The sequence below is a fragment of the Burkholderia sp. 4M9327F10 genome (assembly GCF_005503145.1).
Classification (GTDB): domain Bacteria; phylum Pseudomonadota; class Gammaproteobacteria; order Burkholderiales; family Burkholderiaceae; genus Paraburkholderia.
Window position 1 is genome coordinate 1 of sequence record NZ_SCNV01000001.1, and the last position, 56,721, is coordinate 56,721.

A 56,721-nucleotide genomic window follows, 5' to 3' on the forward strand; every position below is an offset into this window, starting at 1 on the left:
ACCCCACCCGGCCCATCGCCCAACGCGACCTCAGCCAGATGCGCGCGGGCGATTTCCCGCACGATAGATAACCCCAGCCCGCTACCCTGTTCGCCGGAGACCCGGAAGAAAGGCTCGAACACACGATCGCGTAACTCAGGCGCAATACCCGGCCCCTCGTCGTTAATGGTGAGCACCACGCGTCCATCCGTTGTGTGGACCTCGAGCGCCACGTGCCCGCCCGCAGGCGTATAGCGAATCGCGTTATCGAGCAGATTGAACAGCAGCACGGACAGCAGCGGTTCATTGCCCATGACCTGCGCAGGCTCATCGAGCCGTGCCGACAGTTCGACCTGGCGGCGCTGCGCAAGCAACGCAAGCTGTTCGATCGTTGCGGTCGCAACCTCCCGCAAATCGACGGGCGCACCTTCAAACTCGGCGTAGTCCGCCGCTTCCGCCTGAGCGAGCAGCAACAACTGGTTCGTCAGCGCCACCAGCGAAAGGTTGCTGCGGTGCATGGCCAGCAGTGTCTCTTTGAGCTGAACGAGATCGTCCTGGCGTCGTGCGTATTGCAGTTGCGTGCCGAGCAAGGTGAGTGGCGTGCGCAGTTGATGGGCCGCATCCGCAATGAAGCGCCGCTGCATGGCGGTCTTGCGCTCGATGATATCGAGGCACTGGTTGAACGCACTGACAATCGGCCGCAGTTCATTGCGCAGCGGATCGGCCTGCACCCGCAGCGAGGCATTCGGCGCGCGCACCAGCATCTCCTTCGCAAGCCGCATCAACGGACGCAGTTCGAACGTCAGTCCGACGCACACCAGCACCACTGCAATCGCCACGATGCCGGCGAAATGCAGCATCTGCGGTCGCCATAGCGCGGTGGCTGTCGCATCGCGCTGCATCAGCGTACGTCCCACCGATACCACGATCCGCCTCGTCGCACCCGAGTCGTACATGGGCCGGATCAGCGACACCGCGCGAATCGGGTGTCCGCTCACGGTCGCGTCATACCAGAGCGGTGCGTCGCCCGGCACACGCAGCGGGAAATCCGAGGTGCCCGCAATCGTCGCGCCGGCCACTTCGCGAATGCTGAAAAAAACCTCGTCACCGGCTGGCGTGCTCAGAATTTCGATTGCGCTGGGCGAGATCTCCGCGTGCAGATAGCCGCTCTCCCACTGGATATCACCCGCCATCACGCGCGCCGACGACAGCAAGGCTTCATCCTGCAACAGGCTCGCCGTGCGCTGCGCGTTATCGCGTGCGATCAGTCCCGCTGCGATGACGTACACCGTCATCGGCAGCAGCATCCACAGCAGCAGCCTGAGCCGCAGGCTATTCGTCATCGGCGCCGTCTTCCAGCAGATAGCCGAGGCCGCGTAGCGTGATGATGGTCGCGGTGCTCTTTTCCAGCTTCTTGCGCAGCCGTGACACGTAGATCTCGATAGCGTCTTCGCTGGTGAACGTGTCCGCGTTGCTGAGCGAGTCCGCCAGCATGGTCTTCGCCACGGTCTTCTTGGCGCGCAGGATCAGCGCCTCGAGCACCGCGTGCTCGCGCGGCGTCAAGGCCAGCGGCTCACCTTCGACGGCAAACTGGCAGCGGTCCATGTCGTAGGTGAGATTGCCGCATTTGAGCCGGTTCGAGCGCGACGACGATTGCCGCCGCGCGAGCACCTTCACACGCGCAACCAGCTCACGCGCGTCGAAGGGCTTCACAATGTAGTCGTCGGCGCCGGCGCCGAGACACACCACCTTCTCGTCGACCGCGCCGGTTGCCGTCAGGATCAGCACCGGGGTCGCGTCGCCGCGCTCGCGCATGCGGCGCAACACGCTCTTGCCGGACAGATGAGGCAGATTCAGATCGAGCAGCACGACGTCGTAGGGCACCGCGCGTAGCGACACCTCAGCGGCTTCGCCGTCGCTCACGCGGTCCAGCATGAAGCCGTCATCCTGCAGAATTCGCGCAAGCCAGTGCGCCAGCTGATCGTTATCTTCGACGAGCAGTAACCTCATCGCATCTATCCCCAAAGCGTTCATGCCGTTCTGTACTTCTCCCGCGCACTGGCCGAACGGTACAGAACCAGGGTCGCGGTGACCCCGCACAGCGCGGCAAATGACATCCAGCCTCCCGGCGAAGCCTTGTCACCGGTAGTATGAATCAGCCAGGTCGAGATGGCCGGCGTAAATCCGCCAATCACCGTGGCGAGACTGTACGCCATCGAGAACCCGGTGGTCCGCACATTCACCGGCATCAACTCGGTCAGCGCGACGACCATGGCGCCGTTGTACCACGCGTACAGCAGCGACAGCCACAGCTCAACCATCAGAAGACGCTCGAACGACGGTTGCGCCACCATCCAGCGCATGACCGGATACGCGGTGAGAATCGCGAGTGCGGTGCAAGCCAGCAGCACCGGGCGGCGGCCGACGCGGTCGGAGACGGCGCCGGCAATCGGCAACCAGATAAAGTTCGATACGCCGACGCACACCGTGACCAGCAGCGCATCCATCGACGTCAGCTTCAGCACGACCTTACCGAAGGTCGGCGTGTAGGCGGTGATCAGATAGAACGAAGCCGTCGTCATGATGACGAGCCCCATGCCGGCGAGGATAAGCCCCGAGTGCTGCAGCATCGAGCGGGCGATCTCGCCGATGCTCGGATGATGGCGGCGCGCCGCGAACTCTTCAGTCTCCTGCAGCGAGCGGCGCACGTAAAACAGGAACGGCACGATCAGGCAGCCGACCACAAACGGAATACGCCAGCCCCATGCGTTCATCTCGGACGCGGGAATCAGGCGGTTCAGCAGCACGCCGAGCGAGGCCGCAAACACCACGGCCACCTGCTGGCTCGCCGACTGCCACGAGCAATAGAAGCCCTTGTTGCCCTTGGACGCGATCTCCGAAAGATAGACCGACACGCCACCCAGCTCGACCCCGGCGGAAAAGCCTTGCAACAGGCGGCCAAACAGAACGACGGCGGGGGCAATGAGACCGACCTGCGCATAGCTCGGCACAAACGCGACGCACGCGGTGCCCACCGCCATCAGCATCAGCGAAAGGATCAAGCCCTTGCGGCGGCCGTGACGGTCGATGTAGGCGCCCAGCACGAGTGCCCCAATAGGACGCATCAGGAAGCCGGCGCCGAATACGGACAGCGCCAGCATCAGCGAGGCGAATTCGTTGCCGGTCGGAAAGAACGTGGCTGCGATCGCGGCCGCGTAATAGCCGTACACGGTGAAGTCGTACATCTCGAGAAAATTGCCGCTCGTCACGCGCAGCACCGAGCGCACGCGCGATTCTCTTGAGGCGGCCGGTGCGGCTACAGCCGCCGTTTCGCTCGATGAAGATAAGGATGTCATGATGTGATGGCCTCAGTGGTGAGGGACGAGCCCGTCCTCGGTGGATCTCAAGGCCACCGAATGAGGCTCCGTTACAGGTGGAAACGTGACGGATCAGCCGATCGTCATCACGGACTTGCCCAGTTGACGACGCGACTCCAGCGCTTCATGCGCGGCTTCAACGTTGTCGAGCGTATAGCGGCCGCTGATTTCGATCTGCAGCGTACCGTCCAGCAAGGCCGCGAAAATTTCGTCGGCGCGGCGCTGCACCGTGCCGGCATCCGCAAGATGATCCGCAAGACGTGGACGCGTGAGGAACAGCGAGCCGGCCTCACCCAGTTCGATCGGATCGAGATCGTTCAGGGAGCCCGAGACCGAGCCGTAGTTCACCACGAGGCCGCGGGTCCGGGTGGCCCTGAAACTGTCTCGCAGGGTCGCACGGCCCACCGCGTCGAACACGACATCGACGCCACGTCCGCCGGTCGCCTCGCGCACGCGCTCGGCAAAGCGGCCCTCGTCGTAGAGCATCACGTGATCGGCGCCATGCTGGCGCGCAACCTCAGCCTTCGCTTCGCTGCTGGTGGTGGCATAGACCGTCACGCCGCGCCGCTTGGCAAGCTGCACCAGCAACTGCCCAATGCCGCCCGAAGCGGCGTGCACGAGGCAGGTGCTGCCCGCGCTCAGCTGCGCGACATCCTCCAGCAGATAGTGCGCGGTCGATCCCTGGAAAATCGCCGCTGCCGCGAGATCCAGCGGAACGGCTGCCGGGATGTGCGCGGCGCGCGCCGCCGGTACCACCGCATATTCCGCATAGGCGCCCCAGGAGATGCACCACGCGACCCGGTCGCCGCGCTTGAACGAGGTCACATTCGCTCCCGTTGCAACCACCTCGCCGGCTCCCTCCATCCCCAGCGTGCAAGGCAACCTGACCGGATAGGTGCGGGAGGTCTTGTACTTGCCCTGCCGCGTATGAACATCCATGAAGTTGATGCCCGCGCACCCTACCCGGACCAGAACGTCATCGGGACCGGGTGCCGGGATATCCAGGTCGACTCGCTGCAGTACTTCCGGCCCTCCGTACTCTTCGATGCGTATGGCTTTCATAGGTGCTGTCCTCTTGCTTGATGCGTATCTGTGCCTGCCCGTGCGTGACTCAATGCGTGTCGCGCCCGTCAGCGAGCCGGCATGGCGCTGGCCTCATCGGCAAAGCGGTTGGTGTAGGTCCGCGCGAGATCGACGTGCCGCGGCAGGATCGCCGAGTCCACTGCGGCAAGCACGCTCAGCACCGTTTGCGGCGCGCCGTCGGGCATCCTGCCGTCGCGAGAAAACGAGGGGATCGATCCAGCCAGCGCCTGGCGGTACAACGGTTCGTTCGGCCCGACAAAGTTCTTCGGCAAAGCGGCCATGATCTCGTCGGCGCTGTGCGAAGCGATGAAGGCGAGCGAGCGGGTCAGCGCGCGCACGAGATGCCGGGTCTCATCCGGATGACTCGCCACCCACTTGCGCTGCGCATACAGACAGGCTCCGGCATACGGACCGCCAAGCGCCGCACGGGTGCCCTCGACCGTGCGCATATCCACCAGCACCTGGGCGGCGCCGGCGTCGAGCAGCCTCGATGCGGTCGGCTCTTCGACCATGCCGGCGTCGATCGAGCCTTTCATCATGGCGTCGATAAAGCCGCTATCCGGACCGATAGGCGCCACCGTATAAGCGCTCGCGGCAATGCCCGCCTGCTGCGCGAGATAGCGGCTCAGAAAATAGGTGGAGGCGCCGAACCCCGTCACGCCGAGTGTTCTACCGCGGGCGTCGGCCATGCTCTGCATCGGCTGCGCGACTTTGGTCGACGCGAGTTCCGCGAGCCCCGCCGACTGCGCGAAGACGACAACCGCCTCGACTTCCAGACCGCGGCTTTGCAGATCGATCGTATGGTCGTAGAAGCCCACCGCGCCTTGAATGGCGCCGGCGATCAGCTCGGTTGCGGTATCGACGCCCGCGGGTTCGGACAGGATCTGCACGTCCAGCCCTTCGTCGCGAAAGTATCCGAGGCGCGCGGCCAGCGTAACCGGCAGATAGACGATCTTCGATGCGCCGCCCGTCATCAGCGTCAGCGTCGCGGCATCCGCATGCGGCGTTCCGAGCAGGAACGCACACGCGGTCGAGGCGAGCGCCATGATGCGGGCGAACGGTGGCATAGGGGGGTGTCTCCTTTTGAGCACCCGTCCGCTAGATACGGATCGCCTGGTGCTGTGCTTGCGTGGAGTATAAAAAACCGACGCCTTCTGCCTGCTTTCCGTCGCAACGAAATGTTGTGAGTGTTTACCCTCGCCACACTGCTACGGCATCTACACAGACTCTCATTTATATCCGGGTGTTATTGACTTTATTTTTACCCGGATATAAATTGCAGCCCATCTGAACTCAGGGACAACAACCGTGGCTGCGTTAAACCTGAATACCGGCGCCACAGCGCCGGTCGTGGATGAAGTCGAGCTTGCGGATCTTCCCGTCACTGGGACGATTCCGCACGAGCTGGATGGCGTGCTGGTCCGCAACGGCCCCAACCCGCTGCGCGGGCAGTTTGCCGGCAACGACGTGCTGGACTGGTGGCCGGAAGACGCGATGTTGCACGGCATCGCGTTCAAGGGCGGTCGCGTCATGCGCTATTGCAACCGCTGGGCGCGTACCCGACGGTGGGCGCGCGTGCATCACCCTGAGCTTGAGCCGTCGCTGCTCGACTCCAACCCGAACGTCAACGTGCTCCAGCATGCGGGCGAAATCCTCGCGCTCGCTGAAGGCGGCGCCCCGCTCGCGATCACCGCTGAACTCGAAACGCTAGGCGCCTCGCGTCGTCACCTGGAACTCGTGGATGGCATGACCGCCCATCCCAAAGTCGATCCACAGACAGGCGAACTCATGACCTTTCGAGCCGATTGGAAAAAGCCGTGGCTACGCTATGGGGTAACGGACGCGACAGGCAGGCAGAGCGTCGACATCGAGATCGAGCTGGCGTCCCCGTCGATGATGCACGACATGGCGATCACCGCGAGCCGCAGTATTCTGCTCGACCTCAACGTTGCGTACGATTTCTCGATGCTGTCGCGCGGCTTTCGCATGCCATTGCGCTGGCACGATGAGCGCACGGCGCGCATTGGCGTCATTGACCGTCATGGTGGCGGACTGCGCTGGTTCGAGATCGCACCATGCTTTATCCAGCACGTGGTGAATGCCTACGATGCGGACGACTCGACCGTCGTGCTCGACGTGGTTCGATATTCCCACTTCTTCCGGCTCGCAAAGCACGCAACGGGTTTCGAGGACAACCCGCTCGGCGTGCTGTGGCGTTACGTGATTCACCTTGATAGAGGGACCGTGACCGGGCAGCAGATAGACGACGCCGGCATCGAACTCCCGCGCATCAACGAAAACCGCATGGGCCGTCCCTACCGGTTTCTGTACGCTGCCGGGCAGCCGACCAACACCGAGATTCGAGGCGTGATTCGCTACGATCTCGAACGCGGTTCGATGCAGCGATACGGGGTGCCCGAAGGCGACCAGAACAGCGAACCGGTATTCGTGGCCCGCCCAGGCGCTTCAGCTGAAGACGATGGCTGGCTGCTGGTTTGCGTCTACCGGCACGCCACGCAGACGAGCGATGTGGTCATCCTCGATGCACGCGACATCGAAAGCGGCCCGCTCGCGACGGTTCATCTGCCCAGACGGATTCCCGCAGGCTTTCACGGCGCATGGGTGTCACAGGATGGTTAAAGTGCCGGCCAAAACGAAACGAGCGTGCAACAGCTGGGGTCAGAAGTCACTTAGGTAAGCAAACCACCTGTCCCTTTCCAGACATTACAAATAGAAAATTGCGGCCCGCAAGCTAGCTGATCCATATGGCAATCTGGTGACTATTTTTTACCGCGCTTCGTTGCCACACGGAGGTGTCGAAAGATTTATCGATCCGCTAAAGTATCGGCTCAACAGGCCGTTTACCGTTTACGTAGGTGGGCCACGCCCTGTTGGCAACTTCTTCGATTTCGCTCGACATGTGCACGATACCGGCGGCGCGGCGCTCGTAGACCACGCTCAACAAGTGACCGGCCGTATCGGTGTCCTATCAAAGGGTATTTATGAAAAGGGATGACGTCCTTGAGATCGCCAACCGCCTGAAGAACGAAGGGCGCGCAATCTCTCCTGTCACCGTTTGTCTGGAAGCATATGGCCAGTCATTGCCGGAAATCGCGGAAACGCTCCAGCAATGGCGCGACGAAAGACTGACACCCGTCGATGCGGGACTCGCCACCCTGCCGACGCCTGACGACTTCGGCGATGTGATGCGCGACGCCATCGAGCGTTGCTGGGCCGTGGCTCAAAAAGGGGTGCGCGGACAGGTCGACGCGGAAATGCGCGCGCTGCGCGAGCGCACCGAACAGGCCGAGCGCGAAACCGGCATGCTGTACATCGATTTGACGCGCACGCTGCACGAACTGGAAGCCTATAAGCGCAAACTGGCCGAGTTCCAGCATGCCCCGGCCGGCGCAACGCGCCTGATCTCCCCGGTCGAAGAAAGCCCCGTTCCTGCGCTTGCCGCGCATTCGGCACCGGCCGCGAGCGAAGCGGCAGCGGAAACGGAAACGGAAAGCCATTTGTCAGCATTTGACGAACCGGCGCCGCACGTCGAAGAACACACGCACGAGGCATTGCTCGACAGCGAAGCCGTGCACGAGCATGCGGTGGAAGAGCATGCGGTGGAAGAGCATGCCACGCTGGAGCACGCCGTGCCTGAGCAAGCAGCGTCAGAGCATGCCGAATTAGAGGACGCGGCGCCTGGGTTCGCTTTGCCCGAACATTCAGCGCCGGAACACGCTGCCCCGGAGCACGCAGCACTTGAGCATGCAGTGCAGGAATTTGCCGCTGACTCCCTGGCGTTCGACGAAACCGAAGCTGTGCATGCACAAACGGCGTTTGACGAACCTGCACAAGCGCCTGCATTCGGGCCGCATAACCCCGTCGAGCCGACCGAAGACTTTGCTGGCATCGACCTGCAAGACCCGCTCGCCGCTGAGCCGGAGCATGCCAACGCCCTTAGCGAGCAGTTGGCTTCTGCAGAAGCACGCGCTTCAGCCGCTGAGGCCCGCGTACAGGAACTCGAAGCGGAGCTGGCCGCCGCCGCTCAAGCAGCCGAAGCGGCCCAGGCCACTCAGGCCGCCCAAGCGGCTCAAGCCGTCCACGTGCCGGCAGCAGACGCCACCGCCGTACACGCAGCCCAGGAAGAAGCCGCGCAGCGTATCGCCGAGGTGGAGCAGGCATTCGCCCAGGAGCGTCAGACGCTGCAAACGAAGCTCGACGAAGCAATCCTGCATTGCGCACAATGGAAGCAGCGCGCCGAGCAACTGCGCGCCGACTTCACGCCGCTCAAGGAACATGCCGCCTGGGTAAACGCGCAGTCGGTCGGCCGCAGCACGCTGTGCAGCAGACTGATTGTGGAACTGGCTCGGGTGAGTCCGGGTAACCCGCTGCTGCGCAAGGAAGTCCAGCAGCAGATCGTCGATCAGGCCGCCCAAACCCACGCAGGGTAAGTTCGGCCGTCGGCAGCGCTGAGCAACACAACAAAGGGGCGCCCAAACGGGCGCCCCTTTTTCGTTTAACGCTCATTCACTGCCCTGCGCGCCCCTCGCGCTCAGCTATCGAGGCGCAATGTCATGTGTTGCTCGTCATAGAACCGGTCCGCGACGCGCACCGCACGCCGCTCCACACCGTACGCCTCGAATCCAAGCGATTGATACAGACGCTGTGCACGTGGATTTTCGGTGTGCACGGCCAGATTGATCTGCAGCACGTCGGTATCGCGAGCGTGGGCAATAGCCCGCTCAAGCAGCATGCGCGCCACACCACTTCCGCGCCACTGCGGATCGACAAGGACTCCCCACAAAACGGCCTTGTGAGCAACCTGCACGAGTGGCTGGCGCCGCAAACCCACGATGCCGATCAGGCGTGAACCGTCAAACGCACCAAATACAATCTGCGTGTCGGATTGCCGGATCCGCTCGCCAATCGCTTCGGGTGTGGTCCGGGCCTCTTCTTCGTAGGTCGGCCAGATGGCAGCCGGGGAATCTGAAATTGCGTTCAGGCGAAGCGCCTTGAATGCTTGCGCGTCTTGAGCCGTCAAGGGCTTGACGATGATCTGGTCTCTGTTCAATTGTTATGCCTGACGTTGAACCACACGGCCATCGGCGAGATCGATCTGCTCGCCGATCCTGAGCGCCTGGATCTGCTGGACCTGCTGCGCCGAGAAACGGTGCTCGGGATCGAGAAACACGTACATCGGATAGACGAAGGTACCCTGCTTCCAATAGCGACGGTCGAAGGTCACGGCGAACTTTTTCTCCGCATGTTTGACCCGCTCGAACGAAGCCAGCTTCGCGCGAAATTTGACGACGTCGCCACGGACCAGATCGCGTTGTGACGTCACAAGCTCCGCTATGTCGCTTGCCGCACCGTTCCCGGCCGTGAACCTTTCCGCGTTCGCGACCGCAGCCTCGCCGGCCTCGACCAGTTCCTTCATCCACCGCTTCGCGTCGGATAGCGCGCTGTATACCGTCGTATTTCCCATTTCCACCACCTGATCAAGTTGCCGCCAGTCATGCCGCTGATCGTCGATGTCAGAGTTTAACCCAAGCAAAACGGCGCGCCGCAAGGAAGCGTGCGTCAAAGCGCGTTCCTTCACACCAGGTCGACGCGGTCCTGCGCAGCATTACGGCCGGTCGTGGGCTTCAGTTGCTCGCCGAACTGCAACGCAGCAAGCTGGGCGTAGAGCGGCGAGCTTTGCAGCAACTCGGCGTGACGTCCCTGTGCGACGATGCGCCCCTGTTCCAGCACGACAATCCGGTCGGCCCGCTGGACAGTTGCAAGGCGGTGCGCAATGACCAGCGTGGTGCGGTTCTGCGCGGCATTGTCGAGCGCCGTTTGCACCAGCCGTTCGCTGGCGGCATCGAGCGCGCTGGTGGCCTCGTCGAGCAGCAGGATAGGCGGGTTCTTCAGGATCGCGCGGGCAATGGCAATGCGCTGACGTTGTCCGCCGGACAAGCGCACGCCCCGCTCGCCCAGGAACGTGTCGTAGCCTTGCGGCAGTTCTTCGATAAAGCCTGCCGCAGCGGCCATTTCAGCGGCTTGCCTGACCTGCGCGAGCGTCGCATCCGGCGCGCCGTAGCGGATGTTGTCGAGCACGCTGCCCGAGAAAATCACCGATTCCTGCAACACTACGCCGATTTCGCGGCGCAAATCGGCAAACGCCACCTGCCGTGCCGGCACGCCGTTGATCAGAATGGTGCCCGCCTGCGGGTCGTAAAAACGCAGCAGCAGTTGAAACAAGGTGGTTTTGCCGGCGCCGGAAGGTCCGACCAACGCGACATGCTCGCCCGCACGCACATGCAGCGACAGCCCCGAAAGCGCCGCGATGCCCGGGCGGGACGGATACGAGAAGCTCACGTCGTCGAAGCGAATGCCCTCCCCGTGCGCCGGCAACGCAACCGTGGGCTCGGCCTCCACCACCGGCGAGTGCGCCGCCAGCAGTTGCAGCAAACGCTCGGTCGCGCCCGCGGCCCGCTGCAATTCGCCCCACACCTCCGCGAGTGCGCCCACCGCACCGGCGGTGAACACGGCGTAGAGAATGAACTGAGACAGTTGACCCGCCGTCATGCGCCCGTCCATGACCTGCTGCGCGCCGAGCCATAAAACGAACACAATCGCGGCGAACACCAGCACGATCACCACGGCGGTCAGCCAGGCGCGCGCACGGATCCGCGTAAGCGCCGTGTTGAAGGCGACCTCCACGGCGCCGGCGAAGCGCCGCGCCTCGTACGGCTCCTGGGTGAACGACTGCACCGTGGGCATCGCGTTGAGCACCTCGCCGGCCAGCGCGCTCGCGTTCGCCACCTTGTCCTGGCTGGCGCGCGAAAGCCGCCGCACACGGCGTCCGAAGATGACGATAGGCGCCACCACCACGATCAGCGTGGCGATGATGTAGCCCGACAGTACCGGGCTCGTCACCGCAAGCATCGCCACCCCGCCCGTCAGCAGAAAGAAATTGCGCAGGCCCATCGACAGGCTGGTTCCTACCACGGCCTGGATCAAGGTGGTGTCGGCCGTTAGCCGCGACAGCACCTCGCCGCTCTGGGTGGTCTCGAAGAACTGCGGACTCATGCCCAGCACGTGAGTGTAGACGGCGCGCCGCAAGTCGGCCGTGACGCGCTCGCCAAGCCACGACACCAGGTAGAAACGCATCGCGGTGGCGCCCGCCAGCAGCAACGACACGACGAATAGCGCGAGGAAATAGCGGTCGATGTGGGCGCGGTCGCCACTGGCAAAGCCGCGGTCGATCAGGTATTTGAACGTGACCGGCAACGCCAGCGTCGCCCCCGCCGAACTCACCAGCGCGAAGAACGCGAGCGCCCAGCGTCCCGCATAGGGACGAAGGAACGGAAACAGGGCAAACAGGGGACCGATGCGCGATGAACGCGGGACGGCATCTGACATGGAGATTTCCCGGCGGCTAAAAGACCACCCAGATTGTGCCAGTCCCGCGGGTTTTACGGAGGCTGAGAGCGCGCCGCTCAGATATTCTCGATCGCCACCGGCTCAATCTTGTCGGCGGGTTCGAAGCCGAATACCTTTCCGTAAAAATACAGCTCGGATTCGAGCGAATGCGTGATGTTCTCCGCGCGCTTGAAGCCATGCCCCTCGCCCTCGTAAAGCACGTGAGCAACCGGCAAACCCTTTGCACGCACCACCTGATAAATCGATTCGGCCTGGTTCGGCGGCACGACCTTGTCCTCCGAGCCCTGGAACAGGATCATTGCGCTCGACATCTGCTCGACGAAATGAATCGGCGAGCGGGCCCGGTAGAGAGCCTGCTGTTCCGGGTATTGGCCGACCAGTCCCAGCAGGTAGCGCGATTCGAATTTGTGCGTGTCCTTCATCAACGCTTCGAGGTCGCCCACTCCGAAGTAGCTGGCGCCCGCCTTGAAGAAATCGTGGAAGGCCAGGGCGCACAGCACCAGGTAGCCGCCCGCGCTACCGCCGCGAACCGCCAGTGCGTCCGCGTTCACGCGCCCCTGCCCGATCAGGTAACGGGCGGCATTGATTGCGTCGTTGACGTCGGTGACGCCCCATTGCCCGTTGAGCCGTTGCCGATACGCCCGGCCGTAACCCGTGCTGCCGCCATAGTCCACGTCGACAACGGCAAAGCCGCGACTGGTCCAGTACTGGATCGGCCACTTGAAGCCGGAATGGGTCGACGAGGTCGGACCGCCGTGGGCGATCACGATAAGCGGCGGCAAGGTACCCGCCGGTCCTTCGAAATCGGGGTTCGCCGGCGCATAGAAATAGGCATGCGCGTACAGACCGCCCTCGGTCGGAAACCGGATCGGCTCGGCGACCGAGACATAGCGGGCATCCACCTCGCTACTTTGCGAGCTGCGCAGGACGCGACAGGTGCGGGTAGGTAAATCGAGCGCGATGACTGCTTCGCCGGCGGTCGGCGAACTGCCGATGAACACGGCTTGCTGGCCACCGACCCGCAGGTCACGCATCGTGCTGTAGGGCGTCCGGATCTCGTCGAACGCACCGCTTGAAGGATCGCACACCGCCAGATGTGTCGCGCCATCCTGCTCGTAGAGACAGACGATGCGGCCGTCCGCCGTGAAGCCATAGGTGGTCATCCCGAAGACCCACTGCGGCTTGCCGAATTCGGCCTCCATCGGGTGAACCGCTTCGAGCGCGTCGTCGATGTTTGCTGTGGCGGATGAGTCTGCGCGCAACCGGTACAGATTCCACCATCCGCTGCGGTCCGATACCACATACAGATCGCCGGCCGGCGACCAGGCCGGCTGGAACAGCGACTCGGCCGGACCGCCCGCGACCCGGCGCGGCGCGCCGAGCGCGCCGTCGGCCGCAATTTGCGCAACCCACAGCTCCGTGCCATCCCAAGGCATGTTGGGATGGTCCCAGGTTAGCCAGGCGAGTTGCGTGCCGTCAGGGCTGAGGCACGGCGACGAAAAGAAATCGTGGCCAGCGGCGATCACCTCGGCTGCGCCCGTTGCCAGATCGATGCTGACAAGCGTATTGACCGGTTCATGGCCGCCTTCGCGATGGTCTTCGCAAACAGCTATCAGACGCCCGCGAGCCGGATCGGCGATCAGGTCCGCGTAACGCAGGCCGTCGGTGTGCGTCAGCGCCTTCGGCTCGCCCGAGGCGTCGAGCGTGTAGACGTGCTGGTCCTTGAAATTGCTGAAGAAGACACCAACCGTTGTCACCGCCAGAGCGCCACCGCCGTACTCATGCGCGCGTGTTGCCGCGTCGAACGGCGCGGCTGTGAGTTCGTCCACTTCACCGTTGGCGCGAAGCCGGATGATTGCGTTTCTGCCCTTCTCCTGCGGCCTGCCCTCGGTCCAGTAAATCCCCTCGGCGCCAATACGGATCTGTCCCAGCCGGATTGTTGCGCCCACAACCACCTCGGCCGTGACCGGTGATTTCCAGCTGCCAAAAGCCGCGGGGCTGGGCGATCCTGCTTTCGGGGATGAGGCTGAAGAAGTGGAATTCATGGGTGTGCGGAAGGCTGAAGAAAGGGAGTGAAGGGCTGCCCAATACATCTACAACCGGGTACGGCAGATAGCCGCACCCGGCCATGCGCTCAGGCTGCTGCGACGACGCGGATGCTCAACGCCTCGCCGCCGGCTGCAACCTCAAGCAGGCGGTCGACATTCGGATGCGCCCCCGGGCGATTGCGCGCATCTGCCGTGTGCTCGGCGAACACGGCGAGCCCATGCTCAGCCGCCTTCTCGTCCAGCGCGCCGAAAACCTGCTGCAAGTAGTGGTACACCGCCAGCGAGCCCTGCTTTCCGGGCTTATTCTCGATGCTTGCAACAACGGCGCCCTTGCCGTCGACCAGATCGATACGCTCGATGCCGTCAATGGCGGGCAACTGGGCGAGGTTGTCCTTGAATACGTTGGTCGGTTGAATCACTAAAAATACTCCTTCTGTTCCGAAATTTCGTGGTGGGACGTATCTTATCCGAATGTGGTTAAGAGCCTAGGGGATAGCGGCCCAATCTCAAGCCGGCACAATAGGATCGATTTCCCTCTCCGTCAGCCCGAATCGCAACATGCGACGCCGATGATCGGCTGAACCAAGGTAGAGCCGCGACTGTCTGTTGAACGCGTCGAGCAGTTCATGATTCCCCTGCCTGAACGAGAACGCGCCTTTGGGCAGTGAATTGGCGTCTTTGTTCACAAGCGGATGAGGCACCGCATCGAGAAGTTCGTAGCCAATCCGGTCCGCAAGTATACGGTTGCCAAGCGCCGTACTCGCGTATGCGTCGATCCTGCCGGTCAGCAGCGCATCGATTGCCTCAGCCTGCTGATCGAACAGCACAATTTGAGCGTCGCGCACGCCTGCGGCAAGCGCGGCCTCGTGCTGCACCTGGCCAACGATAATGCCGAGGCGCGCATCGCCGCATTCCGCAACCCGGCGGTAGCTGTCCAGCGCCAGCGGATTTCCTGCCCAAACGAGAAAACCGTCGCCGATCGCCCAAACGGGCAAGCTGAAATCCACCTTCGCCATGCGCCGCGGCGTGATGAAAAGCGGGACGTTCATGTCCCAGCGCCCGCTTGCAACGCCAGGCAGCAGTTCTGCGAAGCTGGTCAACTCGTATTCGATGTGCGTAACGCCGATTGCCCGAAGAACCGTCTCGGCCAGTTCGATGTCCGCGCCCGTCGCCCGGCCGCCCGCCTCAGTCCAACCGAACGGTGGTTCTTCGATGTATGCGATTTTCAGTTTCATCTGGAGCGCTTCAACGAGGTATCCAAAAAATTTTTACCTCTACTCACTACACTCGAACACCACCCTCCGGTCCGAAGAAAATCACCCAGGTCCGAAAGTCGGCACTAAAGCTCTCAAAGCGGTGCTCGACGTGTGCCGGAACAAACAGCAGATCGCCCGCAGTGAACGGACAAACCTGATCCGCGCGGCGGAACGTTCCGGATCCCGAGGAGACAATGTACAGCTCGTCACGCGTATGCGGCGTCTGCGTATCGGCGCCCCGTGGTGCAAAGAGTTCAACCGATACATCGCCACGCGCGAACAATTCGGCAAACGGTAACGGGAGTTCGCTCAACAGGCGCGACGCTTCCGTTTCGGAAATGTGCAGTACATCGTTTGGAATAGCCGTCATACCAGGTTCTCCGCTTTGAGCAATCCGTCCGCTTCCAGCACCTGCTGAACCGCCGGCCGGCTCCGCACACGCTCGTACCAGGCCTGCAAGTGCCGGTTCGCACCGAGATCAATATCCGCGTTGTACACGGAACGCATCCAGCTTGCCTTACCCCACCCCGTTAACGCAAACAGATAAGCATCGGCAACGGTAAAGCGGTCGCCCATCAGAAACGGTTTGTCAGCTAGCTGCCGATCGATCCACTGATACCGGCTCTCGAGCTTGGGCCTCGCCATATCGACATACTTGCCCGCCGCGACCGCATAGAGCAGCGGAATAAACCCTTTATGAATCTCCGAAGTCAGGAAGTTGAGCCATTCGAGAAGCCGGTAGCGATCCATGGTTCCATGCGCCGGCGTCAATTCCGTTTCAGGACGCCGGTCGGCAAGGTACTGTGCAATGACCGGCCCTTCACGTAAAAACGTCCCGTCGTCGAGTTGCAAAAGCGGCACGTAGCCCAAAGGCGCGACATCCAGATAACTCGTTCCGTCTTCGATCCGGTGCTTTCGCGCATCCACCCTTATCGTCTGCGCATGCAATCCGGTTTCGTGCAGCACAATGCAAACCGCTTGAGAGCAACTGCCGGGTGCGTGATAGAGCTTCATCCCTTCTCCTGTGTCAGATAACCAGCCGGCGCCATACGTTTGCATGGCAAGGCAGCTAATATCACGCAGTTGCGATCAAAATAGAAGAAGGCAGATTTTTGTGGTGAAGTTAAAAAAAGTATACCTGGCAGGGACCGAACGATGAAGAAAAGCGCGACAGGATGCTCCGTTGAGGAAGCCATGCGCCTGCTGGGTGGTCGCTGGCGATTGTTGCTGGTCTCGTACCTGCTCGACGGCCCAAAGCGTTTCAACGATCTGCGCCGGGACGTGCCGGGTATCTCGCAGCGCATGCTGACGCTCGATCTTCGCGCGCTCGAAGAGGCCGGCCTGATAGATCGCACGATTTTTCCGGAGGTGCCGGTCAAGGTCGAGTATCGGCTGACTGAGGACGGTCAACGTTTGCGGCCGGTTGTGGAAGTCATGCGGGACTTCGGTCTATGGCTCAAGGGCCGTGGTGATATGGCCGATTAGCGCGCCTTTGCGCGCGCCCCCTTCTTTGCGCTCCCCGGGCGAGGCGCTTCTTTGCCCACCGGCAGGTCGCCGCTACTCATCTGCTCCATCCACGACAGGGCATCGACGTAAGAGAGGAACTGCTGCAGATACCCCGGCGACAATTCGCGCATCAATGAGAGCGAGCGGTGGACGAGGCTGCTCGAATTGAGCGGACCGGCATTTCCCGGCACCTGTTCGAGCGACTGCTGCAACTGCCGGCCCGTGCGGAACCTGGACCAGATTTCCCGGAAGTACTCGAGCATGTCGAGTTCCGGATAGGAAGCGGGTCCGGGCAAAGCATCGTGGTGGCCTGCAATATATTCGTTCAGCGCAGCAAGCGCGTCACGCGTGGACCGGTCCTGTCGCGCATCGGCATTGCCAGACTCGCCAATCCCCGGCACCGGACGCTCCAGATCGGCGGCATACGCCGCGAGCAGTCTGGATAACCGCTCGTCGAGAACACGTCGCGCCTCGCCGCTGTGCCCAGCCGCGCGCCGATCCAGCGCCTCGATAAAACGAAAGCGCACCGGATCGAGGCGATCGGCGCCGCGCTCGCGCCATGCGTCGAGTTGCGCCCGCGCTTCGTTCGCCATGTCGCCGCCGCTACTCACGGGGCTTCGCCGTCGCGTTAGACGGCCTCGGCACAGGCGCGATTTCCACACGCCGGTTCCGTGCGCGTCCGGCGTCGTCAGCATTCGAACTCACGGGTTGCTGCGAACCGAACGCCGCCGCAAATACTGAGGAGGACGGAACACCTTCATCGATCAACGCGCGCGTCACCGTCAGCGCTCGCTGGGCCGACAGTTCCCAATTGTCGGCAAAGCGGCGGTTGGCTTCCCGCACCTGCCGGTCATCGGTAAAGCCGCTCACCATCAGGATCTGGTCACTGGCGCGAAGGTAAGCGGAAAGCGGCCCAGCCAGGCTCTTCAATACATCGCGGCCCTCCGGCTGCAACTGAGCGGAGTTCAGCGCGAACAGCACGCTGCCGTTGATGCCGATGCGCCCGTTGACCAGCGTGACCCGCCCCGCCGCCAGCGGCCCTGCCAGCGCCTCTTCGAGAGTCTTGCGGCGCTGCGTTTCCATCTGCCGCTGCTTGACCTCCTGCGCGAGCCTCGTCGAAAGTTCGAGTTGCAGGCCGATCACGCAGACCAGGATCAACACGAAGGCGCCCAGCAACGCCGACATCAGATCGGCGAAGGCCGGCCATATCGGAGCCGACGCTTGCGCGCCGCCGTCGATTTCCTCGCTCATGCTGCTTCAACTCCGGGGGACGCCCGTTCACCGGCAAGCTGCTGAAGCTCTTCGACAATCTGCTTCTGCGACATCATGCTCAGATCGATCACTTCCCGCGCCTGCGCCACATAGTAGGCAAGCTGCTCGTCGCTGCGCGCCGCGGATCTGTCGAGCGCGGCTTCGATACGCTGCAGGTGCGCCACCAGTTTCTCGTTCGACTCGCCGAACGCCTGCACGGACACGCCAAAGGCATCCCCCAGGCTCGCCACTTCCACGGCGCTGCCGGTCACCTGTGCGGCAACGGCGCCGAGCTTGCCGGTTTCCTGCTCGACCTTGTCGGCGAACTGCGTGCCGACGCGCTCCAACAGGTTGGCCGAGGTGGCGACCAGCGCATCGACCGCCGAGCGCTGCTCGGTGGAGGCGTGGTTGACGGCATCGAGGAGGGTTTCGAGCGTAGCCAGCAGGCGGCTGCGCTCTTCGAGCATCGCGGTATCGCGGACCATGCTGTCGGAGAGCTTCTGCCGCAGTTCGGCGACAACCTCGGCCGCCGCCTTAGGCGCTTCCGAAGCGGCTTGCACGAGCCGCGAGATCTCGGCGATGGTGTCGCTGGCGTGCGCCTGCGTCTGGGCAGAGATATCGCGGGCGGTCTGCGCCAGCGTGTCGCAGATCTCCTGATGGCGGCTCGCGGTGCGCGTGCCGGCCTGCTCCCACTCCTCGCTCAAGGTAGCGGCAATCGAACCGAGTGCCTCGGTCCATGCCGCCAGCCGCTGCTCGTCACGCGAAATCCATTCCGTTTGCAGACTCACCTGCGACTCGCCTACCGTGCGCAGCAGCTTGGCCGAATGCTGCTCGAAGGTCTCAGCGGCCGCAGCCAGTGCCTGTTCGTTATGAGCCGCCAGCTTCTCGCCGACGCTTTCCTGCCGTGCGAGCGCTTCCGTCCACGCCTGCGAGACGCTGCCCGCAGTGGCGTCCAGCCGCGCGGACACGCCGTCCAGCAAGCCGGCCGAGCGTTGCTCGAAAGTCTCGGTGAAGCGGTCCAGCGAAGTGCGCAAATTCCCGGCAAGCGCCTCACTGGAACGCTGGTGGTCCGCCAGCGCTTTGTTCCAGATATCGGCCACGCTCGTGGTGGAGGCCGCGAAGCCGGCCGACAAGCCGTCCAGTTGCCGTTGCACGGCCTCTGAGACCGTGCCCTGCAACGCGGCCGATTCCTGCGCGAGCCCTGCCAGCGTGGCCTCCATGACCGGCTGCAACGCTGCGCCGGCGGTGCGGGCGCTTTCCGCGACGCTCTCCTTCAGCGACCGCTCCACCGAGGCTGCGAGGCGCATATAGGCCGCCTCGGTTTTGCCGTGGAACGCGTCCTGGCTGGCGGCTTGCCGCTCGCTCAAAGCCTGGCTCTGCCGCTCGATGGTCGTCATCATCGTCTGCAGGCGCTCGACCAGCGTGGGCATCATCTCGGCCTGGCGCTGCAGGAGCCTGAAGGTTTCCTCACGCTGATGAGCCTGCGAGTAGATCCGCAAGGTGGTGGCGAGCTTGACGTCGAGCAGTTGCGCGGCGTGGATCCGCTCGCGGCGGCACAACGCGGAGAGCAGCCCCAGCATGGCGGAAGTCGCCACACCCACGATCGAGGTGCCGAACGCGAATCCCAGTCCCTTGACCGGCGCCGCCAGCGATGCGCGGATAGCATCCAGGTCCGTGGCGCTCTCCAGCGCGAGACCCGTGCCCCTCAAGGTCGCCACCATGCCGAGCAGCGTGCCCAGCATGCCCAGCAGCACGAGCAAACCGACCAGGTACGGCGTCAGCGCCGGTCCCGGCAACGCCACACGCTCACCCTCGACACGCAGACGCACCGGATTGCGCAGAGTGGGATGCAGCGCGTCGAGCCACGCCGCGAGGCTGGGCGGCGGCCCGGACAAGCCGGCGACGGCGCGCTCCAGCGTGGCCGTGGCCTCACTGTAGCGCCGCAACTCGAACGCGCCCGCCACGTAGCAGGCGCCAATCAGCAGGGTAACGGCCAGCGCCAGCGGATTCGAGCCGAGGTAGCCCACCCCGATCCAGCACACGGCGGCGAGACCCGCCAGGAAAACCACAAAATTGATCAGATACTTGGACATAGCGTCCCGGTTAGCGGGTACGAAGGGCGGCGAGCAACCCTTCGACCGGTTGAAAACGAACATCCAGCTCGGCCAGCAACACGCTCTGCATGTCCCTGCTGAACGCATCCAGCCAGGCGCCGGGCGTGACGGCTGCGGCCGTTCCCGTCGACCCGGCATCGGCGAGCGCCGCCTGCTCAGCCAGGCGCAAACGCTCGAAATGCCCTGCGAGCATCCCCGGCACCGAGGCCAGCAAGCTCCGCTCACGCGGGCTCAGGGCCCGCTCCATTACGGCATCCACGACCGCGAGCCGCGCCATGCTGGGCGTTCTGGCAGCCAGCATGGCGCGCAGGTGGCCACGCAGGTTGCCGATGCGGGTCTCCATGGCCTGCTGCAGGGAGAGGTAGCGCTGACGAAACACCGCGTAGTCGACCTCGACCTGCACGGGCACTGCCGCAGGCCCGCGCCGGTTGGTCCGGCCCGACGCACTGTCGCCGGCGATGCTGGTCACCAGCGCGGCGCGCACACGGGCGCACTCGTCCTCTTCGGCGCTGCCGAAGCCGCGGGCGCCCGCCGCGACGACCGGCGGACTGCCGTTGAGCGCCGTGGACAGTCCGATCGCGTCAGTCCAGCCGAGCCATTGGCTCAGCCGGTCCGAGAGCGATTGGCTGGATTCGGCAACGTCGAGATCCGTCAAGCGCGCAAGTAAGCGAATAAGCGCCGGGCCGCTGAGGGCTGTGCGCTGCGGGACTTGCACCATACCGCCAGAGTCAAAAAAGGCAGCAGTTTACACGTAGATGAGATGGAGGCTGGCAGTTATGGGTCCGAGGGGTGGGCTCACGGGGGATTTTCCCCGGCCGGAAAGCCGCTCGCACGCCAACAGGCAAGCGTTTTCCCCATCCGTTCTTATCCGACTAGGAGCGGTCCTTGCTCGCCGTTAGCATGGGGAAGCAGTTCGCAAAACGGCAAGCCCGATCGCAAGGACAGGTCATGGCGCGAAGGTGCCTCACCCGGCATTGCAGTGGAGGCCGACATGTCGATCCAATCGCTTCCCGTCACCCTCCGCGCCCCAGAATCGCTGCAGTTTCGCCATGAAACCAGAGGATTCGCGGATCTCGACTCGTTCAGGACGCTCCGCCAGGAATGGGAGAGCCTCGCAGCCGCAGCGCAGAGCTATTCATTCTGTCTGACGTATGCCTACTGCGAACTGGCCGCCGAAGTTGCGCTCGCAAGAGGGGCAGCCGTTGCCGTGGCCATGGTGTACGACCGTCGTGAGTTGTGTGCGCTTTGGCCGCTGGTGATTTACCGCCATGGTCTGCTGCGGGTGGCCCGGTCGTTGGGTTGCGGCAGCGACGAAGAATATGGCGCCCCGCTCGTGCATGCCCGAGCCGGCGGCGCGGTGATTGCCGAAGTGCTTCGCGCTGCGCTGGACGTTTGCGCCGACACGCTCGAAATCCGTTTCGTGAGAAGCGATAGCGCGTTGCAAGAAGCGATCGGGCCGCTCAGCCAGTCGTGGCTGCTGCCCTTCATTCCGAAGCGATTGCACAGGCTTCCGGGTTACTCGATCAGCCTGCGAGAGTTCGAGCGATGGGACGATTTTTCGGCCACGCTGTCGAAGTCGCTGCGCGCGGACTTGCGGCACCATCTGCGCAGGTTGAGTGCGAAGGGGCAGCCGGAACTCGGATGGTGCAAGACCCCTGACGATGCCGAAGCGGTTCTGACGTGGCTATTCGCGACGAAGCGGCGCTGGGCGATATCTCGCGGCTTTCATACCCAGTACCTGATGAATGAACAGGTGCGCGATTTTTTCGTCGCGCTGGCGCAGCGCACGGATCTCTCGACGACGCCGCTCGTCACGTTCCTGAAGCTCGACGGCAGACCGGTTGCAGCGTCGGTGAATCTTGTCGGTCCGCACTCCTTCGAAGGCTTCGTCATGACTTACGACGAGTCGCTCAGCGCCTGCTCGCCCGGCAATCTTCTGCAGGAATTCTGCGTCAAGTGGGCGCACGCGAACGGGCGCGATTTCGATTTTCGTCCGCTTTATGCCGCCTACAAAACGCGTTGGGCAAATCGCCAGACGATGCACGATACGCATGTGCTTTTTCTGAGCACACGCGCAAGGCTGGCGGAATTTGTGTTGCTATGGGGTTACCTGATCCGCGTGCTGCACGCAACCAGAACGGCCGCTGCCAGAGGAGTCAGTTCGGCAACGGCGTTCGTCAGCCGCTCACGGCACCGCTCGGCAACGCGGGGCACACGCAGCTTTCGCTGAATGATTTCGCCAAGGCGAATGGTCCCACTTCAGCCGTGCTCCTGCTCCCTGATCCGCTTGCGGTGCGCCGCAACCTTGGCGCGGTTGCCGCAGATTGCCATGCTGCACCACCGGCGCGCGTGGCCCCGCGTGTGATCGGCAAACATCAAGGTGCAGCGCGGACCCTCGCACGCCTTCACATAGGTAAAGTCCTCCTCGCAGACGAATCTCGCCAGCGCCTCGACAATCGGCATCAGCAACGATTCCGCTGATTGCCAGCGCCGGTTCGCACGCAGTTCGAAGCCTGTGCCGCCGTCCGCCGCGTTCGCGACAATCTGCCCGTATTGCGCGTCCTGTTCCAGCAGTTGATTCAAAGGCTCCAGCTCGCGCAGGTCTTTGGCGGTCAACGGCCGCCCTTTGCGCTTGCGCACGAAACCCCTGAACCACTCGCGCAGCTCGCGCGCCCGCGCCGCAACGTCGTCCAGTTCGGCGGGCGTGCAGCCACCCCGTAGTGCCTCAAGCGCGCCGGAAGGAACGAATCCCGCCTGGTCCAGCCAGCCGAGCAAGCCCGCGCCGTCGCTGATCCAGTCGATTTCCTCATCCACGGGTGTCGCCACCGAGTTCAGAAAATCCAGCCCAGGCGCGTCGGCGACAAATATCGCGGGGATCTGACGGTAGTCCATCTCTTATGACGAATCTAAAGTGACGATATCCACATCGTAACCACTAAAAACGCACTTGACAAGTTACATCGAACGTTTGTAACCTTTAAAAACACGTTAAGACGGTTACTAAAACAAACGATGCGTAAGCGTACAAATCGGTACCCACTTCCTTCAAAGGAGCAAGAGATGGCAACTGACACGGTGAGCGCGGTGCTTGTGCACGGCGCATGGGCAGACGGCTCGAGCTGGAGCAAGGTCATAGAGCGTCTGGAGGTTCATGGCATAAGGGCGATTGCGGCGCCGTTGCCGCTTACCTCGTTGCGTGAAGACACGGCCGCACTGGATCGCGTGCTCGAGCGAGTCGGCACGCCGGTCGTGCTCGCCGGACACGCCTATGCCGGCGCGGTGATCGGCTCGACGCGCGCCGAAAACGTCAAGGCACTGGTTTATGTGGCCGCGCTTGCGCCCGACGAAGGCGAGACTGTCGCCGACGTGTTCTACCGTGGTGAAACGCATCCCCTCGCGCCGAAACTCGCACCCGATCAACATGGCCTGATCTGGCTGCCTGATGACGCTTTCGCAGCAGCCTTCGCACAGCACGCGACACATGAGGAGTTGACGGTACTGGGCGCGGTTCAGCGGCCCATTTCGGCTGCCTGCATCGGCGAGGCGCTCGGGCGTCCGCTTTGGAAGGACCGTCCGAGCTGGTTCCTGATCGCCGAGCAGGACCGGATGATCAGCCACGACACCCAGCATTTCATGGCAAAGCGAATGAACGCCCATGTGCATTCGCACCCCGCCGATCACACGCCCATGGTGACGGCCCCCGATGCGGTAAGCGACGTGATTGTCGAGGCGGCACGCGCCGTTTCGAGTCACTAACACGCCTGACAGCCTGTCACCTGGACAGGCGCCCCCTGCCATATCCGGCAGACCACTTGATACTTTGGAGAAAGCTCATGTCCTCAATTGCCTATCGTTACGCTGACGTAGACGGCCTCAAGGTGTTCTATCGCGAAGCCGGAAAGTCAGGCGCCCCGAAACTGCTGCTCCTGCACGGCTTTCCTTCGTCGAGCCATATGTTTCGCGACCTGATCCCCAGGCTGGCAGAACGTTTTCATATCATCGCGCCTGATCTGCCCGGCTTCGGCAAATCGGATATGCCGAGCCGCGAGGTGTTTACCTACACTTTCGACAACATCGCCAAAGTCATTGGTCGCTTCACTGAACTTGTCGGTTTCGACCGCTTTGCAGTGTATGTCTTCGACTACGGCGCGCCCACGGGCTTTCGGCTTGCGCTTGCGCATCCCGAACGGATCGCCGCGATCATTTCGCAGAACGGCAACGCCTACGAAGAAGGGCTCAGCGACGGCTGGAATCCGATCCGCGCCTACTGGCACGACCCGTCGAGCGCGAACCGCGAGGCGCTTCGTGCGCTGCTGACGCACGAGACGACCGTATGGCAATACACGCACGGCGTGCCTGACACCACACGCATCTCGCCCGACGGCTATTCGCTCGACGAGTTCTACCTGAGCCGCCCCGGCGCCGATGAAGTGCAACTCGATCTGTTCCGCGACTATCGAAGCAACGTGGCGCTCTATCCGGCGTTTCAGGAGTACTTCCGCACGCATCGACCGCCGCTTCTTGCGGTGTGGGGAAAGAACGATCCGTTCTTTCTGCCCGCTGGTGCCGAAGCATTTCGCCGCGACGTGCCGGCCGCCGTGGTGCGATTCTTCGACACCGGGCACTTCGCACTGGAAACCCACGCCACGGAAATCGCCGCGGCGATTGGCGAATTCCTGAATCGCTGACGCGGCCGCCAATCGCTGAAAGTGCATTGGAACCGCTCGCTCATTGTTCACTTACCGTTCAAGGAGAAAGGAAATGTCCAGTAAAGTCGCTATCGTCACCGGCGCGAGTCAGGGGATCGGCCGTTCAACCGCCATCCGGCTTGCGCGCGATTTCGGCTCGATCGTGCTGGTTGCGCGCAACCGCGAGAACCTCGAGCAGACCGCCGCCGATGTAAAAAAGGCTGGCGCCGAAGCTCTCGCAATCGATCTCGACCTGTCCGAACCGCAGGCCGCGCAGCAGATCGTCGATCAGACGCTCTCGGCCTTCGGCCAGATCGACGCGTTGCTCAATATCGCGGGCGCCGTGCCGCAAATCGACGTCTTCGAAATGACCGATGAGCAATGGGACCGCGGCCTCGCGCTGAAGCTGCATGGAGCGCGGCGCCTGACGGTGGCGGCGTGGCCGTCGCTGAAGAAAACCTCAGGGTCCGTGGTGTTGATGTCGGGCAATTCGGCACTGTTTCCAAAGGCGCCGTACGCCGCGGTCGGCACGATCAACGCGGCAATCGTGGCGCTGGCAAAAGCGTTCTCGGACAGGGGCATCGCAGACGGCGTGCAGGTCAACAGTGTGCTGCCTGGCCCGGTGATGACCGGTCGGCGGCAGTCCTACCTGGAACACTGGGCGCCGCTGCACAACATGACGGTGGAAGAGGCAACGGCCAAGTTTCCTCTTGAAGCGGGCATTGCGAGGTACGGCACGCCCGAGGAAATCGCCGAGCTCATGGCGTTCCTCGTGTCGCCTGCGGCGCATTGGATGACGGGCTCGACGCTGCGGATGGACGGCGGCGAGGTCAAGTCGATCTGAACCTCGTTACCGGCGCCGGTCACTGCGCCCCTGCCGTCAACTGCCGTAGCTGCTCAAGCAGCTTCACGGCAGGGCTCGGCAGAATGCCGTCACGGCGCCGGAATGCGGTGAGCGTGCGCCGGCCCACCACGCCAGGCAGGTCGAGCGTATCGAAGACCCCCGCCTTGCTCTCCGTCCCGTACATCGTCGAGGCCATCCAGCTCAGGAACCCCGAGCGCGCAACGAGACTCTTCAGCACGGTGATCGAGCGCGTCTCGACCACCACATTCGGCAGACCCAGCCCATGCTCGGCGAACACCTGCTGCAGGTGTTCGAACGGGGCCGTGCCGCGCGGCGGAATCGCCCATTGCTCGTCGAGCGTGTCCGCAAGGGTCAGCCCAGGCTTGCGCCGCAACGGATGATCGAGCGCCGCCACCACATAGCTGGCGTCTTCCCAGCGGCAGTCGGCGATCGCCGTGATCTCTTCCGTGTCGGGCACGGCCATGCTCAGCGCCAGATCGATTTCACGCCGCACGAGCGCATCGGCCAGACGGTCCCACACGCCCTCGATGATTTCAACCCGCAATTTAGGCCACTTTTCAAGCACGCCGCTCACGGCGAGCGGCAATACCAGACTCGCAATGCTGCCCACCGCGCCGCAGCGAATCGTGCCGCGGGCGAGCCCGCGCATCGCGTCGATCTCCTCACGCGCCTGTTCGGCCTCGCGCTGCAGCAAAAGTGCGTGAGGCAGCAGCGCCTCGCCGACGGCGGTCAGGTGCATGCCGCGCGAATGGCGTTCAAATAGCGGCGCACCGACCTGATCCTCAAGCCGGCGAATCGCCCGGCTGAGTGCGGGCTGCGTGACATGCAGCGTCTCCGCCGCGCGGCCGAGGCTGCCGGTCGCGACAATGGTGGCAAACGCATGCAGTTGTTGTAGATTGAAAGGCATGCCAAAAGGTAATGCCTTTTTGTCGAATAGGCAATTTCGGATTACCCCGAGCCTCGCGATAATGCCCCATCGACATCACGCGCTCAGGTAACAGGAGGCTTCCAATGACAGGCAGCGCGCCCCGGCAGGACAAACAGAATGGCGTCGCGCAAGGCACAACCGTGCGCGATGCGGTGATCGACTTCGCGCGCCGCGTCGGCATGACGTCGATCTTTGCAAATCCCGGCTCGACCGAGCTGCCGATGTTCCGCGATTTCCCGGCCGATTTCCGCTATGTGCTCGGCTTGCAGGAGGCTGTCGTCGTCGGCATGGCGGACGGCTATGCGCAGGCGAGCGGCAACGCAGCGCTCGTGAACCTGCACTCGGCGGCCGGCGTCGGCAACGCGATGGGCAATATCTTCACGGCGTTCCGCAACCGCACGCCGCTCGTCGTCACGGCCGGCCAGCAGGCGCGTTCGATTCTGCCGTTCGAGCCGTTCCTCGCGGCATCCCAGGCAACCGAGCTGCCCAAACCGTATGTGAAATGGAGCATCGAACCCGCGCGTGCGCAGGACGTGCCGCTCGCGATTGCGCGCGCCTACGCGGTCGCGATGCAGGAACCGCGCGGCCCGGTGTTCGTCTCGATTCCCGTCGATGACTGGGACCAGCCCGCCGAGCTATTGCCCGAACGCTCGGTGGCGCACATCACGCGGCCCGATCCGGAGATGCTTGCGCGGATTGGCTCACTGCTCGATGCATGTGAGCGGCCCGCCTTCGTGGTCGGCGCTGCCGTCGACCGCGCCGGCGCCGTCGAGGACGTCGTGCGCCTCGCCGAGCGTCATCGGGCCCGCGTGTTCGTCGCGCCGATGAGCGGGCGCTGCAGCTTCCCCGAGACGCACCGGCTGTTCGCCGGCTTCCTGCCGGCGATGCGCGAGCGCATTGTCGGGTTGCTGGGCAGCCACGATCTCGTCTTTGCGCTCGGCGCACCCGCCTTCACCTATCACGTCGAAGGCCACGGCCCGCACGTGCCGCCCGGTGCGCACCTGTGCCAGCTCATCGACGATCCGGGCACCGCCGCCTGGACGCCGCAAGGCGTGGCCGCCGTCGGCAATGTGCGGCTCGGCGTGCGCGATCTGCTCGAGCGGCCCGCGCCGCGTGAACGCGCGCTGCCCGCTCCGCGGCCGGCGCCCCCGCTCGCGCTGCCGCCAGCCGGGCCGGGCGAGCGCATGTCGGTGGCGTTTGCGCTGCAAACGCTTGCTCAGGTTCGCAACATCGAAGACATTGTCGTCGAGGAAGCGCCGAGCTCGCGACCGGTGATGCAGTCTTACCTGCCGATCGAGCGGGCGGCCGGCTTCTTCACCATGGACAGCGGCGGCCTCGGCCATGGCATGCCGGCTGCCGTCGGTGTCGCGCTTGCGCGCCGCGGCGAACGCGTAATCGCGTTGATCGGTGACGGCTCCAGCATGTACTCGATTCAGGCGATCTGGAGCGCCGTGCAGCTTCATCTCCCCATCACATTCGTCATCCTGAACAATACGCGCTACGCGGCCTTGCAGGATTTCGCGCCGGAGTTCGGCTTCGGCCCTGGTGATCCGGTTCAGGGCACCGACCTGCCGGGCCTCGACTTCGTTACGATTGCCAGCGGCATGGGCTGCCCCGGCGTGCGCGTGAGCGAAGCCGCGCAGTTGCACGACGCGCTGCGCAGCGCGCTTGCCAACGAGGCACCTGTGCTCGTCGAAGTGCTCGTCGCCTGACCGGATCACCCTTAACAAAGAATCGAGCTTTACGTGGCATAGGAGACAAACCATGAAGACTGTGTCGATGTTGATCGACGGAGAACAGGTAGCGGCGCGCAACGGCGCAACGTTCGAGCGCCGCAACCCGCTGGATGGAAGCATCGCTTCACGCTCGCCCGCCGCGTCTGTCGAAGACGCCCAGGCGGCCGTGGACGCCGCCGCGCGTGCGTTCCCCGTATGGTCGGCACTCGGGCCAGGCGAGCGTCGTGCATTGCTCACGAAGGCCGCGCACGCGCTCGAAGCGAAAGCCGATGCGTTCGCCGGGGCGATGGCGGCGGAGACCGGCGCCTCCGGCCTGTGGGCCGGCTTCAATGTGCATCTCGCCGCGCAAGGCCTGCTCGAGGCCGCCGCGATGACCACGCAGATCGGCGGCGAGCTGATTCCCTCCGACGTGCCCGGCAGTCTCGCGATGGGCGTGCGCCAGCCGGCAGGCGTCGTGCTCGGCATCGCGCCGTGGAACGCCCCCGTGATCCTGGCGGTGCGCGCCATCGCGCTGCCGCTTGCCTGCGGCAATACCGTCGTACTGAAGGGCTCGGAGATTTGCCCGGCGACGCACGGCCTGATCATCGAAGCGATCCAGGAGGCCGGACTGCCGCGCGGCGCCGTCAACTTCGTGACGAACGCACCCGCGGACGCCGCGAAGATCGTCGAAACGATGATCGCGCACCCGAAGGTACGGCGCGTGAACTTCACCGGCTCGACACGCGTGGGCCGCCTGATCGCGGAGCAATGTGCGCGTCACCTGAAGCCCGCGGTGCTCGAACTGGGCGGCAAGGCGCCGTTCGTCGTGCTCGACGACGCCGATCTCGACGCGGCCGTGAACGCAGCAGTGTTCGGCGCGTTCGCAAACTCCGGGCAGATCTGCATGTCGACCGAGCGCATCGTCGTGGACGAGCGGCTTGCCGATGCTTTTGCCGACCGCCTCGGCGCACGCGCCCGCGCCCTGCCGCTCGGCGATCCGCGCAAAGGGCCGGTCGTGCTCGGCTCGGTGGTCGACATGAGCACCGTTGAGCGCTGCAACGCGCTGATCGACGACGCGCTCGCGAAAGGCGCCACGCTCGTGTGCGGCGGCAAGGCCGACAACACGTTGATGCCCGCCACGCTGCTCGATCACGTCACGCCTGACATGCGCATTTACCACGACGAATCGTTCGGCCCCGTCAAAGCCATCGTGCGCGTGCGTGACGAAGAGGCCGCGATCGCCTGCGCCAACGACAATCCGTATGGGCTCTCCTCGGCCGTCTTCAGCCGCGACAGCGCACGAGCCCTGAACGTGGCGCGGCGCATCGAATCCGGCATCTGCCACATCAACGGGCCGACCGTACACGACGAAGCGCAGATGCCGTTCGGCGGCGTCAAGGACAGCGGCTTCGGGCGTTTTGGCGGCAAGGCGGGCATTGCCGAGTTCACCGAACTGCGCTGGATCACGCTGCAGACCACGCCGCGCCACTATCCGTTCTGAGGGGCATACCATGCAGATCGCGATACTGGGCGCGGGCGCGATGGGGTCGCTGTTTGGTGGCCTGCTCGCCGAGGCCGGGCACTCGGTGAGCCTGCTCGACATCGACGAGGCCCATCTCGAGGCCATCCGGCGCGACGGGCTACGGCTCGCGACCGACACGGGCGAGCGCATCGTGCGCAACCTCACGGCGCTGCGTCCCGAAGCGGCCACACAGCCGGTCGATCTGCTGATCGTCTTCACCAAGACACTGCACACCGACGCCGCGCTCACGGCGGCGCGCACGGTGCTGGGCCCCCAGACCGCGCTGCTATCGCTGCAGAACGGCCTCGGCAACGCCGAGCGGCTCGCACGCTTCGCTGCGCCGCAGCGTGTGCTGGTCGGCGTGACGACATGGCCCGCGGACAAGTCGGAACCCGGCCGCGTCAGTTCTCACGGCAGCGGCGCGATCCGCCTGATGAGCGCCGATGGCGCGCATACCCCGGCGCTCGAACGAACTGTGAACGCACTCAATGAGGCGGGCCTGCATTGCACCGCGGACCCCGACGTCTGGGCGGCGATCTGGGAAAAGGTCGCGTTCAATGCCGCACTCAACAGCCTGTGTGCGGTAACGCAATGCACGGTCGGCGAGTTGACCCACACACCGGACGGCGAGGCGCTTGCGCTGACGATCGTCCGCGAAACTGTGGCGGTAGCGAACGCGCATGGTATTGCGGCCAACGAAGCGCACGTAGCGTCAAATGTGCGCCATGCGCTGGCGCATCACCGCGCGCATCGTCCGTCCATGCTGCAGGATGTGCTGGCCGGACGCCGCACCGAGATCGAGGCAATCAACGGCGCCGTGGTCGAGGCCGCACGCGCGGCCGGCCTCGGGGCGGTGTGTACCGAAACGCTGCTGCACCTGGTACGGCTAGTCGACGCGCGCGCACGTTGACCGCGCACGCGGGCCATGCCGAAACGACATGGCTTTTGCTCAAATCGGAAATTCAGTTCGTGCGGGCGACCGCCCATACTCGCACCACCATTACAAACGCATGCGCGCACGACGCGCATCAAGGAGACAACCGATGAGTCACTTTTCCCCTGCTCCGGCTGCCGGGACCACGCCGCTTGGCGGCGCCGGCAGCCCTGCGCTTAGCTACGGCGGCACGACCGTCGATATCGGCCATGCGCTCGATGACGGTCCCTATGCGCTGCTACAGCGGATCGCCGCCATACTCGCGGCGCTCGCTATCGTCGTCGACGGGTTCGACAGCCAGTTGATCGGTTTCGCGATTCCCGTGCTGATCAAGGAGTGGGGCATCACGCGCAACGCGTTTGCGCCTGTGGTCGCGGCGGGGCTCACGGGCATGGGCATCGGCAGCGCGTTCGTGGGACTCTTCGCCGACCGCTTCGGCCGACGCTGGGCCGTGATCGGCAGCGTGCTGGTGTTTGGCGCGGCCACCTGCGCAATCGGCCTCGCGCCGAACGTCGCCACCATCGCCGCGCTGCGCTTCGTCGCGGGCCTCGGCATTGGCGGCGCGCTTCCTACGTCCACGACCATCACCGCGGAGTTCACGCCCGCGCGCTCACGCACCTTCGCCGTCACCGCAACGATTGTGTGCGTGCCGCTCGGCGGCATGCTGGCCGGGCTTTTCGCGGGCCAGGTGTTGCCCGCGTACGGCTGGCGCGGGCTGTTTTTTGCGGGCGGTGTGCTGCCGCTGCTGCTTGCCGTGGTACTGCTGGCAGCCTTGCCTGAGTCGCCGCGCTTTCTCGCGCGCCGCCCGAAGCGCTGGCCCGATCTCGTGCGCCTGCTCGCACGTATGGGACGTGAGGTTCCTCCCGACGCGGCCTTCACCGATGTCCGCGAGCAAAGCGCCGAAAAGCACGTCGGCTTCACCGCGCTGTTTCGCGACGGTCGCGCGCGCGATACCGCGGCGATCTGGGCAGCGTTCTTCATGTGCCTGCTCGCCGTGTACAGCGCGTTCAGCTGGCTGCCGACCATGCTGACGAGCGAAGGACTGTCGGTGTCGCTCGCGGGGTACGGCCTCTCCGCCTACAACCTCGGCGGCGTAATCGGCGCACTCGCCTGCGCGCTCGCTATCGCGCGCTACGGCTCGCGCGGGCCGCTGCTGCTGTGCTGCGCGGGCGGTGCGGTCAGTGCGTGGATCATGCTCGGCGTCGGCGCGACGCAGCACACCGCGCTGCTGATCGTCGGTCTCGGACTGCACGGCCTGTTCGTCAACGCCGTCCAGTCGACGATGTACGCCTTGTGTGCCTATGTCTATCCGACCGGTGTGCGCGCGACCGGCACTGCGTCGGCGCTCGCGTTCGGCCGCCTTGGCGCGATCCTCAGCGCGTTCGCGGGCGCGCTCGTGATCACGGCGGCCGGCGCCTCGGGCTATCTGCTGATGCTCGGCGCGGCGATGGCGCTCGTCCTGCTGGCGCTAGCCGTGGTTGGCCGGCACATTCCCAGGAGTGTGAAAGAGATCCGCCGCTAAAACTGCGGTGGCCCCGGGAGAAGGCGTCAGCGCCTTCTCCCGCCAGGCTGGCGCCGCGCATTTGATACTCCTCTGGTTTCGCGCGCTCCCAGCAATCCTGGTTTTATATTTAGGATTACTACTTAGTAAATTATTGTCCTACCCATCCTATAAGCAATCGATAACACGCCCGGACGATGCCCTTGCATCGACACCCGCGCCACAGGAGAACCAGCAAAACATGAAGCTTCAGATTGCAGCAGGGCTCGCGCTTGCGGGCATGAGCGCCACAGCATGGGCGCAGAGCAGCGTCACGTTGTATGGCATCGTCGACACCGGCATCGAGTACGTCTCGCACGCGGACGCCGCCGGCGACAGCGTGGTGCGCATGCCCGGTATCACCGGCGAAGTGCCGTCGCGTTGGGGCTTGCGCGGCAAAGAGGACCTGGGCGGCGGGCTCTCGGCGATCTTCGCGCTCGAAAGTGGCTTCAACATGCGCAGCGGCACGTTAAACCAGGGCGGGCGCCTGTTCGGGCGCCAGGCATGGGTAGGCCTCAGCAGCCCCTACGGCAACCTCACCTTTGGCCGGCAATACACGATGACGTACTGGGCCCTTGCCGACGCCGATCTGCTCGGCCCCGACATCTACGGCGGCACCGCGTCGTTCGACCAGTATCTGCCGAGCGCGCGCAGCGACAACACTATTGTCTACAAGGGCAGCTACGCCGGCTTCACGCTCGGCGCGACATGGTCGTTCGGCCGCGATTCCACCGGCACCGGCAACTCGCCAGGCCAGGGCACCTGCGTGGGGCCCGTGCCGGGCAGCGCGCAGACCTGCCGCGAATGGTCGGCGATGCTGCGCTACGACCTCAACGGTTATGGCGTGGCCGCGGCCTACGATGAGCAGCACGGCGGTGCAGGCGCGGCAGCCAACCTCTACGACGGCACGCCAACGTTCGCGCTGACCAACTCAGGCGACACGGACGTGCGCATGCAACTGAACGGTTATGGACACATCGCCGATCTGCGCTTTGGCGGCGGCTGGCTCGGCCGCCGCGTGGACACGGTCTCGCCCGCAACGCCGAACGTGCACTCGGACCAGTTCTATCTCACGGCGTCGTATCCGGTCACGCCGGCGTTCATTGTCGATGGCGGCGTGTATCACATCGTCAATGCCCAGGACGATACGCGCGGCACGATTGCGACGCTGCGCACGACCTATCAGTTGTCGAAGCAGTCGGCGGTCTATCTGCAAGGCGCGTATCTGTGGAATAGCGCGAAGGCTGCATATACCGTGAGCCAGGGCGGCGGGGGCACCACCCCTGGGCCCGGCATGGGCCAGCTCGGTGTGATGGCGGGCATCCGGCATAGCTTCTGAACGGCGGCGCGAGTGTCGAATGCTGAATGCGTGTGAACGCGCTTGCACGAGCCGTAAGCGGCTTGGGCAAGCGCCGGATCGGTCAATGGACGATCCGATCGAATGGGCTGATCCTGAAGACCTGCGACGTTCTCCGTCTCAAGCCTCAATTACGTACAATTTTTATATTTAATTATCCGAAATTTATAGCCGAATAAAATACACCGAATCCCATAATTTTGGTTAATTTTCAAAAATCAAATTGACGAAAATACGCAAATTTACGAAATATCCAAATGTTTCTAGTTTTTACATCCATGTAAAAACCAGAAGAGAAACCCGTTTTTTCAGAGAGAATTAGCGGCGACCTGAAATAATAAAATTATTACAATGTCTTATCTCTGGCCAGTAAAAACAGCATATCTCCGGAACAACGGACCGCCCATTCCTGCACGAATCCGTTGTTCCAATGTCAGCCCGTACTTACCACTGGTAGCTCACACCCCCACCGTAGCTGGTGCCCGCACTACTGGTGCTCGCGCCGCCTCGCACCTTGATGTTGTTGCCGATGCGCGCGGTAAAACCGAGTGCGACGGCGCCGTAACCCTGATAGCCACCCGAGCCTATGCCCACCGAGATCGTCTTGCCTTGATCGACATCCGGAATCATCGAAAGCGCGACGGCGCCTGCGACGCCCGAATACGCCCTGCGAGCGATGGAATTCACGCTGTCCTGCACGCCTTGCAACTGCGACATGTTCACGGCGTCGGTCGGATCGATACCCGCCGCTACATTGGTGATCCGGCGGTCGTTGCCGGACGAGCCTACTGAAACGGTATTCGCCTGATCTGCAACCGAACCCTCGCCCAGGGCGACCGAATTCGCGGCGGTCGCCTTCGTGTTCGCGCCCAATGCCGTGCTGCTGGTGCCGGATGCCGCTGCACTCCCGCCGGTCGCTGAACTGTTGGTGGCCGACGCTGTGGAGTTCGCGCCAGTCGCCGTACTGTTGGTGCCAGTTGCCGCCGCGCTCCCGCCGGTCGCAGAACTATTGGTGGCCGACGCTATGGCATTCGCACCGTTCGCGGAGCTGTTGGTACCGGTTGCCGAGGCACCCGAACCGCTAGCAGTGCTCACGGTACCCGTTGCGGTCCCTGAGATCCCCTGTAGCTGGGTAGCCAGCGCACTGACTTCCGAATTCGTCGCAAACAGTTGCGAACCGTTCACCGCCTCCGTGCTGGTTGCCGAAATCTGTCCCGCTGCGACGTTAGTGATCTGACGTTCCGCGCCAGGCGCACCCACGCTCACGACGCTCGTCGGGTTGGCGCCCGCGAACGAATAGGTCGTACCGCCGATCGTTACGCTCGACGTCGGGTTTGCTGCGGCCGTCACGCTTCCGGCTCCAAGCGCCACATCGCCAATATTCACCGCGTTCGCCCCAAAACCAATCGCGACACCACCGTGTGCTGAGGTGGTCGAGGACTGACCGATTGCAACGGACGACGCCCCGCTCGCCACGCTTGTGTTACCGATCGCCACCGAGCTGCCGCCGCTTGCCGTCGCCGCCACACCCAGTGCCGTGGCGGCGCTGACTGCATTCGCCGCGGCGCCGACAGCCACACCGCCTTGACCGCTTGACGTCGCATTCGCACCGACCGCTACGGTAGAGGCCGCAGATGCCGTTGCCTGAGCCCCGATCGCCGTAGCGTCGCTGCCGTTCGCATTCGACGCGCCGCCGTACGCCACGGCATTGGCGCCGTTGGCCGTGGAGTTGCTACCCACTGAAGTCGCATTCCTGCCGTTTGCCGTGACCGTGTCGCCAACCGCTACCGCCGCTCCGCCGTTGGCTGTCGTATTGATACCGAACGCCTCGTCCTGGCTGGTTCCATCCGACCCGGCGACCGCGGGATTTGCTCCGCCCGTGCTGGCGGAGGGCGCGGTCGCAGCACCGCCGAGCGTTGAAGTGATCGTGCTGCTTTCGCCACCGACTGCGAGGTTATCTGCATACGCCTGCCCCACAGGCAACAGCATCAACGCCGTCAATACTGCAAGCGACGCTTTCGACTTCGCCGGAGCCGAACCCTGCCCCGGCTTACCCTGCACTCCCCGCTGCGTCTCGCCTGCGGCTACCACCAGGCCAAGCCGGTCATTCCAGACCAACCTATATCTGCTCTTGTTCATTGCACTTTTCCCTTCACACTTGTCTAGTTGGAATTAAAAATATTCATATCTGGTCTCCGTCACGCTCTACCCGGCGCATTAGCCTGTTCTGTCCCGTCCGCCTCCTCCCCGAGGTACCCGCACGTCATCAATTCGCCGCGTCGGGGAATGCAATGCAAAAGCGGTGAGATAGCTAGATTGTCAAAATTACCGCCACCCGAAAATGAACAATTTCTTGAGGCAATGAACAGCGATCACTCTTCGCCTTTATTGCCATTTAACATTTCGCGCTTAACATTTAACATTTGGCGCACGCCTGGCGCGAATACGGGTTCGCTAAAGTACGGATAAATATTTATTCACGCGGCGTTGCGAGGAATTATGAGTAGCGTTATTCCGCCACGCGTTTGCCCGGGGGACGAAGTGCTTTGCTCGAGAGAAAATTCGTTTGCTTTCAACTTGGGAACGGCAGCCGCTCACACAGCGCCCTTGGGGCCTGCCGCCCGGCCGGCGCAATCCCAGATTGCGGGTAAACGAACACGGTTATGCCGCCGGAATCGCAACGAAATATCAATCTGATATTCTTCGCAGCTTTACATGATCGATACTCCGCAAGCCTCAACTTGCGGATTCAGCTGCCGATAACCAACAAGAACGTTTACCCGCAAGCTCATTTCGCATACACGATGTTGCCCCGAAATACCGACCTCACGGATGCCCATCTTCTTGTGGTAGACGACCAGCCGGAACAGCTCCAATTGTTAATTGGCGTGTTGCGCAATGCCGGATGCCGAATTAGCGTTGGATTCGACGGTTCGCAGGCATATCAAAGAGCATTGGCAATTTCACCCGATCTGATCCTGATGGACGTGCGAATGCCACGAATGGACGGATTTGCGGCCTGCCGATTACTTGCAGCGGACCCGCGCACCTGTGCGATTCCCGTCATATTCCTTACCGTGGCCGGTGAACTCCACGAGCGTCTCGACGGGTTGGAAATCGGCGGCGTCGACTACGTGCTCAAACCATTCGAGCCGGCCGAGGTGCTGGCGCGGATTCGCGTCCATCTCAACCGGGTGAAGGGCAAACGCCAGGTCGAAGAGGAGGCGCCTGCTTCGGACCTCACAGGCAGCGGTGTCATCGTCCGCGCGGCCATTCGGCATTTGTCGCAAAGGCTGAACAATCCGCCTTCGGTCGAGCAACTCGCACGCCTCGTGGGAACCAATGAAAAGCGATTGTCGCGCGCGTTTCGCGACAGCCTGGGCCGGACCGTATTCGAGTATCTTCGTGACGAACGCTTGAGGATTGCGCAAAGGCTGTTGAGCAGCACGTCATTGAGTATCACCAGCATCGCCGAAGAGATTGGTTTTTCCAGCGCCGCGAATTTCGCTACGGCGTTTCGCGAGCGATTCGGCACGACTCCCTCAACCTATCGGGAAGAACCCCGCTCTCGGGGTCTGGACAACACCGAGGAACCCGCGCTCGATACCGAGTAACGCCATCATGACAACAGCCTGGTGGTGCCGCTTGCTGTTCATGTGCCTGGCTTGGTGGACAACTCACGCGTTGGCGGCGGGTCCCGGCGCGATCGGAAAACAGGCCCAGCAGGTTCCCACGCTGGAGCACGTGCAGGTATTCGACGACATCTCAGGCAAGATGAGCCTGGACGACATCCTCGCGCTGCGCACGGGAAACGCACGCGGCTTTCTGCCCGCCGGCGAGGACAGATTGAAGCCAGGTTTCACCCGCTCGGCATGGTGGCTAAGCCTGACGGTGAGCAACGGCAATCCGGCCGCTCTCCCGCTGGTTCTCGCGCTCGTGGACGCGCGCCTCCAGCACGTAGACTTTTACAGCGAACGTAGCGGCCACTGGACCCATGACAGCACCGATCCTGCCGCGCTTGCATATCGGCCCGCTTCCTCACGCTATCCCCTGGTGGATTTCGAACTCGCACCCGGCGAACAGCGGGATTTCCTCGTCCGGGTAGCCAGCAATACCCCACTCACGATCGAACCGAGGCTGTACCCGGCGGCGGCCTATGACGCGCTGGAGAAACGCGCAGCCCTGTGGGACGGAGGATTGATCGGCGGAACGCTGGCACTGGCGTGGTGCGCGCTGCTCATCGCCTATTTTTCCCGCAGCGTCACGTTTCTCGTACTGGCGGCGCTTTGCGCCATGACAGCGCTATTTGAAGCCGCGGATCGCGGCTATACAAAGATATATCTATGGCCGCACGCAAGCGAGTGGAGCTCCAGAAGCGTGACGGTGCTCGGGTGTATTGCCGTGCTGCTGTTCATCGTCTTCATCTTGCGTATCGCACATGACGAGAAAGCGAGCCTGCCGGCCCGCTCCGTGTTGTACGGCTTTGCGTTGCTGGAGTGCGTCGCGGCGGCTGGGTCCGCATTCGGCAACCTGTTCGTGTTCGCGCAGGTGGGCTTGTACGTCAACGCGGTGCTCGGCCTTGTCTCGGTAGGCGTTGCTGCATTGCTCGCGCGTCAATCGACACCCACCGCGCGGATCATGCTGCTCACCATGATCGTCTCGCTGTTCAACTTTGCGGTGCGCATGCTCGATGAGCTCGGCTCCTTGCCGGCCGGTCTGGCGTGGCTGAAGTCCGACATTCATCCGAACCCGGTAGTCGCAATCCTTGGTCTCGCGACCAATCTGATTGTGCTTGCCGCATGGATAAACCACGTTGGCAGGCAACGAATCGCGGCAAGAACCGAACTTGCAGACTGGCAAAGAACCGAACGTGACCGGCTGCGCGAACAGGTTGCGCAGCGTACCCTGGAGTTGAACGAGGCCCTGCGCTACGCGGAAGGGAAAAACCAGCAACTGATTGAAACCTTGGGTTTCGTCAGTCATGACCTGCGTGCGCCACTTGCAACCATTACGGGTTATGCGAGACTGCTGCTGGATCGGGCGGATTCGAAACAGACGGGCCTGATACAGTCCATCGAGCGCACTGTGAACTATCAACTCGGGTTGATCGACGAACTGGTCGGGTACGCGAAAGCTGAGTTGCAACCGTTGAATATTGCCCCGGTCGTAACCGACCTGCCCGCACTGCTCGATGATATTGCCGAATACGCGGTCGCACTCTGCGTACAACTGAACAATCAGTTTCACTATCAGCCGCTGACGTCGCTACCCCGCCAACTGACGATAGACGGCCTCCGGTTGCAACAGGTCTTGCTCAATTTGCTGTCCAATGCGTCCAAGTTCACCCGTGACGGCGTCGTGATGATGACGGTAAGAGCGCGGCGGCAGGACGATCACTGGCACATGGGTTTTGAGGTAGCGGATACTGGCATCGGTATCGACATAGAAGAGCAGTCGAAGCTCTTGACGGCTTTTCGCCAGATACGGTCCGTGAACGGTAGCACGGGGCTTGGTCTTTTTATTGCGCAGCGTATTGTCAGCACAATGGGCGGTGACTTGCGCGTCTCAAGTACGCCGCATCGGGGTACCTCGTTTTCTTTCGAACTCGCTGTTGCCGTTGCGGAAGATCGGAACGCTTCGCCAGCGAACGTCGTGCAGTATTCCTCCGCCCGCTCTACCCAGATCCTCCCACCGTCGAGGCACCGGCTCGCCGTTAGTGTTCCTCCCGAGAGTGACCGCAGGGAGCTCGCCATTCTTGCAAAGGACGGACGCCTGACCGACATGGAGCGATGGATCGAAACCATGCTCAGGATTCACCCCTCATGTGCAGCGTTTCTGACTGAGATGCGGCATTGCCTCGAAACGCTGGATTTCGCAGGCGCCGAGGCTCTTGCTCTTGCACCGTACGAGACAGACCGCGCAGTCAACGGTCAGGGGCTAATGCCCGATAATCAGGCCCAGCTTTGAGAGTCGCACACAGCCAAACACGGCAGGCTACGAAAGCTGCCGTGCCCGGCGCTCCGCATCCGCAAACATCTCGCGCAGCCGCTCCCGTTCGTCGCCGCTCAGATGTGAAGCGGCAGCCGGCATGGTTAGCACCAGTTGCAGCGTGAGCTCGCCGCGCAGGCCGTTGCGGTCCGTGAGCCCACGTCCCGGCAGACGTATTGTGCTGCCAGCATGAGCGTTCGGCGCAATCGTGATCGGCAGCGCACGGCCCAGGATTTGCGCTTCAAATTTGCCGCCAAGCGTCGCCGTTACGAAATCAACCTGAATCTCACAAGCGAGATTCAGCCCGTTGCGACGAAAAGCCGAGCCGCACACAATCGCGACCGAGAAGATCGCGTCCCCAGACGGTCCCCCATTCGGTCCGGGATGGCCTCCGCCCTCGACCACAAGACGTTGACCGTCCCACGCACCGGCGGCAACCTTGACGATCTCCGACTTCCGGTAAGTCGCGATACCCGTGCCGAGGCAGGTGGAACACCGGTCGCCGGCCAGCGGACGCCCAGTCCCCGCGCAGGCGCTGCAACGCGCACCCGAGACCGATTGGCCGCTACCGCCGCAGCGCGCGCAATCCGCGGCTTTATTCTGACACTGACGGCACGGCCCGTTCACCGCATAGCATGCTTCGACATCACCACCATGGATTGCCGCCTCGAGCGGCACGAACAGTTCGACCAGGCAGTTGGCGCCGCGCATCGGTGGCCCGCTGCGGTGCTCGCGCGACGGCGCTTCCTTCTCGCGCTCCCCGGATGCGGCCGCCGCCGGGCTGAAAGCCGGCGGCTTACGCTTGCCCATCAGAATCTCGAACGCCTCCTGAATCCGCTTGAACACAGGCTCGACCGTCGACTCGCGCCCCTTGTTGCGGTCCGGGTGATACTTCGCCCTCAACCGCCTGTATGCGCGTTTGACGTCTGCCGGTGACGCCGTGCCCGGCAATTCCAGCCGCCTGTAGTATTCCTCGAGGCTCACCCGTTTTCCCTGTTTTCTTTCTCGAAGTGCAAGTCTAGCAAGACCGCGGTGACAGGATGATGGTCCGCAATCAGGTCGCGGGACGACGCAGAAACGCCAGTAGCACGCCGAAGCCGATCATGACCGAGCCGCTCACACGATTGAACCAGCGGAATCCTCGCGAACCATTTGCGAGCATCCCAAGACGGCTTCCGATCACGGCATAGATAGCAATTGCCACGAGCTCAAGCACGAGAAAGGTCGAGCCAAGCACGGCGAAGCTCGTCGCATAGGCAGACCGATCGACAAACTGTGGGAAAAAAGCGGTGAAGACCAGAATCGCTTTTGGATTTCCGGCGGCAACCAGAAATTCCTGCTTTGCAAGCTGACGCCATTTCGGGGATGCGCGGCCGCTCTCGGCCTCTTCAGATACGCGGGAAAGAAGCGCCGGGCCCGAGCGAAAAAGTTTGATCCCGATCCATACCAGGTAGGCCGCTCCACCGAACTTCAGCACGGTAAACAACGCCTGCGAAGCAAGCAGCAACGCTCCTAGCCCCAGCCCTGCTATGGCAATCATGACGGCAAAGGCAAGCAAACGCCCAAACGCCACCGAAACGGCGCAACGTACGCCATTGCGCGCTCCGTTCGAGATGGACAGTACATTGTTTGGACCGAGCGCCATGTTGATGGCGAAGCAAGCCGGGAGAAACAGCCAGTAATTTTGCAGCGGCATGGCAAGCCTCACTCATCGTCGTGACGTGAAACGGCTAATCTATCAGAGTTGGCTTGCGCGCAGTTAGCCGCTCACGTTGAACGCGGGTGCACCGTCGACATGCGCCGGGCCTCGCCCGAATCGCTACAATCACCCAGATGAATCCCCCGCTCAAGCGCATCAGGCGCCACCCATGCTGACCTCCCACTACTGGAGCGGCGACGTCATCCGCAGCCGACGCGTGAGCGACGTCGTACTATCGGACACGCTCGACGTCCCCGAGCCCTCTCCCCATCTGCTGGCAGACTGGCAAAGAGAAATCTCGTCGAAGCTGGCTCTGGAGCCTGGCGACGTCGAGGTCATGCCCCTCGCGCGGACGCAGTTTCGCTGGCCGGCCTACACACGCTGCGTGCAGGCCGTGTCGGAGTGGACCGGCGCGCTCGGCTTGCCCGCGGTGCTCGCCTCCAGTGACATAGCCCTGATGGCCTGCCGCGGCGCGAGGTACCACCACGACGGTGCGCAATATGGCGGCGCGGCCTTCTGCAATCTGTTCCTTAGCGAGGATAGAGGGCTGGACTTGCATTTTCCGTCCCTGGACCACCGCATTCCGCTCAAGCGGGGAACAGCGGTGATATTCGATACCGCCCAGCCCCATGGCGTGATTCGGCGCGGCAGCAGCGGTTTTAACGTCGCTGACTTCGTGCCGGACCGGGATTGGATCCAGGTCTTCCTGACCTGGGAGCTTCCCATCGAAGATACCCATGTCGGAAACGCGCTTGAGGTCGCGTTCGACGTTGACGCGTCGACTCCCCTGCCGCCGGATGAAGAGCAGGTCTTGCTGGACGGTGAACCCGTCGTGGTGTGTCCCGAGTCCGGCCGTTGGTGTCGCGCCGGGTAATCGTCAAGGGCGCCTCAGACCACCTGTATGATGACGGACTGGCGCCCGACCCAAAGCCCACGCAGACGATCTGCGCCGAATGCGCACCGCCTGCTGCCGCTACGCGGCGCCCAAGCATCCATTCACGATGAACCAGAGGAACACCGCCATGACGGCCGCAACGCAATTCGACCAGGTTTCCGTTATCAAACGCGCCAACGTCTACTTCGACGGCAAGTGTGTCTCGCACACCGTGCTGTTCGCCGACGGCACGCGCAAGACGCTCGGCGTGATCCTGCCGGGTGCGCTCAACTTCGGCACAGACGCGCCGGAAATCATCGAGGTGCAAGCCGGCCAATGCCGTATTCGTCTTGACGGCAGTGACGAGTGGAAAACTTACGGCGCGGGCGAGTCGTTCTCGGTACCGGCCAAGAGCCGTTTCGATATCGACGTGATCGAAACGCTCGACTACGTCTGCAGCTATCTGTAAAGACAGACGCGTTCACGGCGCCCGGCAAAGCATGCGGCGCCGCATACTCTCCCCGTGTAACGGACGTCCCCCGCGCTCACGATAGAGAAGGATCAAGCGGCGTGTTTGCCTGCAAAAATGCCCACAGGCGCTGAGCAACCGGACCGTGTGCCCGGCCGCTGCTTCGCGCGGCAACCACCGTCTCCGTGTGGCCGGGCAGGTACCGGCCGGCAAGCGACCTGAGCGCGCCGTTACGCATTTCCTCTTCGATCAGAAAGTCCGGCAAATGCCCCCAGGCCAGGCCCTGCAGGATCACGTCCTTCTTCATGACCTGGTCCGCTACCGTGATCTGGGGCGCCCCTTCGATCACCAGAAAATTTTCGTCACGCGGCGCCCGGGCTGAATCGCGCATGACACATTGCGTATAGTCACGCAGACGTTCCGGGCGCATCTTCCTGAGCAACGACGGCGGCAGCAGCTCTCGCGAGGCCACGGGAATCAATCTCACCTTGCAAAGCGCCACCCACTCCAGCAACGGATCGGCCGGGTCGACACGGTGAAACATCAGGTCGGCATCACCCGCCCTGAGACGTTCAATAGGACCGCCGACCGTCTCGAAGTGCAAGTGCAGGCGCGTGTGCGGACACTGGGCGAAGAATCTTGCCAGTAACCCCAGCACAGCCGGACGCGGGCATAGGTCGCCTAACACCACATGCAGATCGCTCTCTTCGCCCATCGCCAGTTGGGCCGCGTAATGACGCAAGCCCTCCGCTTCACGCAGAAGCGGCTGCATGCGCTCATGAAACGAGCGCCCCGCCTCGCTTAGCTTGACGCGGTAACCGCCGCGGTCGAGCAGATTCAGCCCCGCCTGGATTTCGAGCCTCGCCACTGCGGCGAACACCGCCGGGTGAGACCGATTCAGCAGAGCCGCCGCAGCCTGGAAACTGCCGGTACGAATGACGGCGTCGAAGCACTTCAGATCATGCAGCGCGAAATCGTTCATGTCATTTTCTGTGACAAAGAATGTTCGAAGTTTGTAATTTTATTGGAATTCATTCCTGCCCATACTCCGCGCATCAACCTGTGCTGTGACAACGTGCGGCGAGTGGCGCCGCACGCTACGGCGCGTCTTTTGCGAGAGCATCATGGATAACTACTCCTACTTCACGACCTCCGACGGCGTAAGCATTGCCTACCGGATGGACGGCAACGGCCGCAAACCAGCGCTGGTGCTGTCCAATTCGATCGGCACCACGCTGGGCATGTGGAACGGGCAGGTGGCTGAGCTGAGCCGGCATTTCACCGTGTTGCGCTATGACGCCCGCGGACATGGCGCGTCGAGTGTTCCGGCGGGGCCATATGCCCTGGCGCGCCTCGGGCACGATGTGCTTGAACTGATGGATACGCTCGGCATCGGGCAAGCGCATTTCCTCGGGCTGTCGCTGGGAGGCATCGTCGGGCAGTGGCTAGGCATCCACGCGCCTGCGCGCTTCGACCGGTTCGTGTTCAGCAATACCGCGGCCTATCTTGGGCCCGCGCAAAGATGGGATACGCCAATCGCCGAAGCGCTCCAGGCCGGCGACATGAGCGCGACGGCCGAAATGTTTCTACGCAACTGGTTTCCGGCGAGCATGCTGGAAACGCCGGATCCGCAGGTGGATGTGTTCCGGGCGATGCTGCTCACGACCAATCGGCACGGCCTCGTCGGTTCGTGGCGTGCCGTGCAGGAAACCGATTTGCGGGGAGATATTGCCCGCATCACGCGGCCTTCGCTGGTAATTGCGGGCAAGCACGATACGGTGACGACGGCGAGTGACGGTGCGCAGATGGCCGAAGCGATTCCGGGCGCGCGCCTCTTTGTGCTTCCCGCTGTGCATCTTTCCAACGTCGAGTTTCCGCGCGAATTCGTCGATGCCGTTGTGGAGTTTCTGGAGTCGCCGGGAGCCTGATGGACTGCCGCGGCGAGTCACCTGGACGAAGGAAACCATTGATGCTGAGATCGGCAAGCTTCTCGCCGGCTAAGGCTCGGAATTTGGAATCCGTTTCGCCTGAGCACTCACGCTTCCCTAGTATTTATTTCCCTGTTACGCTCGCTCACGATTGTGTACAGGGGTCTCTACATACGGACGAGTCCCGGCCAAGGCCGCAAAATGACATCGCTGCCGTTTGACGCGCTGGAGCGGATCGGTACGCAGCTTGAGTACCTGAATTTTCTGCTGACTGTCTATCTGTGCTGCAAGGGGGTGGGTTACACATCGGCAGTATTTATGCGCCGTGATCCGCAGAAGAAGTTGACCCGCGAGAAGTTGGCCCAGTCTCGCGAGTCCCAACGGTGGGCCAAATCCGGAGGCAAAAGAAGATGACAACGAAGTTGATTCAACGTCTGTTGGTGGGTGCTTGTCTGCTGGTCGGTGCGGGTGCTGCGTTTGCGCAGGCTGGCAGCCCAGTTGTGAATGCCGGCATCGTGGCGAACGTTTCGGCGGCTAGCATGGACACTGACACACTGATTGCATGCGATCCGGAAATGACCAACGAACCGGGCAACTAAGCCCTTAACGAAAGCGCTCCCTCACGAGCGCCGATTCGTTTGCCCTCCTCCGGCAAGATGCCGTGGATTCGCGGCGCCGCAGAAAGATGAAGCTCACTGCGTCCGCAATTGCAGCATCGGGCCGGAGGAGGAACCTGTCCTCATGCTCATGGATTGCCCGACGCAGGCCCCCCGGCCTCCCCTGTGATCGCCTCGGCCGGCTTCATTGCGTCACATCCTTCCCGATCGAACAGCGCTGCCATTCCACACGCCGACGAATACATGCGTGAGCTGCTATGACCGACGCCGGGAACCTCCAGAACGCGCTGGCTAAAATGCGCCTGGTCTTGCGACTTGAGATAGGCGACGTAGTTTCGCCCGCGTGCGAGGCGTGTTGGCCCTTCCGCCTCGCCGCCGCATGAACGGTCCAGCTCTATGTGGTTCGGATCGTTATCGTCCAGGCCGAAGAGATACACAATGTCCTGCGCGAGGTAGTGCTTCTCCAGTTCGGATGGCGAGACCGGCTGCTCGATATACGGCGGCAGACTACCACTCAAGCCATATTCCCAGCGATTGAATCTCGGGCACTGCGATTCGCTCGTTGCAACCGGCCGCTGCGTACCGAAGTACAGATAGGACGACGGATTGGCCACCACATAACGAATCGCAATGCCGCGCGCCAGCACAGGCGCTTGCCCGCGGCCAACCGCGGCATATCGCTGGACCAACTGACCGCCGGCCGAGTGCCCGGAGAGCACGACCAGCTTGAGTGACGGGAAGAGCGTCTTGTCGGCAAGCCGCGCGAGGATGGTGTCGATCACGCTAAACGAGCTGATCGGTGCGGGCCCGTGCGCATCGTAACCGGTCTTCCAGCCATCTCGCCCCCAATGCAGCATGTCCGCGGGCAGTTGATGAGCCTGGATATCCGTAGCGGTCAGAAACTGTGGCGTGATGATAATGGCATCCTGCGCGGCAGGCCCCGCCTTGATAGCCGCGCGGTCCCCTGAAGTCAGATCGCGCCGAACCCAGCCGTGAATGACGATGACCGCACGCGTCACATCGGGCTGCGGTGTCGACCAGTCGCGCGATACATGAATCGGCACGACGCCGCGGCCCGCGGGGGCCGTAATCTCCAGGCGGCCGTCCTGAATGACGGGCACCGGCGTGCGCACCAAAGGAACATTAGCCTGCGCAGCTGAACCGGTGTCTTGTAGCGGTGTCGGATCAGCTGCAGATGCCGGGGCAACATGCAGCGCCGTCAAGAGCAGAATGGCCGATAGAAAACTGCTACGGAATGCGAATAATGTCATTATCCTTCCTCTCGTCCTGAGAAATGGCTGAGCACGCCGCGCCAAAGCGCACGCAATTCGGCCTCGCCAGGCGCCCCCGTGGCCTGAGTCCGCACGGCGGTATGGACCAGCACCAGGCCGGATTGCGGGTCCACGAAGATACGTTGGCCGTAGACGCCTTCCAGCGCGAACGCTCCACGTGTCCCGGGCATCAACCAGACTTGATACCCATATCCACCCGGATGCTCGCCCTTGTCTAGCGCAAGGAAGGAGCCTGGGGCCGCCGGCTGGGTCGCATCCAGTATCCATTGACGGGGAATGATCTGCTTGCCGTTGAATGCGCCGCCATTTGCCAGAAGCAGTCCAAACCGGGCGTAGTCGCGCAAGGTTGCGTTCAGGCAGCACCATGCGGTTTCCTGCCCAGTATCGTCCGTCACCCAGCGGGCATCGGCTTCGGCGCCCATCGGCTGCCAGATGCGCGTCTGAAGGTAGTCGGATAGTGTCGCGCCAGTCGCACGCGAGAGGACGAGGCCCAGCACTTCGGTGTCAAGACTGGCGTAACTGAAAAGCGTGTCGGGCGCAGCGACCCGCGTATTGAACTGTTTGACAACCTTGATAGGACCCGGGCCTTTTGGCGAAAGCAACTCCCTGTGCAGCATCGAATCGTCGTCGGTATCGGTGTAGTTCTGCAGGTAGCTGATTCCGGATGCCATGTGTAGCAAGGCGCGAATCGAAACCGTGCCGATTTCACTGCCTCTCAGCTCGGGCACATATACCTGGGCCGGGTCGTCGATAGAACGGATCTTGTGCTCGGACACCGCGATGCCAATCAGCATCGCGACAAAAGTCTTGGCCATGGACTCGGAGAGCAGCCGGTCACGGTCGGAGCGGCCGTATTGGTACTGCTCGAACAATATCGTGTCGTTGCGAGCGATCAACAAACCGGTCGTCGGATTGCGTGAAAGATAGTCACGCAGCGAAAAGGTCTGATTGTGGTAGCTGTAAGTGATGTCGAACGGCAGCGCCGCGCGGTTCAACTTCGATGGACTTGCGGCTTTTGCAATCAGGTTGGAGGGATAGAAGCTGTCGAAATGGCTATAGTTGCCCACTTCATTTGTCTGATGCCTGAGCGGGAGTCCGATGGGATAGCCCAGGTTCGCGCCATACGCGTCCGCGTCGGGACCGGTGTTCGAAAAGATGGGACCGGCCGCTTCTGGAGGCGAACCGTCCGCCATAGCAGCAGCGCTGCCTAGCAAGACAGCAGTAGCGAAAAGTGCCCGGCAGAGGCACCCTGAAATACCGCTCGTCTCGGGCATGGTTCGTCTCGCAGGCGGGGTTAGCCATCCTTTAACGGCGATCGAATAGAAATCCGTCGCGGATCTGCGAGATTTTTTAACGGCGGTCCCAGCCCGCCTTCCACCCTACCCGTCGTAGCCGTTGGTCTTGCCCGGCATTCCAGATGCATCGAACTCGCTGATGCTCCGCCGAACGAACAGGGACGCCAGCCAGGGCACGTGCCGCTCGTCTCCATGACCATGCATCACGTCCCGTGACACACCAGGTTCATATGGCCTATTTGCCGGCTTCGCCCGACTCAATATGCTCAGTCTTGCCTGGGGCTCGCTCACACTTATAACCAGCCCTGGTCGATCTGCTCATTCAAAGGAGTCGAAAATGTACGACTACATCATCGCATCGCATGGGGCCGCCGACTATAACCGTTCTACACAGGTCCTGCCTAACGTAAGTGTTCTCTTCTATCAGCGGTTTGGTGCCGCCATGCTCAATCAAGTGGGCCTTGCTCTCCAGTCGGCAATTGTGAACCCGGGGCATCCCAATGCCGCCAGCGTCATCAAACAGTATCCCGCGAGAGCGCTGTGGAATGGCAACCAGCAAGGTAACGCCTTCCAGCCGGAATTGAGGCTGACCGGAGAAGCCGTGTATTTCAAGTCTGGAATCGTTTGCGCCGCAACCAACGAGGTAGTGTTCAACCTCGCCCCGGACGCTTCGATCACGCTTAGCGAAGCGATTGCAATAATTCGAGCCCACGCAGACAAAACTTTCACGCAGGGATGTGATGTGCGGGTTCACTGCCTCTTTTGTTTGTAAAGAAAGCCGTGACCTTCACGACGTTCCCGGAAGCAAGCTTCCGGGAACGTCCTGCGGTAAAACTAGACCCCGCTGCCCCCCACCGTCTTGATACTCTTCCATTGCCCCTGCTCCACCTGGAAAAGCGTGTAAGGCGGCTTGATCAAATCGCCATACGGATCAAAGGTAATCTTGCCCGTCACACCGGTGACCGTGACTTTCGCGAGACTATCGACGATCTTCGCACGATCGAGCGAATCCGCACTATGAATAGCCTTGATCAACGCAAGCGCCGCGTCATACGCAAACGGCGCATACAGTTCGACATCCTGGTTAAAGCGCGCCTTGTAACGCTTGCCGAAATCCTGCGCAGCGGGAAGCTTGTCGAGTGCGGGGCCGGGTTCCAGATCTTGCGTACCGTCCCCCGCCGTACCGGCAATCTGCAGGAATGCATTGCTCTTCAATGCGCCTGCACCGAACAACTGGGTGTTCATGCCTAGCGAGCGCATCTGCTTGACCAGCATCGCACCCTGCTCATCCAGGCCACCAAAGAAAAGCAGATCAATGTTCTTGCTCTTGAGCGTAGTCAGGATGGAGCGGAAGTCGACGGCCTTGTCGTTGGTGAACTCGCGGTCAACCACATTGCCGCCCGCTTCCTTGACGCCTTTTTCGAAAGCGTTGGCAAGCCCCTCTCCAAACGCCGTGCGATCGTCGATGATCGCGATACGCTTGGCCTTCATCTGCTCAACCACGAAATGACCCGCGACAACACCGCCAATGCCGTCGTGCCCCATGGTCCGGAACACGTTCTTGTAGCCCTGCTTCGTCAGGTCCGGATTCGTGGACCCCGGCGTGATCATGGCGACGTCCGCCTGATGGTAAACCGCGGAGGCCGGAATGCTGCAGCCCGAGTTGTAGTGGCCGATCACGCCCACCACACCGTCATCGACCAGCTTCTGCGCAACCTGCACGGCTACATGCGGGTCCGCCTGATCGTCCTGCACGTCGAGCACGAACGTGACCGGCTTGCCACCGACCGTAGGGTGCCTAGCGTTTTCCTCGTCGAGCGCCAGTTGCGCGCCGTATTGCAGATCCTTGCCGACGCGGGCCACCGGCCCGGTCAACGGTCCGACAAAACCAATCTTGACAACTTCGGGATCGGCAGCCCACGACGACGTCATTTGCGTGGCTAGCGCGCAGACGGCCAAACTCAACAGCCAATAACGGCGATTCATGATGCGCTCCTTGGGAGATTTAACGTCGCGCTTTCTCCAGGTCTATCGGTTCGATGCGCGACGCGTCGATACCGTCCTGTGAATCCTTAGCCTAGAACCTCGGCCGGCCCATGTACGACTCCAGCCGGCCGGTGGAACCGCGTGGCCGCGTACGGTGCGAGATCGAGCGGCGCGGCGCGTCCCGCCACCAGGTCGGCAACGATGCGGCCGCTGATACCCGCCAGCGTGAGTCCAAGATGCTGGTGACCGAATGCATAGATCACGCGTTCGCTGGCGCTCGAGCAGCCGAGTACCGGCACGCCGTCCGGCAAGGTCGGACGAAAGCCAAGCCAACTGCTGTCGGGTTTGCCGAGCTCAGGCAACGCGCGCTTCGACGAAAACGTCAGCAAATCGAGCAGCGAGGCATTGCGTGTGTCCGTGAAGCCGCCCAGCTCGACGGTGCCCGCGACGCGAAGGCCGTCGCTCATCGGCGTCATATAGAAGCCGCGTTCGGCCCAGCCGACGGGGCGCGAAATCAGTTGCTGCATGCCCGGGTAACGCACGTGATAGCCGCGCTCGGTATCCAGCGGCACGCTGTCGCCGCACTGTCTGGCGAACTGCGCAGAGCGCGCGCCGGTGGCGATCACCGCATGGCCAAAGCGTCGGGGGACACCGTCGACGCTCAGAACCACGCCGTCCGCCGCCGGCTGCACGGCGCTGACGGCTGAGCGTTCCAGCGTCAGGCCTTGCGCCGCGAGCCGTTCGTAGAGCGTCTGCAAAAAACCCTGCGGACTGGCGAAATGCCAGCTATCGCTGAACAGCACACCACGCTCGAAAATCGGCGCCAGCGAAGGTTCGAGCGCGCGAACCTCGTCGCCTGGCAACACGTCGAAGACGACGCCGAGCTGACGGCGCTGATCGAGGGCAGCCCGCGCCGCATCGAACGAAGCCGCACTGGAATACAGATAAAGACACTCGCGCGGCCGAACGAAGCGGGCCAGCTCCGCAGCTTCAAGAAGCGGCGCGTAGCCGTCCTGCGCGTGGCGCAGCAACGCAGCCAGCGCTGACGCGCTGGCTGCACTGCGGCGTGGCAGCGAACTCATCATGAAGCGCACGAGCCACGGTGCAAGGTGCGGCAGATATCCCCAGCGCAAGCGGAACGGACTTTGGTTCGATAGCAGAAAGCGCGGCAGATCGCGGAATACCGACGGGTTGTTCACCGGAATGCACGCGTAGTGCGCAAACGTCCCGGCATTGCCGAACGACGCCCCCTGCCCGACGCCGGATGGATCGAACAGCGTGACGCAGTGCCCCTCGCGCATCAGCGAGGCGGCGCTCGCAAGGCCGATAAAACCCGCACCCACGATGGCGATATTGGACATTACGCCTGCCCTTCCGGCGCACGTTCGCCGTCCGTCAAACCGTATTCATGGCCCTGCGCAACGCTCATCGGAACACTCCTGCTGACCGGTTTCTCGACCGTGCCCGCTGGCGCCAAAGCAGCCGCCACCAGACAAACCATGACAGCTAGAATCACACAACAATTTTTTGTGTGCAAATAAAAAGCATATTGTGTGGCCCTGGCATTTTCCCTGGATGGCCTCTGGTGTGTTCTTTGCTGTGACCGCGGCGGGCCGCCGGGTCAGGTCTGGAAAGGTTGCAGCGGAACGCTAGTGGTATAAAATCTGGCCAACTCCGCACAATTGCGGACAAAGCTGGTTTTGTATGGAGACATCCATTCTTATGGCTTCTGGGAAAAACGCGGCACGCGCCACCTATGTCGAGGTGTCCAGCTCGATCGAAAATGAGATTCGCAGCGGTGTGTATCCCCCGGGCAGCCGCCTGCCGCCCCAGCGGCAACTCGCCACCGAGTTGGGGATCAACGTCTCGACGGTGTCGCGGGCCTACAAGGAATTGCAGTTGCGCGGGCTGGTAATAGGCAGCAAGCGGCGCGGCTCGCTCGTCACGGGCGGCGCGATGCCGAGCGTCGAGCCCGCCCAGGGCGCCAGCAATGCCGCGATCGACCTGACCGTCAATCGACCGGCCACCGGCGAATTTCTGGCCTGCCTTGCGCGCACCCTCGCGGAATTACCGCGCGACCCACGCTATGCGCAACTGCAGGAATACCAGCCGCCGCAGGGGCCGTCATGGGCGCGCGCTGCGGGCGCCCGCTGGATGGCGGCGCCGGGTTTCGAGCCGGCGGCCGATCACGTCGTCGTAACCAGTGGTGCGCAGCACGGGCTATATGCAGTGCTAAACAGTCTGATCGGCACAGATGGCGTCATCCTTGCCGATCAACTCACCTACTACGGACTGAAGGCGCTCGCGCCGGTGTTCCAGTTTGAGATTGTCGGCATCCCGAGCGATGCCGATGGCCTCTTGACCGACGAGGTCGAGCGCGCATGCAGGCGTATGCCGGTGAAGGCCATTTTCACGGTGCCGAATCTGCAAAACCCCACCGTCATTACGATGAGCCTTGAGCGCCGCATGGCGCTCGTCGACATTGCGCGCCGCCACGCCGTGGCGATCATCGAAGACGATGTGTATGGACCGCTGGTGTCGCAACGCCTGCCGACCATCGCCAGTCTCTGCCCGGAACTGACGTTTCACATTGCCGCGACCTCGAAAATCCTCGCGCCGGGGTTGCGGCTCGGCTATCTGCTCAGCCCGCCGGACAGCTCCGCATTGTGTGCGGAAGCGGTGCGCACCACCGCATGGATGCCGGCGCCACTGTCGATGCTGATCGCGTCGGTGTGGATCGAGGACGGCACCGCGCGCCACATCATGAACGCGCAGCTCGCCGAAATCCGCGCCCGCCAGGACCTGGCGCGCGAGTTGCTGCCGCAAGCGTTGCTGCAGACCGATCCGGCATGTATGTTCGTGTGGCTCAAGTTGCCGCCGCCATGGCGCGCCGACGATTTTGCGGCCAATGCAAAGGCGCGTGGCGTGGTGGTGATGCCGTCGTCGGCATTTGCCGTAGACCGCTCGGAGATTGAACACGGCGTGCGGATCAACCTCGCCTGTGCGGCGAGCCGTGACCAACTGGTGAGCGCGTTAAGGCTGCTGACGTCAACGCTCAAGGATCGTCCCAGAGCGCTGTTCGGGACGATCTAGTGAGATCATGCGGTGCAGTGCTGTGCTGTGCGCCATGTGAACCCACAACGCCGAAGGAGACCGCCTTGAAACTCATTGCCACGATCGCGATACTTTGCGCATTCGCCGCAACGCCTGCCTTCGCCAGCAACGTCGGCTTCGAGGAGGTCAAGATAACGAATGGCGAGGAACCGCCTCTCACGGCTGGGATCTGGTATCCGACCGACGCACCGGCAAGCTTGCACGCCTTGGGCACATTCACGCAGAACGTGGCGCCGGGGGGCCCGATAGCCGGCGATAACCTGCCGCTGGTCGTCATCTCGCACGGCGGCGCCGGCTCCTACGAGGGTCACTACGACACGGCGCTCGCGTTGGCCCATGCGGGCTTCGTCGCAGCAGCGATCAGTCACGCCGGCGACACCTTCGACGATCAGAGTCACGTCCTGCAACTGTGGCGCCGCCCCGCCCAGCTTCATCGCCTGGTGGACTATATGCTTGAAGAGTGGCATTGGCACGCGCAGTTGAATGCGGTACGCATCGGCGCGTTCGGCTTTTCCAACGGCGGCTTCACCGTGCTTGTCGCCGCCGGCGGAGTGCCTGACCTTGCCGCAATCGCCCCATACTGCGAAGCTCACCCGGACCATGATCTGTGCGAGGCGCTCAAGCAAGGCGGTATCGATCCTCATCTAGGCAAGGATATTCCAGCAGACGTCTGGGTACACGATCCTCGTATCAACGCGCTGGTTATCGCAGCGCCTGCATTCGGCTTTGCCTTTAACCGCGCGGGGCTAAGCAACGTGCGTGCGCCGATCCAGCTTTGGCGTGCTGCCGACGATCGTCATCAGCCGAATCCCTACTACGATGAGGCGATACGCGCCGCCCTCCCTCAAGCGCCCGAATATCACGTGGTCCCCAACGCGGGCCACTACGACTTCCTGCCTCCTTGCGACGCGCGCCACGCCCGCATTGCGCCAGCAATCTGCAAAAGCCTGCCGGGGTTCGACCGCGCGGCGTTCCATGAAGAATTCAATGCCGACATGGTGCGGTTTTTCAAGGCCACGTTGCTATAGCGGCGGTGAAGCATCCATGACGCAGCCTTGCTGCGCGACCCCTCGGCACATTTGCGCAATACCAAACGCAGCATCAGGCGATGGCCGTTTTCAGCGTCGCAATGTCGCGCCTGGGCGGTGCGCCAAACATGCGCGAATATTCACGGCTGAATTGCGACGCGCTTTCATAGCCGACCTGATAGGCGGCCACCTCGGCAGTCGCCGTGCCTGTCACCATCAGGTGACGCGCTTCGAGCAAGCGCAACTGCTTCTGGTATTGCAACGGGGTCATGGACGTCAGCGCCTTGAACTGCCGGTGAAACGCCGAAGGGCTCATTTGCGCCACGGCTGCCAGTTCCTTGATGCGTACGGTCTCGGCGAACTGGTCGCGTAACGCATGGATCGCGCTCACGACTCGCTGCGCGTGGCTGTTTGCAAGCACGACCCTGGCGACCTCGCTGCCATGAGGTCCTGTGAGCAGCCAGTAGCAGATTTCCCGCATGGCCAGCGGCGCGAGGATGGGAATGGCTTGCGGCGTATCGAGCAGGCGCACCATGCGCAGCACGCAATCAGCGAGCGGGCCTTCGAAATCAGTGACAAAAACACCGTGCTCGAGATGGGTCTCCGGCCTGGGCGGTGTGTCGAGGCGCTCCATGACATCGCGCATGACCGCAAGGTCGAATTCAATCACCACGCCGAGGTACGGCTCGGCCGGGCTCGCCTTCACCACCCTGCCGAATGCCGGCATCTCGACGCTGACAACGAGAGCCTGCCCCGCCCGGTAGTCATACCGCCTGTCACCGAACATGCTCCACTTGGCGCCTTGCACGACGACACAAAGGGCCGGCCGCATGATCATATGGGAAGGCAGTTTTTCCCGATCCGATCTGAGGATCACCATTCCCTCAATCGCCGTCGCAAATGGGCTCGCCTCTTTCGCGTGTTCGTCCGTATAGCGTTTGAGGGCTTCAACCAGGGCGTTTGACATCGGAACCTCTCCACTGCGCTCACATTCCCGCATGTTACCGCCACTCGCGCGCGCAGGCAGACGGCCGGGCAGGATTAGGCAAGAAGCGAAGCAGTTCGGGCATTCAGCGGCCGGGGCGGCGGGAATACGCTTGCATCCATCCAACCCGAAGTGGAGCATGAGATGACAGCAGGACATTCAGCAGACGCCGCAGCGAAGATCGCCATTATCACCGGCGGGAGCCGCGGCCTGGGCCGCAACACGGTAGTTCACCTCGCCCAGCGCGGGGTCAGTTCCATTTTCACCTACCGCGCCAATCGCGCAGAAGCCGAAAAAGTGGTGAGCCTGGTCGCGGACGAGGGGCAACGAGCCATTGCACTGCCGCTCGATACCGGCAAGGTAAGCACGTTCGACTCATTCGCCGGACAGGTGCGGGAGTCACTTGCGCAATTAGGCGCTGAGCGTTTCGATTACCTCGTCAACAACGCCGGCACTTCGCACCACATGCCGTTCGACAAGACCAGCGAGGAAGAACTGGACAGCCTCTACAACGTCCATTTCAAAGGCGTGTTTTTTCTGACGCAGAAGCTCTTGCCGCTCATCAATGACGGCGGCCGCATTGTGAATATCTCTTCGGGACTGACCCGCGTCGCCTTTCCGGGCAGCTCGTCCTATGCGTCCATGAAAGGCGCAGTCGAGGTGCTGACCCGCTATCTTGCGAAGGAGCTCGGTCCGCGCCGCATCGCCGTCAATACCGTCGCGCCCGGCGCAGTGGCTACCGATTTCAGCGGCGGCATGGTGCGCGACAATCCCGAGATCAACAAGCGCATCGCGGATGCGACGGCGTTGGGTCGCGCGGGCTTGCCGGATGATATCGGCCCCATGATCGCAGCGCTGCTTTCCGAAGACAACCGCTGGGTCAACGCCCAGCGTATTGAAGTCTCCGGCGGCCTGATGATCTAGCCAATAACCCCAGCGGATCAGCAGGCAGGCTCAGGCACTCAGGCGTACTGCTTGAGTTCCACCATGTTTGCGATCCGCGCCGGATGCTCGATCATCAATTCTTTTAGCGTCGACTGCGGCAACCACGACCACAGCCTCTTGCTCAACCACAATCTGGACCGCGTGCGCGGAATGAACCAGCTCACGCCTTCCGCCATCTTCTGCGCCTCGCTGACAAACTCGCGCATGGCCGCCTCGTACTTCGCAAACGCAGTGGCATAGTCATCGCCGGCCAGCTTAAGCTCACCGGCCAATAGATACGCCCCAACCATGGCAATGCTCGTGCCCATGCCTGACATCGGCGATGCACAAGCCGCGGCGTCTCCAAGCAAGACCACGCGCCCCCTCGACCAGGTGTCCATCTTGACCTGGCTTAAGGAGTCGAAATAGAAATCCGGCGCGTCATCCATCATTTGCAGCATGCGCCGCGCTTCCCATTGGACATCCGCGAAGGTCTCGCGCAAAAGCGCTTTCTGCGCAGCCACATCACGCCGGTCGTAGTTCAGCTTCCCGGAGGCGAAACTGAACGAGGCCTTGGCCACCCCCTCGCGCTTCGCACCGAAACAACTGACGCGCTTGCCGAGTTCGGTATAGGTGGCCGCCGCATCCCCAAGGTTCAGGAAATCCGGCACCGTGAAAATGGCAATGTAATAGCCCATGTGCTGCACGAACTTCGATTCTTCGCCGAAGGCAATGGCTCGCACATTCGAATGCAGCCCATCCGCCCCAACCACGATGTCGAACCCGCGAGTCTTGCCGCTGGCGAAGGAGACTTCCACACTATCGGCCCGTTGCTCGATCGACTGAATCGAATCGCCAAACAGATACTGCGCGCGACTGCTCGCCGCTTCATGCAAAACCGCCGCCAGGTCACCGCGCAAAATTTCCAGCT

General features: G+C 62.8%; 52 protein-coding genes (1 of these 52 only partly in view). 23 read left to right on the top strand and 29 right to left on the bottom strand.

The features are described from left to right. The 5 genes from FFS45_RS00005 to FFS45_RS00025 form a co-directional block, all read right to left on the bottom strand. Window positions 1-1,322, bottom strand: a 1,322-nt coding sequence (locus FFS45_RS00005) for a sensor histidine kinase (protein ID WP_137952648.1), incomplete at its 3' end; no start/stop codon positions are given. Beyond that, entirely contained in the window at window positions 1,312-1,989 is a 678-nt protein-coding gene (locus FFS45_RS00010) for a response regulator transcription factor (RefSeq protein WP_137952649.1), read from the bottom strand. The genes FFS45_RS00005 and FFS45_RS00010, both read right to left, overlap by 11 nt. A gap of 20 nt (window positions 1,990-2,009) precedes the next feature. Then, window positions 2,010-3,335 carry an MFS transporter gene (locus FFS45_RS00015; RefSeq protein ID WP_137952650.1) on the bottom strand — a complete coding sequence of 442 codons (1,326 nt, stop codon included), beginning with the start codon at window positions 3,333-3,335 and terminating at the stop codon, window positions 2,010-2,012. 93 nt (window positions 3,336-3,428) lie between these two features. Further along, window positions 3,429-4,418, bottom strand: a complete 990-nt coding sequence (locus FFS45_RS00020) for a quinone oxidoreductase (RefSeq protein WP_137952651.1) — start codon at window positions 4,416-4,418, stop codon at window positions 3,429-3,431. Window positions 4,419-4,486: 68 nt separating this feature from the next. Next, window positions 4,487-5,506, bottom strand: coding sequence for an ABC transporter substrate-binding protein (locus FFS45_RS00025; protein WP_137952652.1), 1,020 nt, complete (start codon window positions 5,504-5,506; stop codon window positions 4,487-4,489). Between the two features lie 241 nt (window positions 5,507-5,747). On the opposite strand from FFS45_RS00025, the gene FFS45_RS00030 reads away from it, so the two are divergent. Continuing rightward, complete coding sequence (locus FFS45_RS00030) at window positions 5,748-7,079, top strand: carotenoid oxygenase family protein (RefSeq protein ID WP_137952653.1); 1,332 nt, start codon at window positions 5,748-5,750, stop codon at window positions 7,077-7,079. Between the two features lie 362 nt (window positions 7,080-7,441). Continuing rightward, complete coding sequence (locus FFS45_RS00035) at window positions 7,442-8,890, top strand: DNA-binding protein (RefSeq protein WP_137952654.1); 1,449 nt, start codon at window positions 7,442-7,444, stop codon at window positions 8,888-8,890. 101 nt (window positions 8,891-8,991) lie between these two features. Here the strand turns inward: FFS45_RS00035 and FFS45_RS00040 are convergent, their stop codons facing one another. The 8 genes from FFS45_RS00040 to gstA form a co-directional block, all read right to left on the bottom strand. Continuing rightward, window positions 8,992-9,510, bottom strand: a complete 519-nt coding sequence (locus FFS45_RS00040; RefSeq protein WP_137952655.1) for a GNAT family N-acetyltransferase — start codon at window positions 9,508-9,510, stop codon at window positions 8,992-8,994. Window positions 9,511-9,513: 3 nt separating this feature from the next. Further along, window positions 9,514-9,924: a hypothetical protein gene (locus FFS45_RS00045; protein WP_137952656.1), complete on the bottom strand. Its 411-nt coding sequence runs from the start codon at window positions 9,922-9,924 to the stop codon at window positions 9,514-9,516. A gap of 110 nt (window positions 9,925-10,034) precedes the next feature. Continuing rightward, the gene (locus tag FFS45_RS00050) at window positions 10,035-11,846 is read right to left on the bottom strand and encodes an ABC transporter transmembrane domain-containing protein (RefSeq protein ID WP_137952657.1); all 1,812 of its coding nucleotides are present in this window, start codon (window positions 11,844-11,846) and stop codon (window positions 10,035-10,037) included. Between the two features lie 77 nt (window positions 11,847-11,923). Then, window positions 11,924-13,816: a prolyl oligopeptidase family serine peptidase gene (locus FFS45_RS00055; protein WP_249362490.1), complete on the bottom strand. Its 1,893-nt coding sequence runs from the start codon at window positions 13,814-13,816 to the stop codon at window positions 11,924-11,926. A gap of 185 nt (window positions 13,817-14,001) precedes the next feature. Further along, complete coding sequence (locus FFS45_RS00060) at window positions 14,002-14,334, bottom strand: DUF2322 family protein (protein WP_137952659.1); 333 nt, start codon at window positions 14,332-14,334, stop codon at window positions 14,002-14,004. Between the two features lie 87 nt (window positions 14,335-14,421). Continuing rightward, on the bottom strand, window positions 14,422-15,150 hold the full coding sequence (locus FFS45_RS00065; RefSeq protein WP_137952660.1) for a transporter substrate-binding domain-containing protein: 729 nt from the start codon (window positions 15,148-15,150) through the stop codon (window positions 14,422-14,424). 46 nt (window positions 15,151-15,196) lie between these two features. Beyond that, a complete protein-coding gene (locus FFS45_RS00070) occupies window positions 15,197-15,541 on the bottom strand; it encodes a cupin domain-containing protein (RefSeq protein WP_137952661.1) in 345 nt (114 codons plus the stop codon). Continuing rightward, on the bottom strand, window positions 15,538-16,185 hold the full coding sequence (gene gstA, locus FFS45_RS00075; RefSeq protein WP_137952662.1) for a glutathione transferase GstA: 648 nt from the start codon (window positions 16,183-16,185) through the stop codon (window positions 15,538-15,540). Before gstA ends, FFS45_RS00070 begins: the two co-directional genes overlap by 4 nt. Window positions 16,186-16,326: 141 nt before the next feature. On the opposite strand from gstA, the gene FFS45_RS00080 reads away from it, so the two are divergent. Further along, window positions 16,327-16,656, top strand: coding sequence for a helix-turn-helix domain-containing protein (locus tag FFS45_RS00080; protein ID WP_137952663.1), 330 nt, complete (start codon window positions 16,327-16,329; stop codon window positions 16,654-16,656). Here the strand turns inward: FFS45_RS00080 and FFS45_RS00085 are convergent. The 4 genes from FFS45_RS00085 to FFS45_RS00100 are packed head-to-tail and all read right to left on the bottom strand — an operon-like array spanning window position 16,653 to window position 20,760. After that, complete coding sequence (locus FFS45_RS00085; RefSeq protein WP_137953058.1) at window positions 16,653-17,270, bottom strand: DUF2894 domain-containing protein; 618 nt, start codon at window positions 17,268-17,270, stop codon at window positions 16,653-16,655. The two genes, FFS45_RS00080 and FFS45_RS00085, sit on opposite strands and share 4 nt — an antisense overlap. A gap of 10 nt (window positions 17,271-17,280) precedes the next feature. Then, the gene (locus FFS45_RS00090) at window positions 17,281-17,928 is read right to left on the bottom strand and encodes an OmpA family protein (protein ID WP_137952664.1); all 648 of its coding nucleotides are present in this window, start codon (window positions 17,926-17,928) and stop codon (window positions 17,281-17,283) included. Continuing rightward, complete coding sequence (locus tag FFS45_RS00095; RefSeq protein ID WP_137952665.1) at window positions 17,925-20,021, bottom strand: DUF802 domain-containing protein; 2,097 nt, start codon at window positions 20,019-20,021, stop codon at window positions 17,925-17,927. Before FFS45_RS00095 ends, FFS45_RS00090 begins: the two co-directional genes overlap by 4 nt. A gap of 10 nt (window positions 20,022-20,031) precedes the next feature. Continuing rightward, entirely contained in the window at window positions 20,032-20,760 is a 729-nt protein-coding gene (locus tag FFS45_RS00100; protein ID WP_137952666.1) for a DUF3348 domain-containing protein, read from the bottom strand. 273 nt (window positions 20,761-21,033) lie between these two features. Here FFS45_RS00100 and FFS45_RS00105 point away from each other — a divergent pair, with 273 nt between their 5' ends. After that, window positions 21,034-22,272 carry a GNAT family N-acetyltransferase gene (locus tag FFS45_RS00105; protein ID WP_171029524.1) on the top strand — a complete coding sequence of 413 codons (1,239 nt, stop codon included), beginning with the start codon at window positions 21,034-21,036 and terminating at the stop codon, window positions 22,270-22,272. A 29-nt stretch (window positions 22,273-22,301) separates the two neighbouring features. Here the strand turns inward: FFS45_RS00105 and FFS45_RS00110 are convergent, their stop codons facing one another. Next, on the bottom strand, window positions 22,302-22,934 hold the full coding sequence (locus FFS45_RS00110) for an ABATE domain-containing protein (RefSeq protein ID WP_137952668.1): 633 nt from the start codon (window positions 22,932-22,934) through the stop codon (window positions 22,302-22,304). A 168-nt stretch (window positions 22,935-23,102) separates the two neighbouring features. Here FFS45_RS00110 and FFS45_RS00115 point away from each other — a divergent pair, with 168 nt between their 5' ends. From FFS45_RS00115 to FFS45_RS00125, 3 genes are all read left to right on the top strand, one after another. Continuing rightward, entirely contained in the window at window positions 23,103-23,798 is a 696-nt protein-coding gene (locus tag FFS45_RS00115; protein WP_137952669.1) for an alpha/beta hydrolase, read from the top strand. A gap of 77 nt (window positions 23,799-23,875) precedes the next feature. Further along, window positions 23,876-24,730 (top strand): alpha/beta hydrolase, encoded by an 855-nt coding sequence (locus FFS45_RS00120; RefSeq protein ID WP_137952670.1) that lies wholly within the window; start codon window positions 23,876-23,878, stop codon window positions 24,728-24,730. Window positions 24,731-24,803: 73 nt separating this feature from the next. Beyond that, window positions 24,804-25,574, top strand: coding sequence for an SDR family oxidoreductase (locus FFS45_RS00125; protein ID WP_137952671.1), 771 nt, complete (start codon window positions 24,804-24,806; stop codon window positions 25,572-25,574). A gap of 19 nt (window positions 25,575-25,593) precedes the next feature. On the opposite strand, the gene FFS45_RS00130 is transcribed toward FFS45_RS00125, so the two are convergent. Continuing rightward, a complete protein-coding gene (locus tag FFS45_RS00130; protein ID WP_137952672.1) occupies window positions 25,594-26,502 on the bottom strand; it encodes a LysR family transcriptional regulator in 909 nt (302 codons plus the stop codon). A 104-nt stretch (window positions 26,503-26,606) separates the two neighbouring features. Here FFS45_RS00130 and mdlC point away from each other — a divergent pair, with 104 nt between their 5' ends. From mdlC to FFS45_RS00155, 5 genes are all read left to right on the top strand, one after another. Continuing rightward, a complete protein-coding gene (gene mdlC, locus FFS45_RS00135) occupies window positions 26,607-28,235 on the top strand; it encodes a benzoylformate decarboxylase (protein WP_137952673.1) in 1,629 nt (542 codons plus the stop codon). Window positions 28,236-28,287: 52 nt separating this feature from the next. Next, window positions 28,288-29,739, top strand: coding sequence for an aldehyde dehydrogenase (locus FFS45_RS00140; RefSeq protein ID WP_137952674.1), 1,452 nt, complete (start codon window positions 28,288-28,290; stop codon window positions 29,737-29,739). Window positions 29,740-29,749: 10 nt separating this feature from the next. Then, window positions 29,750-30,670, top strand: a complete 921-nt coding sequence (locus FFS45_RS00145) for a 2-dehydropantoate 2-reductase (RefSeq protein WP_137952675.1) — start codon at window positions 29,750-29,752, stop codon at window positions 30,668-30,670. 133 nt (window positions 30,671-30,803) lie between these two features. Then, window positions 30,804-32,216 (top strand): MFS transporter, encoded by a 1,413-nt coding sequence (locus FFS45_RS00150; RefSeq protein ID WP_137952676.1) that lies wholly within the window; start codon window positions 30,804-30,806, stop codon window positions 32,214-32,216. Window positions 32,217-32,436: 220 nt separating this feature from the next. Beyond that, complete coding sequence (locus FFS45_RS00155; protein WP_137952677.1) at window positions 32,437-33,573, top strand: porin; 1,137 nt, start codon at window positions 32,437-32,439, stop codon at window positions 33,571-33,573. Window positions 33,574-34,035: 462 nt separating this feature from the next. On the opposite strand, the gene FFS45_RS00160 is transcribed toward FFS45_RS00155, so the two are convergent. Continuing rightward, a complete protein-coding gene (locus FFS45_RS00160; RefSeq protein WP_137952678.1) occupies window positions 34,036-35,730 on the bottom strand; it encodes a YadA-like family protein in 1,695 nt (564 codons plus the stop codon). Window positions 35,731-36,395: 665 nt separating this feature from the next. On the opposite strand from FFS45_RS00160, the gene FFS45_RS00165 reads away from it, so the two are divergent. After that, window positions 36,396-37,205: a helix-turn-helix domain-containing protein gene (locus FFS45_RS00165; protein ID WP_137953059.1), complete on the top strand. Its 810-nt coding sequence runs from the start codon at window positions 36,396-36,398 to the stop codon at window positions 37,203-37,205. A gap of 7 nt (window positions 37,206-37,212) precedes the next feature. After that, a complete protein-coding gene (locus FFS45_RS00170) occupies window positions 37,213-39,558 on the top strand; it encodes a sensor histidine kinase (protein ID WP_137952679.1) in 2,346 nt (781 codons plus the stop codon). 27 nt (window positions 39,559-39,585) lie between these two features. On the opposite strand, the gene FFS45_RS00175 is transcribed toward FFS45_RS00170, so the two are convergent. Both FFS45_RS00175 and FFS45_RS00180 read right to left on the bottom strand, forming a co-directional pair. Next, window positions 39,586-40,563 (bottom strand): DnaJ C-terminal domain-containing protein, encoded by a 978-nt coding sequence (locus FFS45_RS00175; RefSeq protein ID WP_137952680.1) that lies wholly within the window; start codon window positions 40,561-40,563, stop codon window positions 39,586-39,588. A 70-nt stretch (window positions 40,564-40,633) separates the two neighbouring features. Then, entirely contained in the window at window positions 40,634-41,275 is a 642-nt protein-coding gene (locus FFS45_RS00180) for a LysE family translocator (RefSeq protein ID WP_137952681.1), read from the bottom strand. Between the two features lie 172 nt (window positions 41,276-41,447). Here FFS45_RS00180 and FFS45_RS00185 point away from each other — a divergent pair, with 172 nt between their 5' ends. Together FFS45_RS00185 and FFS45_RS00190 are read left to right on the top strand one after the other, a co-directional pair. After that, window positions 41,448-42,152, top strand: coding sequence for a hypothetical protein (locus FFS45_RS00185; protein ID WP_137952682.1), 705 nt, complete (start codon window positions 41,448-41,450; stop codon window positions 42,150-42,152). 148 nt (window positions 42,153-42,300) lie between these two features. Then, complete coding sequence (locus FFS45_RS00190; RefSeq protein WP_137952683.1) at window positions 42,301-42,621, top strand: pyrimidine/purine nucleoside phosphorylase; 321 nt, start codon at window positions 42,301-42,303, stop codon at window positions 42,619-42,621. 76 nt (window positions 42,622-42,697) lie between these two features. On the opposite strand, the gene FFS45_RS00195 is transcribed toward FFS45_RS00190, so the two are convergent. Then, on the bottom strand, window positions 42,698-43,603 hold the full coding sequence (locus tag FFS45_RS00195) for a LysR family transcriptional regulator (RefSeq protein WP_137952684.1): 906 nt from the start codon (window positions 43,601-43,603) through the stop codon (window positions 42,698-42,700). 142 nt (window positions 43,604-43,745) lie between these two features. On the opposite strand from FFS45_RS00195, the gene FFS45_RS00200 reads away from it, so the two are divergent. The 3 genes from FFS45_RS00200 to FFS45_RS00210 all read left to right on the top strand — a co-directional run bounded on the left by FFS45_RS00200 (window position 43,746) and on the right by FFS45_RS00210 (window position 45,148). After that, window positions 43,746-44,549, top strand: coding sequence for an alpha/beta fold hydrolase (locus FFS45_RS00200; RefSeq protein ID WP_137952685.1), 804 nt, complete (start codon window positions 43,746-43,748; stop codon window positions 44,547-44,549). A 201-nt stretch (window positions 44,550-44,750) separates the two neighbouring features. Then, window positions 44,751-44,963 carry a hypothetical protein gene (locus FFS45_RS00205; RefSeq protein ID WP_137952686.1) on the top strand — a complete coding sequence of 71 codons (213 nt, stop codon included), beginning with the start codon at window positions 44,751-44,753 and terminating at the stop codon, window positions 44,961-44,963. Further along, on the top strand, window positions 44,960-45,148 hold the full coding sequence (locus FFS45_RS00210; protein WP_137952687.1) for a hypothetical protein: 189 nt from the start codon (window positions 44,960-44,962) through the stop codon (window positions 45,146-45,148). Before FFS45_RS00205 ends, FFS45_RS00210 begins: the two co-directional genes overlap by 4 nt. A gap of 146 nt (window positions 45,149-45,294) precedes the next feature. Here FFS45_RS00210 and FFS45_RS00215 read toward each other — a convergent pair whose 3' ends face one another. Next, window positions 45,295-46,437, bottom strand: a complete 1,143-nt coding sequence (locus FFS45_RS00215; RefSeq protein WP_212745674.1) for an alpha/beta hydrolase — start codon at window positions 46,435-46,437, stop codon at window positions 45,295-45,297. Then, window positions 46,437-47,651 carry a serine hydrolase gene (locus FFS45_RS00220; RefSeq protein WP_137952688.1) on the bottom strand — a complete coding sequence of 405 codons (1,215 nt, stop codon included), beginning with the start codon at window positions 47,649-47,651 and terminating at the stop codon, window positions 46,437-46,439. The genes FFS45_RS00215 and FFS45_RS00220 overlap by 1 nt, the downstream gene beginning before the upstream one ends. 439 nt (window positions 47,652-48,090) lie before the next feature. On the opposite strand from FFS45_RS00220, the gene FFS45_RS00225 reads away from it, so the two are divergent. After that, the gene (locus tag FFS45_RS00225) at window positions 48,091-48,525 is read left to right on the top strand and encodes a hypothetical protein (RefSeq protein WP_137952689.1); all 435 of its coding nucleotides are present in this window, start codon (window positions 48,091-48,093) and stop codon (window positions 48,523-48,525) included. Between the two features lie 62 nt (window positions 48,526-48,587). On the opposite strand, the gene FFS45_RS00230 is transcribed toward FFS45_RS00225, so the two are convergent. Beyond that, on the bottom strand, window positions 48,588-49,739 hold the full coding sequence (locus FFS45_RS00230) for a branched-chain amino acid ABC transporter substrate-binding protein (RefSeq protein WP_137952690.1): 1,152 nt from the start codon (window positions 49,737-49,739) through the stop codon (window positions 48,588-48,590). A gap of 86 nt (window positions 49,740-49,825) precedes the next feature. Continuing rightward, window positions 49,826-51,100 carry an FAD-binding oxidoreductase gene (locus FFS45_RS00235; protein ID WP_137952691.1) on the bottom strand — a complete coding sequence of 425 codons (1,275 nt, stop codon included), beginning with the start codon at window positions 51,098-51,100 and terminating at the stop codon, window positions 49,826-49,828. A gap of 361 nt (window positions 51,101-51,461) precedes the next feature. On the opposite strand from FFS45_RS00235, the gene FFS45_RS00240 reads away from it, so the two are divergent. Together FFS45_RS00240 and FFS45_RS00245 are read left to right on the top strand one after the other, a co-directional pair. Beyond that, window positions 51,462-52,832 (top strand): PLP-dependent aminotransferase family protein, encoded by a 1,371-nt coding sequence (locus FFS45_RS00240; RefSeq protein WP_249362491.1) that lies wholly within the window; start codon window positions 51,462-51,464, stop codon window positions 52,830-52,832. A gap of 65 nt (window positions 52,833-52,897) precedes the next feature. Beyond that, window positions 52,898-53,881, top strand: a complete 984-nt coding sequence (locus tag FFS45_RS00245) for a dienelactone hydrolase (protein WP_212745675.1) — start codon at window positions 52,898-52,900, stop codon at window positions 53,879-53,881. 73 nt (window positions 53,882-53,954) lie between these two features. Here FFS45_RS00245 and FFS45_RS00250 read toward each other — a convergent pair whose 3' ends face one another. Continuing rightward, the gene (locus tag FFS45_RS00250) at window positions 53,955-54,848 is read right to left on the bottom strand and encodes an AraC family transcriptional regulator (protein WP_137952693.1); all 894 of its coding nucleotides are present in this window, start codon (window positions 54,846-54,848) and stop codon (window positions 53,955-53,957) included. Window positions 54,849-55,010: 162 nt separating this feature from the next. Between FFS45_RS00250 and FFS45_RS00255 the strand changes: the two genes are divergently transcribed. Then, the gene (locus tag FFS45_RS00255; protein ID WP_137952694.1) at window positions 55,011-55,790 is read left to right on the top strand and encodes an SDR family oxidoreductase; all 780 of its coding nucleotides are present in this window, start codon (window positions 55,011-55,013) and stop codon (window positions 55,788-55,790) included. Window positions 55,791-55,828: 38 nt separating this feature from the next. Here the strand turns inward: FFS45_RS00255 and FFS45_RS00260 are convergent, their stop codons facing one another. Beyond that, window positions 55,829-56,721, bottom strand: partial view of an FAD-dependent monooxygenase gene (locus FFS45_RS00260; protein WP_137952695.1) — the 3' portion only. The gene runs 280 nt beyond the window's last position; 893 of the gene's 1,173 nt are visible here — the last part of the coding sequence; the start codon falls outside the window, past its right edge — the gene reads right to left on this strand; the stop codon is at window positions 55,829-55,831.

What these genes read in the sequence shown, in the direction of transcription:
- FFS45_RS00010 (WP_137952649.1), bottom strand. Translation starts at nt 1,989, where the DNA reads ATGAGGTTACTGCTCGTCGAAGATAACGATCAGCTGGCGCACTGGCTT.
- FFS45_RS00015 (WP_137952650.1), bottom strand. Translation starts at nt 3,335, where the DNA reads ATGACATCCTTATCTTCATCGAGCGAAACGGCGGCTGTAGCCGCACCG.
- FFS45_RS00020 (WP_137952651.1), bottom strand. Translation starts at nt 4,418, where the DNA reads ATGAAAGCCATACGCATCGAAGAGTACGGAGGGCCGGAAGTACTGCAG.
- FFS45_RS00025 (WP_137952652.1), bottom strand. Translation starts at nt 5,506, where the DNA reads ATGCCACCGTTCGCCCGCATCATGGCGCTCGCCTCGACCGCGTGTGCG.
- FFS45_RS00035 (WP_137952654.1), top strand. Translation starts at nt 7,442, where the DNA reads ATGAAAAGGGATGACGTCCTTGAGATCGCCAACCGCCTGAAGAACGAA.
- FFS45_RS00045 (WP_137952656.1), bottom strand. Translation starts at nt 9,924, where the DNA reads ATGGGAAATACGACGGTATACAGCGCGCTATCCGACGCGAAGCGGTGG.
- FFS45_RS00050 (WP_137952657.1), bottom strand. Translation starts at nt 11,846, where the DNA reads ATGTCAGATGCCGTCCCGCGTTCATCGCGCATCGGTCCCCTGTTTGCC.
- FFS45_RS00065 (WP_137952660.1), bottom strand. Translation starts at nt 15,150, where the DNA reads ATGAAACTGAAAATCGCATACATCGAAGAACCACCGTTCGGTTGGACT.
- FFS45_RS00070 (WP_137952661.1), bottom strand. Translation starts at nt 15,541, where the DNA reads ATGACGGCTATTCCAAACGATGTACTGCACATTTCCGAAACGGAAGCG.
- gstA (WP_137952662.1), bottom strand. Translation starts at nt 16,185, where the DNA reads ATGAAGCTCTATCACGCACCCGGCAGTTGCTCTCAAGCGGTTTGCATT.
- FFS45_RS00080 (WP_137952663.1), top strand. Translation starts at nt 16,327, where the DNA reads ATGAAGAAAAGCGCGACAGGATGCTCCGTTGAGGAAGCCATGCGCCTG.
- FFS45_RS00085 (WP_137953058.1), bottom strand. Translation starts at nt 17,270, where the DNA reads ATGGCGAACGAAGCGCGGGCGCAACTCGACGCATGGCGCGAGCGCGGC.
- FFS45_RS00090 (WP_137952664.1), bottom strand. Translation starts at nt 17,928, where the DNA reads ATGAGCGAGGAAATCGACGGCGGCGCGCAAGCGTCGGCTCCGATATGG.
- FFS45_RS00095 (WP_137952665.1), bottom strand. Translation starts at nt 20,021, where the DNA reads ATGTCCAAGTATCTGATCAATTTTGTGGTTTTCCTGGCGGGTCTCGCC.
- FFS45_RS00100 (WP_137952666.1), bottom strand. Translation starts at nt 20,760, where the DNA reads ATGGTGCAAGTCCCGCAGCGCACAGCCCTCAGCGGCCCGGCGCTTATT.
- FFS45_RS00105 (WP_171029524.1), top strand. Translation starts at nt 21,034, where the DNA reads ATGTCGATCCAATCGCTTCCCGTCACCCTCCGCGCCCCAGAATCGCTG.
- FFS45_RS00110 (WP_137952668.1), bottom strand. Translation starts at nt 22,934, where the DNA reads ATGGACTACCGTCAGATCCCCGCGATATTTGTCGCCGACGCGCCTGGG.
- FFS45_RS00115 (WP_137952669.1), top strand. Translation starts at nt 23,103, where the DNA reads ATGGCAACTGACACGGTGAGCGCGGTGCTTGTGCACGGCGCATGGGCA.
- FFS45_RS00120 (WP_137952670.1), top strand. Translation starts at nt 23,876, where the DNA reads ATGTCCTCAATTGCCTATCGTTACGCTGACGTAGACGGCCTCAAGGTG.
- FFS45_RS00125 (WP_137952671.1), top strand. Translation starts at nt 24,804, where the DNA reads ATGTCCAGTAAAGTCGCTATCGTCACCGGCGCGAGTCAGGGGATCGGC.
- FFS45_RS00130 (WP_137952672.1), bottom strand. Translation starts at nt 26,502, where the DNA reads ATGCCTTTCAATCTACAACAACTGCATGCGTTTGCCACCATTGTCGCG.
- mdlC (WP_137952673.1), top strand. Translation starts at nt 26,607, where the DNA reads ATGACAGGCAGCGCGCCCCGGCAGGACAAACAGAATGGCGTCGCGCAA.
- FFS45_RS00140 (WP_137952674.1), top strand. Translation starts at nt 28,288, where the DNA reads ATGAAGACTGTGTCGATGTTGATCGACGGAGAACAGGTAGCGGCGCGC.
- FFS45_RS00145 (WP_137952675.1), top strand. Translation starts at nt 29,750, where the DNA reads ATGCAGATCGCGATACTGGGCGCGGGCGCGATGGGGTCGCTGTTTGGT.
- FFS45_RS00150 (WP_137952676.1), top strand. Translation starts at nt 30,804, where the DNA reads ATGAGTCACTTTTCCCCTGCTCCGGCTGCCGGGACCACGCCGCTTGGC.
- FFS45_RS00155 (WP_137952677.1), top strand. Translation starts at nt 32,437, where the DNA reads ATGAAGCTTCAGATTGCAGCAGGGCTCGCGCTTGCGGGCATGAGCGCC.
- FFS45_RS00160 (WP_137952678.1), bottom strand. Translation starts at nt 35,730, where the DNA reads ATGAACAAGAGCAGATATAGGTTGGTCTGGAATGACCGGCTTGGCCTG.
- FFS45_RS00165 (WP_137953059.1), top strand. Translation starts at nt 36,396, where the DNA reads ATGTTGCCCCGAAATACCGACCTCACGGATGCCCATCTTCTTGTGGTA.
- FFS45_RS00170 (WP_137952679.1), top strand. Translation starts at nt 37,213, where the DNA reads ATGACAACAGCCTGGTGGTGCCGCTTGCTGTTCATGTGCCTGGCTTGG.
- FFS45_RS00180 (WP_137952681.1), bottom strand. Translation starts at nt 41,275, where the DNA reads ATGCCGCTGCAAAATTACTGGCTGTTTCTCCCGGCTTGCTTCGCCATC.
- FFS45_RS00185 (WP_137952682.1), top strand. Translation starts at nt 41,448, where the DNA reads ATGCTGACCTCCCACTACTGGAGCGGCGACGTCATCCGCAGCCGACGC.
- FFS45_RS00190 (WP_137952683.1), top strand. Translation starts at nt 42,301, where the DNA reads ATGACGGCCGCAACGCAATTCGACCAGGTTTCCGTTATCAAACGCGCC.
- FFS45_RS00195 (WP_137952684.1), bottom strand. Translation starts at nt 43,603, where the DNA reads ATGAACGATTTCGCGCTGCATGATCTGAAGTGCTTCGACGCCGTCATT.
- FFS45_RS00200 (WP_137952685.1), top strand. Translation starts at nt 43,746, where the DNA reads ATGGATAACTACTCCTACTTCACGACCTCCGACGGCGTAAGCATTGCC.
- FFS45_RS00205 (WP_137952686.1), top strand. Translation starts at nt 44,751, where the DNA reads ATGACATCGCTGCCGTTTGACGCGCTGGAGCGGATCGGTACGCAGCTT.
- FFS45_RS00210 (WP_137952687.1), top strand. Translation starts at nt 44,960, where the DNA reads ATGACAACGAAGTTGATTCAACGTCTGTTGGTGGGTGCTTGTCTGCTG.
- FFS45_RS00215 (WP_212745674.1), bottom strand. Translation starts at nt 46,437, where the DNA reads ATGACATTATTCGCATTCCGTAGCAGTTTTCTATCGGCCATTCTGCTC.
- FFS45_RS00220 (WP_137952688.1), bottom strand. Translation starts at nt 47,651, where the DNA reads ATGGCGGACGGTTCGCCTCCAGAAGCGGCCGGTCCCATCTTTTCGAAC.
- FFS45_RS00225 (WP_137952689.1), top strand. Translation starts at nt 48,091, where the DNA reads ATGTACGACTACATCATCGCATCGCATGGGGCCGCCGACTATAACCGT.
- FFS45_RS00230 (WP_137952690.1), bottom strand. Translation starts at nt 49,739, where the DNA reads ATGAATCGCCGTTATTGGCTGTTGAGTTTGGCCGTCTGCGCGCTAGCC.
- FFS45_RS00235 (WP_137952691.1), bottom strand. Translation starts at nt 51,100, where the DNA reads ATGTCCAATATCGCCATCGTGGGTGCGGGTTTTATCGGCCTTGCGAGC.
- FFS45_RS00240 (WP_249362491.1), top strand. Translation starts at nt 51,462, where the DNA reads ATGGCTTCTGGGAAAAACGCGGCACGCGCCACCTATGTCGAGGTGTCC.
- FFS45_RS00250 (WP_137952693.1), bottom strand. Translation starts at nt 54,848, where the DNA reads ATGTCAAACGCCCTGGTTGAAGCCCTCAAACGCTATACGGACGAACAC.
- FFS45_RS00255 (WP_137952694.1), top strand. Translation starts at nt 55,011, where the DNA reads ATGACAGCAGGACATTCAGCAGACGCCGCAGCGAAGATCGCCATTATC.